56 protein-coding genes are annotated in these 57,171 nt (G+C 59.7%); 42 read left to right on the plus strand and 14 right to left on the minus strand.

Features of this window, described 5'->3' with window-relative positions:
* Positions 1-446 (minus strand): hypothetical protein (locus tag BV034_RS18210; protein WP_265593148.1); only part of this gene is annotated, 446 nt, incomplete at its 3' end.
* A 116-nt stretch (positions 447-562) separates the two neighbouring features.
* A complete protein-coding gene (locus BV034_RS36740) occupies positions 563-1,561 on the minus strand; it encodes a helix-turn-helix domain-containing protein (protein WP_050028423.1) in 999 nt (332 codons plus the stop codon).
* Positions 1,562-1,936: 375 nt separating this feature from the next.
* On the opposite strand from BV034_RS36740, the gene BV034_RS18220 reads away from it, so the two are divergent.
* The 30 genes from BV034_RS18220 to BV034_RS18365 all read left to right on the plus strand — a co-directional run bounded on the left by BV034_RS18220 (position 1,937) and on the right by BV034_RS18365 (position 33,569).
* Positions 1,937-2,599 carry an outer membrane beta-barrel protein gene (locus tag BV034_RS18220; RefSeq protein ID WP_050028424.1) on the plus strand — a complete coding sequence of 221 codons (663 nt, stop codon included), beginning with the start codon at positions 1,937-1,939 and terminating at the stop codon, positions 2,597-2,599.
* 94 nt (positions 2,600-2,693) lie between these two features.
* The gene (locus BV034_RS18225; protein WP_050028425.1) at positions 2,694-3,452 is read left to right on the plus strand and encodes a DUF2092 domain-containing protein; all 759 of its coding nucleotides are present in this window, start codon (positions 2,694-2,696) and stop codon (positions 3,450-3,452) included.
* A gap of 270 nt (positions 3,453-3,722) precedes the next feature.
* Entirely contained in the window at positions 3,723-4,517 is a 795-nt protein-coding gene (locus tag BV034_RS18230) for an outer membrane beta-barrel protein (RefSeq protein WP_050028426.1), read from the plus strand.
* A gap of 250 nt (positions 4,518-4,767) precedes the next feature.
* Positions 4,768-5,589: a DUF2092 domain-containing protein gene (locus BV034_RS18235; protein WP_050028427.1), complete on the plus strand. Its 822-nt coding sequence runs from the start codon at positions 4,768-4,770 to the stop codon at positions 5,587-5,589.
* A gap of 18 nt (positions 5,590-5,607) precedes the next feature.
* Positions 5,608-6,285, plus strand: coding sequence for a DUF6515 family protein (locus BV034_RS18240; protein ID WP_050028428.1), 678 nt, complete (start codon positions 5,608-5,610; stop codon positions 6,283-6,285).
* Between the two features lie 21 nt (positions 6,286-6,306).
* The gene (locus tag BV034_RS18245) at positions 6,307-7,575 is read left to right on the plus strand and encodes a hypothetical protein (protein WP_050028429.1); all 1,269 of its coding nucleotides are present in this window, start codon (positions 6,307-6,309) and stop codon (positions 7,573-7,575) included.
* 47 nt (positions 7,576-7,622) lie between these two features.
* A complete protein-coding gene (locus tag BV034_RS18250; RefSeq protein ID WP_265593149.1) occupies positions 7,623-8,492 on the plus strand; it encodes a transporter in 870 nt (289 codons plus the stop codon).
* A 284-nt stretch (positions 8,493-8,776) separates the two neighbouring features.
* A complete protein-coding gene (locus BV034_RS18255; protein WP_050028430.1) occupies positions 8,777-9,754 on the plus strand; it encodes an HAD family hydrolase in 978 nt (325 codons plus the stop codon).
* 28 nt (positions 9,755-9,782) lie between these two features.
* Positions 9,783-11,099, plus strand: coding sequence for a hypothetical protein (locus tag BV034_RS18260; RefSeq protein ID WP_265593150.1), 1,317 nt, complete (start codon positions 9,783-9,785; stop codon positions 11,097-11,099).
* Positions 11,100-11,122: 23 nt separating this feature from the next.
* Positions 11,123-12,541: a DUF1254 domain-containing protein gene (locus BV034_RS18265; protein WP_050028432.1), complete on the plus strand. Its 1,419-nt coding sequence runs from the start codon at positions 11,123-11,125 to the stop codon at positions 12,539-12,541.
* Positions 12,542-12,592: 51 nt separating this feature from the next.
* A complete protein-coding gene (locus tag BV034_RS18270; protein WP_050028433.1) occupies positions 12,593-14,011 on the plus strand; it encodes a DUF1254 domain-containing protein in 1,419 nt (472 codons plus the stop codon).
* Between the two features lie 22 nt (positions 14,012-14,033).
* On the plus strand, positions 14,034-15,065 hold the full coding sequence (locus BV034_RS18275; RefSeq protein WP_050028434.1) for a DUF1254 domain-containing protein: 1,032 nt from the start codon (positions 14,034-14,036) through the stop codon (positions 15,063-15,065).
* 26 nt (positions 15,066-15,091) lie between these two features.
* A complete protein-coding gene (locus tag BV034_RS18280) occupies positions 15,092-15,382 on the plus strand; it encodes a hypothetical protein (RefSeq protein ID WP_050028435.1) in 291 nt (96 codons plus the stop codon).
* Positions 15,383-15,446: 64 nt separating this feature from the next.
* The gene (locus tag BV034_RS18285; RefSeq protein ID WP_050028436.1) at positions 15,447-16,424 is read left to right on the plus strand and encodes an HAD family hydrolase; all 978 of its coding nucleotides are present in this window, start codon (positions 15,447-15,449) and stop codon (positions 16,422-16,424) included.
* A gap of 19 nt (positions 16,425-16,443) precedes the next feature.
* A complete protein-coding gene (locus BV034_RS18290; protein ID WP_050028437.1) occupies positions 16,444-17,784 on the plus strand; it encodes a hypothetical protein in 1,341 nt (446 codons plus the stop codon).
* Positions 17,785-17,871: 87 nt separating this feature from the next.
* Positions 17,872-18,744, plus strand: a complete 873-nt coding sequence (locus BV034_RS18295; RefSeq protein WP_050028438.1) for a neutral zinc metallopeptidase — start codon at positions 17,872-17,874, stop codon at positions 18,742-18,744.
* A gap of 61 nt (positions 18,745-18,805) precedes the next feature.
* Positions 18,806-19,234 (plus strand): hypothetical protein, encoded by a 429-nt coding sequence (locus BV034_RS18300; RefSeq protein ID WP_050028483.1) that lies wholly within the window; start codon positions 18,806-18,808, stop codon positions 19,232-19,234.
* 36 nt (positions 19,235-19,270) lie between these two features.
* Positions 19,271-19,834 (plus strand): HdeD family acid-resistance protein, encoded by a 564-nt coding sequence (locus BV034_RS18305; protein WP_050028439.1) that lies wholly within the window; start codon positions 19,271-19,273, stop codon positions 19,832-19,834.
* Positions 19,835-19,892: 58 nt separating this feature from the next.
* The gene (locus BV034_RS18310) at positions 19,893-21,446 is read left to right on the plus strand and encodes an arylsulfatase (RefSeq protein WP_081887907.1); all 1,554 of its coding nucleotides are present in this window, start codon (positions 19,893-19,895) and stop codon (positions 21,444-21,446) included.
* A gap of 99 nt (positions 21,447-21,545) precedes the next feature.
* Entirely contained in the window at positions 21,546-22,514 is a 969-nt protein-coding gene (locus BV034_RS18315; protein WP_050028440.1) for a MoxR family ATPase, read from the plus strand.
* A 32-nt stretch (positions 22,515-22,546) separates the two neighbouring features.
* Positions 22,547-25,060 (plus strand): phosphoketolase family protein, encoded by a 2,514-nt coding sequence (locus BV034_RS18320; RefSeq protein ID WP_081887908.1) that lies wholly within the window; start codon positions 22,547-22,549, stop codon positions 25,058-25,060.
* Between the two features lie 11 nt (positions 25,061-25,071).
* Positions 25,072-26,040, plus strand: coding sequence for a DUF58 domain-containing protein (locus BV034_RS18325; protein WP_050028441.1), 969 nt, complete (start codon positions 25,072-25,074; stop codon positions 26,038-26,040).
* Positions 26,041-26,042: 2 nt separating this feature from the next.
* The gene (locus BV034_RS18330; protein ID WP_050028442.1) at positions 26,043-26,561 is read left to right on the plus strand and encodes a DUF4381 domain-containing protein; all 519 of its coding nucleotides are present in this window, start codon (positions 26,043-26,045) and stop codon (positions 26,559-26,561) included.
* Positions 26,561-27,595: a VWA domain-containing protein gene (locus BV034_RS18335; RefSeq protein WP_050028443.1), complete on the plus strand. Its 1,035-nt coding sequence runs from the start codon at positions 26,561-26,563 to the stop codon at positions 27,593-27,595. Before BV034_RS18330 ends, BV034_RS18335 begins: the two co-directional genes overlap by 1 nt.
* Positions 27,592-28,512 carry a VWA domain-containing protein gene (locus BV034_RS18340; RefSeq protein WP_050028444.1) on the plus strand — a complete coding sequence of 307 codons (921 nt, stop codon included), beginning with the start codon at positions 27,592-27,594 and terminating at the stop codon, positions 28,510-28,512. The genes BV034_RS18335 and BV034_RS18340 overlap by 4 nt, the downstream gene beginning before the upstream one ends.
* 26 nt (positions 28,513-28,538) lie before the next feature.
* Positions 28,539-29,165 (plus strand): tetratricopeptide repeat protein, encoded by a 627-nt coding sequence (locus tag BV034_RS18345; protein WP_063768826.1) that lies wholly within the window; start codon positions 28,539-28,541, stop codon positions 29,163-29,165.
* Between the two features lie 50 nt (positions 29,166-29,215).
* Positions 29,216-31,630 carry a hypothetical protein gene (locus tag BV034_RS36145; protein WP_050028446.1) on the plus strand — a complete coding sequence of 805 codons (2,415 nt, stop codon included), beginning with the start codon at positions 29,216-29,218 and terminating at the stop codon, positions 31,628-31,630.
* 19 nt (positions 31,631-31,649) lie between these two features.
* Positions 31,650-32,675, plus strand: a complete 1,026-nt coding sequence (locus tag BV034_RS36150) for a BatD family protein (protein ID WP_050028447.1) — start codon at positions 31,650-31,652, stop codon at positions 32,673-32,675.
* A gap of 26 nt (positions 32,676-32,701) precedes the next feature.
* The gene (locus BV034_RS18360) at positions 32,702-33,025 is read left to right on the plus strand and encodes a DUF3302 domain-containing protein (RefSeq protein WP_050028448.1); all 324 of its coding nucleotides are present in this window, start codon (positions 32,702-32,704) and stop codon (positions 33,023-33,025) included.
* Positions 32,997-33,569 carry a hypothetical protein gene (locus tag BV034_RS18365; RefSeq protein ID WP_265593151.1) on the plus strand — a complete coding sequence of 191 codons (573 nt, stop codon included), beginning with the start codon at positions 32,997-32,999 and terminating at the stop codon, positions 33,567-33,569. The genes BV034_RS18360 and BV034_RS18365 overlap by 29 nt, the downstream gene beginning before the upstream one ends.
* Here the strand turns inward: BV034_RS18365 and BV034_RS18370 are convergent.
* Positions 33,551-34,462 (minus strand): LysR family transcriptional regulator, encoded by a 912-nt coding sequence (locus BV034_RS18370; RefSeq protein WP_265593152.1) that lies wholly within the window; start codon positions 34,460-34,462, stop codon positions 33,551-33,553. The two genes, BV034_RS18365 and BV034_RS18370, sit on opposite strands and share 19 nt — an antisense overlap.
* A gap of 196 nt (positions 34,463-34,658) precedes the next feature.
* On the opposite strand from BV034_RS18370, the gene BV034_RS18380 reads away from it, so the two are divergent.
* From BV034_RS18380 to BV034_RS18395, 4 genes are all read left to right on the plus strand, one after another.
* Positions 34,659-35,333: an isochorismatase family protein gene (locus tag BV034_RS18380; RefSeq protein ID WP_050028452.1), complete on the plus strand. Its 675-nt coding sequence runs from the start codon at positions 34,659-34,661 to the stop codon at positions 35,331-35,333.
* A 41-nt stretch (positions 35,334-35,374) separates the two neighbouring features.
* Complete coding sequence (gene ycaC / locus BV034_RS18385; protein ID WP_050028453.1) at positions 35,375-36,007, plus strand: isochorismate family cysteine hydrolase YcaC; 633 nt, start codon at positions 35,375-35,377, stop codon at positions 36,005-36,007.
* A gap of 168 nt (positions 36,008-36,175) precedes the next feature.
* Positions 36,176-37,036, plus strand: a complete 861-nt coding sequence (locus BV034_RS18390) for a pirin family protein (protein WP_050028454.1) — start codon at positions 36,176-36,178, stop codon at positions 37,034-37,036.
* Between the two features lie 157 nt (positions 37,037-37,193).
* Positions 37,194-39,011 (plus strand): hypothetical protein, encoded by a 1,818-nt coding sequence (locus BV034_RS18395; RefSeq protein ID WP_050028455.1) that lies wholly within the window; start codon positions 37,194-37,196, stop codon positions 39,009-39,011.
* A gap of 143 nt (positions 39,012-39,154) precedes the next feature.
* Here BV034_RS18395 and BV034_RS18400 read toward each other — a convergent pair whose 3' ends face one another.
* The 4 genes from BV034_RS18400 to BV034_RS34915 form a co-directional block, all read right to left on the minus strand.
* Positions 39,155-40,225, minus strand: coding sequence for a nucleoid-associated protein (locus BV034_RS18400; RefSeq protein ID WP_050028456.1), 1,071 nt, complete (start codon positions 40,223-40,225; stop codon positions 39,155-39,157).
* A 94-nt stretch (positions 40,226-40,319) separates the two neighbouring features.
* A complete protein-coding gene (locus tag BV034_RS18405) occupies positions 40,320-42,113 on the minus strand; it encodes a PAS domain S-box protein (protein WP_050028457.1) in 1,794 nt (597 codons plus the stop codon).
* A gap of 53 nt (positions 42,114-42,166) precedes the next feature.
* On the minus strand, positions 42,167-43,978 hold the full coding sequence (locus tag BV034_RS18410; protein WP_265593153.1) for a SulP family inorganic anion transporter: 1,812 nt from the start codon (positions 43,976-43,978) through the stop codon (positions 42,167-42,169).
* Positions 43,890-44,777 (minus strand): RNA pyrophosphohydrolase, encoded by an 888-nt coding sequence (locus BV034_RS34915; protein WP_081887911.1) that lies wholly within the window; start codon positions 44,775-44,777, stop codon positions 43,890-43,892. The genes BV034_RS18410 and BV034_RS34915 overlap by 89 nt, the downstream gene beginning before the upstream one ends.
* 38 nt (positions 44,778-44,815) lie before the next feature.
* Here BV034_RS34915 and BV034_RS18420 point away from each other — a divergent pair, with 38 nt between their 5' ends.
* Positions 44,816-45,472, plus strand: a complete 657-nt coding sequence (locus tag BV034_RS18420; protein WP_050028460.1) for an HAD-IA family hydrolase — start codon at positions 44,816-44,818, stop codon at positions 45,470-45,472.
* 142 nt (positions 45,473-45,614) lie between these two features.
* On the opposite strand, the gene BV034_RS18425 is transcribed toward BV034_RS18420, so the two are convergent.
* From BV034_RS18425 to BV034_RS18435, 3 genes are all read right to left on the minus strand, one after another.
* A complete protein-coding gene (locus BV034_RS18425) occupies positions 45,615-46,262 on the minus strand; it encodes a DUF1080 domain-containing protein (RefSeq protein ID WP_050028461.1) in 648 nt (215 codons plus the stop codon).
* A gap of 73 nt (positions 46,263-46,335) precedes the next feature.
* Positions 46,336-47,082 carry a methyltransferase domain-containing protein gene (locus BV034_RS18430; protein ID WP_265593154.1) on the minus strand — a complete coding sequence of 249 codons (747 nt, stop codon included), beginning with the start codon at positions 47,080-47,082 and terminating at the stop codon, positions 46,336-46,338.
* Between the two features lie 109 nt (positions 47,083-47,191).
* Positions 47,192-47,956 (minus strand): nitrilase-related carbon-nitrogen hydrolase, encoded by a 765-nt coding sequence (locus BV034_RS18435; protein ID WP_265593155.1) that lies wholly within the window; start codon positions 47,954-47,956, stop codon positions 47,192-47,194.
* Positions 47,957-48,108: 152 nt separating this feature from the next.
* On the opposite strand from BV034_RS18435, the gene BV034_RS18440 reads away from it, so the two are divergent.
* From BV034_RS18440 to ybeY, 5 genes are all read left to right on the plus strand, one after another.
* Positions 48,109-48,915: a hypothetical protein gene (locus BV034_RS18440; RefSeq protein ID WP_265593156.1), complete on the plus strand. Its 807-nt coding sequence runs from the start codon at positions 48,109-48,111 to the stop codon at positions 48,913-48,915.
* 32 nt (positions 48,916-48,947) lie between these two features.
* On the plus strand, positions 48,948-49,382 hold the full coding sequence (locus BV034_RS18445; RefSeq protein WP_050028465.1) for a hypothetical protein: 435 nt from the start codon (positions 48,948-48,950) through the stop codon (positions 49,380-49,382).
* 152 nt (positions 49,383-49,534) lie between these two features.
* Positions 49,535-50,497 carry a PhoH family protein gene (locus tag BV034_RS18450; RefSeq protein WP_050028466.1) on the plus strand — a complete coding sequence of 321 codons (963 nt, stop codon included), beginning with the start codon at positions 49,535-49,537 and terminating at the stop codon, positions 50,495-50,497.
* Positions 50,498-50,557: 60 nt separating this feature from the next.
* Positions 50,558-52,207 (plus strand): HDIG domain-containing metalloprotein, encoded by a 1,650-nt coding sequence (locus BV034_RS18455; RefSeq protein ID WP_050028467.1) that lies wholly within the window; start codon positions 50,558-50,560, stop codon positions 52,205-52,207.
* Between the two features lie 17 nt (positions 52,208-52,224).
* A complete protein-coding gene (gene ybeY, locus BV034_RS18460; protein ID WP_050028468.1) occupies positions 52,225-52,650 on the plus strand; it encodes an rRNA maturation RNase YbeY in 426 nt (141 codons plus the stop codon).
* A 26-nt stretch (positions 52,651-52,676) separates the two neighbouring features.
* Here the strand turns inward: ybeY and BV034_RS18465 are convergent, their stop codons facing one another.
* On the minus strand, positions 52,677-53,261 hold the full coding sequence (locus BV034_RS18465; RefSeq protein WP_050028469.1) for a hypothetical protein: 585 nt from the start codon (positions 53,259-53,261) through the stop codon (positions 52,677-52,679).
* A 370-nt stretch (positions 53,262-53,631) separates the two neighbouring features.
* On the opposite strand from BV034_RS18465, the gene fbaA reads away from it, so the two are divergent.
* Positions 53,632-54,663 carry a class II fructose-bisphosphate aldolase gene (gene fbaA / locus BV034_RS18470; protein ID WP_050028470.1) on the plus strand — a complete coding sequence of 344 codons (1,032 nt, stop codon included), beginning with the start codon at positions 53,632-53,634 and terminating at the stop codon, positions 54,661-54,663.
* Positions 54,664-54,759: 96 nt separating this feature from the next.
* Here fbaA and BV034_RS34225 read toward each other — a convergent pair whose 3' ends face one another.
* From BV034_RS34225 to BV034_RS18485, 3 genes are read right to left on the minus strand one after another with little or no spacing between them, the layout of a single operon-like run.
* Positions 54,760-55,299: an ROK family protein gene (locus BV034_RS34225; RefSeq protein WP_265593160.1), complete on the minus strand. Its 540-nt coding sequence runs from the start codon at positions 55,297-55,299 to the stop codon at positions 54,760-54,762.
* Positions 55,182-55,676, minus strand: a complete 495-nt coding sequence (locus BV034_RS36155; protein WP_050028472.1) for an ROK family protein — start codon at positions 55,674-55,676, stop codon at positions 55,182-55,184. Before BV034_RS36155 ends, BV034_RS34225 begins: the two co-directional genes overlap by 118 nt.
* Positions 55,677-55,706: 30 nt before the next feature.
* Entirely contained in the window at positions 55,707-56,522 is an 816-nt protein-coding gene (locus tag BV034_RS18485) for an SDR family oxidoreductase (protein WP_081887913.1), read from the minus strand.
* A 101-nt stretch (positions 56,523-56,623) separates the two neighbouring features.
* Between BV034_RS18485 and BV034_RS18490 the strand changes: the two genes are divergently transcribed.
* Positions 56,624-57,088, plus strand: a complete 465-nt coding sequence (locus BV034_RS18490; protein ID WP_050028473.1) for a hypothetical protein — start codon at positions 56,624-56,626, stop codon at positions 57,086-57,088.
* Positions 57,089-57,171 lie beyond the last annotated feature (83 nt).

The following is a 57,171-nucleotide window of genomic DNA, read 5'->3' on the forward strand; positions in this document are numbered from 1 at the left end:
ATGGTGAAATCATCGAACACACGGCGAAGCTGGGCCATGGCCTCCGGGCGAGGCTCGTACTTCTTCATTCCCTGGGTCGGCAGTTCCAGCTCCTGCCCCAGCATCTCCAGCGCCATCTCCTGCAGGTACTCCCGGGATACCTGCGTTGCCACCCAGTGGGTGTCGCGCTCCGCCCGGTAGGCCAGTTCGGAATGCTCTGCAAAGACGACGATCTGGCCGGTCCGCACTTCGGTCCCATTGATCCAGCATGGACTCAGGAGGTCCCGGATGAACCCGATGCAGAGGCGGTCGTCACTGAATTCACCACGCACCCACGCCTTGAAGCTGTACTTCGCGTGATCCAGGAGCACCACTCCATCCTCCCAGTGCTCATGAAGCACATCGCAAGGCTCATTGCCCATGAGAAAATGCTCCAGCTTGCTCTGCGAGACTACGTCCGCGAGCATTTCGGGATCAAACCGATGCAGCCGAAGGGTACGGTAGAGTGTTGTTCCGCCCATCGCGTGGAAAAATAACGAATGTTTCGGCTTATGTCCATACGACTTTAGGCCAATTACCCTGGCTAATACACAAGGGATCTGAATATCGACTCCTGTTGATCAATTGCGCGCCGTTCGTGTTGGCGGGTCCGAACCGGCAGCTCGCCAAACAGATCGCGGTATACGGCAGAAAACCTGCCAGGATGGGCAAATCCGCAAGCGGCCGCCACCTCAGCCACCATCCCAGCCCGCTCCGTGCCGCGTCCCAGTTTGCGGTGGGCGATGTTTAAGCCCATGTACTGGCGCCACTTTTTTGGGCTCATCCCAAAGATCTTCTTAAACTGCAATTCCAGGCTTCGTTCGGATAAACCGACTGCTCTGGCGAACTCGTCACTTGAGTAGCTTTCCGACAAGTGAGCCGCGAGATAGAGCTCTGCGAGCTTCACCATCTGCAAAGCCTGCTGGCTCCGACGATCATCCTGCTTGGGACGAGACACGCAGGCACCACGGATGGCCCGCACCAAAGTCTGCAAAAGGATCTCGATGCCCTGGTCCGCAAGCTGGCCCCCTTTTTCGAGCAGACTACCACAGAGGTCAAAGGCCTCACCCACATCCCGCCGTGCTTCTTCACCAGGGTAAAGGTTAACCATCCCATGCGCAGGCAGCCAGAGAGCATGCCCGAGGTGCCGCTTTGCCGCCATCTCCAGCACAGAACGTGAGATCTGCACCAACGCGCATCGGGAATGGGGGTAGATCCTGCAAGCAAGATCTGCGGACTCCGCATAGATCTGCAGGTCTGAAGTGGTCACTGCAAAGCCGTTGATCCAGCAGGGGCTCTCAAGCTCCCTGAAGAAGCCGATGCACAATCGGTCGGCACGAAACTGTCCCCGCACCCACTCACCAAAGCTGAACCGCATGTCGTCGAGCACCAACCCTCCATAGTCCCGGTGCTCATGCAGAAACTCATGGGCCGCACCTTCCAGCAAAAAGTAGTCGAACACCCCGTGAGAGACAGCCATGCCCATCTGCTCGGGAGCGAAGTGATTAAGCCGGACCAACCGGTAGGTAAAAGGCGTCTTCATGACCCGATGGCCAATGTCACACAGAGGAGTTTTTCCACTCGCCTTCCACACTCACACCAGCCTGGGTGTGGATGCAAAAGCTCGCCTCAGAGTGCCGGGAGATCATCGCCCGGTTCCTCAAGAATGGAATAGTCCAACGTGACTCACTCGTCACCGGAAATCCCCCTTCTCCTCCCACAATTTCGGAAATTGGCTAGAATTCTGGCTAATCGTTTTGTTAAGATGCATGCGCCTGATGAAGCCATCGGGACCGCCGCGTGTTGGCTTATCCTACGATGGAATCTTCACCTCCCCGGCGGGAGTAACACTAATCTGGGTGAATTGCCACAGGCGTACTGCGCAACCGCACCCTCGACCAACAAACATAGTACAACCATGAAGATCAAGACCTTCCTGCTGGCAGTTGGCCTCACCCTGGGCCTCTTTGCCACCGATGCAATGGCCGGACCCGTCTCCTACAGTGGGAAGGGCCCTGTGAATCCTCCTGTCACTCCTCCCCCTCCGGTGGGATTCTGGTACGGCCAGATACACGGGGGTGTCTCCTGGCTGGAAGATGTGGAAGCTGAGGGCGCAAGCCTCAGCTTTGATGAGGGCTGGGCGGTCAGCGGTGCCGTCGGCTATGAATGGGCATCAGGCTTTGCCCTCGAACTTGAGGTCGGCTACCTTCAGTCCGAGACGGGAGACTTCCACTATCGCGGTCTTGACCTCGGGGTGGATACAGACTTCCGCCAGGTGCCGATCCTCTTCAGCGGCCTCTATAGAATCAAGTTCACGGATCGCCTCTCATTGCAAATCGGTGCCGGTGCGGGCATCGCCTGGAGCGAGGTAGACGGTAATTCCATAGAGGGCATTCCGGTCCGCTTTTTGGAAGATGACTGGAACTTTGCTTTTCAGGCCAAGGCGGTGCTTGCGTATGCGATCACTGAAACCATCAATCTCGATCTCTCCTACCGGTTCCTCTACACGGCGGACGCATTTGCCGGTGCAGACGATGGGATTGCCAACATTCTTGGCGCAGGTCTGACCTTCAAGTTCTGATCGCCAGTATTGCTTCCGTTCCGGAGGGCCGGGTGCCCTGACTCCTGACCCTCCGGAATCCCCCCCGATCTCAAGATGTGCCAGAGGTTGTCTCATGAACCCCCGCATGCTGCACATTCCCCGTTTCAGCATAGCGGCCCTGGCCGCAGTGTTTTCGGCGTGTAGTGCCCCGGTGGGAGAACCAGCCCTGAGGGACAAGAAGAGTGCCACCGTGCTCAAGGCCATGTCCGCGAAACTGGCGGCAGCAGACACGCTCGGCTTTGAGGCAACCCGGTCTGTGTACCCTAGCTCTCACGGAAGGCTGGGTGTCCCAGAGCATGCCCAGTTGAACGGTGTCGTGAAGCGCCCGGGCAGCCTATGGCTTGATGGGCATTCCAGCGAAGGACGTCGCACCGTGGTCTATGACGGCCGGCAGATTGTGTTCATCGATCATCGCGCCGGAACCCATGCCCGTACTGCCGCCTCGCCCACACTGGATGCTGTCTGCTATTGGTTCGCCTCCCAGTATGGCTTTCTCCCCCCTTTGGCGGAACTTCTGGTAAACGATCCCGCCCGTTTTCTGCTGGATGGCGTCAAGCGGGGATCCCATGTGGGAACAGAGTGGATATCCGGGGTCAAATGTGACCACCTCACCTTTCGCCAGCCAGGCCTGACCTGGGAACTCTGGGTGGGGGTGGACGACTCGCTGCCCCGTCAATTTGTCCAACGCTACTTCTCCGGAGCGAGCGGAGCACGAACTGTTTCCACCACCATTCACCGTTGGATCCTGAATCCTCGCGTGCCCGCAGACAGGTTCCAGATTCGAATTCCATCCGGCAGCCGCAAAGTGGATCTGACCTCTTTGAAACCGTGACCTGCCCAAACATGCATCACGCGTCTCACCTCCTTCGTCCCCATCGCCGTGGAGATGCTCCTGCATCATTTCATTCGCGGCTCTCGCCCAGATTTTTTCCAACCCTTTTTCGGAATCTGGATAGATGCATCCACCCGCATATGCTAATATCACCATGCTTTTGATTAATAGGCGTAATTCCAGGAGCTTTCTGGCAGTACAGATGAGGCGCACTATCCAGGAAAAGATCAGGGTCAGGAAGCATCTGGCAGCAGTCCAATTATTCTCCCCATGAAATCCACTCTCCTCCCCGTCCTGGCCCTGGCATTGGCCGCCGCATTACCTGCCTTTGCTGGCAGCCCCGTCACCTCGGAAAAATCCGTCGTGGTCCCTCCCGCTCCGCCCCAACAAGATGAATGGTACTTTACCGTTGCGGTCTATGGCTGGTTGTCTGCTGTGGATGGCACCACGGGAGTGGGACCCACCTCCGTCAGCGCCGACACCAGCATCTCCGATCTCATTGACGAGTTTGAATTTAGCTACATGTCCTACTTTGAACTGGGCAAAGGGCGCTGGAGCCTGGGAGTAGACGCCATCTATGGCAAACTCTCCGACGACGCAGCCTTCGCCTTCGGAGAGGTGACCGGCAGTGCCGACGTGGAGCAGGAGCAGGCATGGATCACCGCCCGTCTCCAGTACACGGTCTGCAAGACCGACCGTCACAAGCTGGATTTGTTCGCGGGAGTCAGATGGACCTATGTGGATGTGGATATCGACATCAACACCAACCTCGGACCCGGTGTCAATCTGGGCCTGACCCGCGACTGGTTCGATCCCATTGTTGGCTTTCGCTCCGTATGTGACCTGAGCGACAAATGTTTCCTCCAACTCATGGGAGATATCGGTGGATTCGGTGTGGAGTCAGACCTCACCTGGCAGGCCCTTGCGGGATTTGGATATCGCTTCACACCGAAGCTGAACGGCCTGCTCGGCTACCGTGCCCTGGGAGTGGACTACGAGAAGGACGGCTTCAAGCTCGATACCACCTCCTACGGGCCCGTCATCGGCCTCTCCTACACCTTCTAGCCCCTCTTGCCAGATCAAGTGGCCGCCAGGTCCACGACCACGCTGCCACCTGATAACTGGACTCATCTTCGTACTCAGTTGCTGAAACTTTTCGAGTCAGACCAGGAGTAACCTTTTGTAGTTCATCGCTGTGAACCACCCGACCTCCGGGCGGTTCCACCTTCGCCCCTCGCAAAGGAGAGGGGCTTCGGCTCATTTAGGTTATTTCCTATAACGCCATTTTACCCCCCCCTCTCCCGCTTCACCTACTATGAAACCCACCCTGTTCACCTGCGGCCTCCTGCTCCTGTCCGGCACTGTGCCGGGCCTTTGGTCACAGGAAGCCCCCCCTTCCGCGGCCAAACCGGCTGCCAGCCCTGATCCCAGAGCCCTGGCCATCATCTCGCGTGCCTCAGACTATCTGGCGGGCACCAAACAATTCTCGACCAGCATCGATCTCTCCCAGGATCTGGTGAACGACAAGGGCAGCAAGGTCCAGTTTACCAAGCAGGTGGATGTGAAGTTACGGCGTCCCAACCGTCTCCAGGTGGACATCTCCACCACCATCCCCAAGCGAAGCTTTTGGTACGATGGGAAAAGCGTCACGCTCCTGGATCATCGGGAGAACTTCTACGGCACCAGCCCGGCCCCGGACCAGATTGACGCCATGATTGATCAACTGGAGGAGTCACTGGGCGTGGTCTTTCCCCTGGATGACCTTCTGCTCACCAAGCCTCTGGTGACCCCTGCGGCAGCCGCCAAATCTGCCTCGTATCTGGGCAAGGAGCGCATCCTTGGCAAGACCTGTCATCACGTGGCCTTCCAGCATGACGCCATCGACTGGCAGGCATGGGTGGAGGATGGGCCCAAGCCCCTGCTCAGGAAGGTCATCATCAACTTCAAGCTCGATGATGGCAGCCCCCAGATCACCGCTCTGCTGACGAACTGGGATCTCGGCACCAAGCTTCCGGATTTTGTCTTCGCCTTCGATCCCCCAGTGGGTGCCAAGAAGATCAACTTTCTTCCACCAGACAAATCCAAGGCCGCCGCCATTCCCGGGGAGGCTGCGGATAAAGAAACTCCCTCCAAGTAAACCCTGCCTGCGCATCATATGAAATCCATTTCTTCCTCCCGCCCCCATGGCCTCCCGCTGCTGGTCACCATTGTCGGGGTTTCCGTTCTGAGTGCGCCTCCAGCGAGATCGGACTGGCATGGCCATGCCAGCATCCACCGCTCTGCCAACGTGGATGTCCACGGCTGGCGGGGCGGAAACGTTGACATCCACCGGGATGTGCACCGTGACGTGGACGTTCATCGCGACTATGACTGGGATCACCATGATCACTTCTGGGGCGGAGTTGCGGTGGGTGCAGCCGCCACCGTCGTGACCGGTGCCATCGTGCACTCCCTGCCGCCCGTGCACGGTACCGTGGTGGTGGCCAACACGCCCTACTACTATTCGTCGGGCGTGTACTACAAAACAGCACCGTCGGGAGGTTATGTCGCCGTCGCTGCCCCGGTGGGAGCCATCCTCGCCGCTCTCCCTCCGGGCTCGCTTCCTGTCCCGTTTGGTGCGCAGACCTTCTTCTACAACAACGGCTGCTACTACGTGCAGCAGGGCACCACCTTCGTGGTCCAGCCCACCCCCATTGGCATCGTCGTTCCCACACTGCCGCCGGGAGCCAGTGCCAGCGTGATCAACGGACAGACTTATTTCCTCCACCAGGGGGTGTACTACCAGCCGGTCTTCCAGAATGGCGTCACGGTGTACACCACGGTGAAGATCTGACTTTCGTCCTCCCACGTGCTCATGCAAACCCTCTCCCTACTCTGCATCTCCTGGGGCTCCCTCGCTGCGCTGGCACTCCTGCCAGCCAGCGCCCAATCGCCCGTCCCCCCACCGCCGTTCGAGTCCCCTCCCGTGCTGGATGCGGCCACCATCCTGCTACCCCAGTATGTTCAGGGGCCCTACCACACGGTACGGCCCCAAGTGCCCACCTACGCAGGACGCAATGCCTACACGCTGGACTCCGAGTTTGGCACCTTCTACGCCACGGGCAATTCGGAGCTCCTCATTCGCATCTCCGAGATCAACGCCATCGCCCAACTCCAGTCCATCTCCAAATCGGACGAGTACGCCAAGGCCCTGGAAAAGGCCGCCAAAAGCCCGGTCAACTTTGCCAAGAACCTGGCCACTCACCCGGTGGAAACCATCTCTGGCGTTCCCAAAGGGATCTTCAAGTTCATCAATCGCACCGGCCAGGCTGTAAAGGAGGCCACTGAGGACCGCCCGCACAACCCCTATGAGGACAGCAAGGTGGAGGGAGCCATCGGCTTCTCCAAGGCCAAGCGCGACCTGGCAGTGCGGCTGGGCGTGGATCCGTATTCCTCGAACCCGACCTTCCAGAAAGCGCTCAACGGAGTCGCCTGGGCCTCCTACGGTGGCAACATGACCCTCACGGCCGCCCTAGCCCCTGTCGGCGGAGGCGCCGGGACCGCCATCACCACCGTGCAGGTGAGTGATACGGCCATCCATGCCATCCGTGACAGCAGTCCCAATGACCTCCGTCGCGCCCACTCAGAGACGCTTGGGAAGATGGGAATCTCGGCCCCCCTCATCACCGCCTTCCTCAACAACCCAGCTTACTCCCCCACCCGACAGGCCGAGTTGGTGATCGCCCTGCAGCAGCTCCAGGGCGTCGCCGGCCGCGATGGTTTCCTCGACGCTGCCAGCACCGCTGATGATGAAGATGATGCCTTCTTCTACCAGCGCAGCGCCCACCTCATGGCCCAGCTCCATTCCGGCACCCCGCTGGCCACCATCTACACCTCTCAAGATCTCCCTGTCTGTCACGCCAAAGACGGCACGGTGATCGTGCCTCTGGAGTGGGACTATGCCTGCTGGACTGTCAATGCGGAGAATTTTCTGGAGCACTTGAGAACAGCCAATTACCGGGGCGCGCCGGTCACAGGACACCGCCTGGTCATCACTGGAATCGCCTCGCCTCGCGTTCATGAGGAACTCGCCCGCAGGCAGGTCGGACTTGTGGAGAAGGCTCTACCCAGTCCCCTCCGCTAACCTGCAACCCGCCTTCATTCACCCACAACGTTACTCCCATCATGCTCATGTCCTGCCGCCCCTACACCTCCCTGACCGTTGTGGCTGCCCTTTCGCTGGCCACAGGCTGTCTTCAGGCCGCGCCAACTGCGCCGCCATCCGCGCCGGATGGCTCGATCCAGGCATCCCTCGCGCCGTCTCATGATGCAGGCGACATGGCAGAGATTGCCAAGAAGCTGAACGATCCCACGGCGTCCCTCATCAGCCTCCCCTTCCAAAACAACTTCGACTTTGGTGCTGGACCTGACGGTGATGGATTCCAGTACAAGCTGAACATCCAGCCGGTCATCCCCATTGAGTTGAATGACGACTGGAAGATCATCTGGCGCACCATTCTGCCCTTCATCACGCAGAAGGACATCATCGGCACCACCGATCAAACGGGCCTCGGTGATCTGAACACCACCATCTGGCTCGCTCCTCAGAAGAAGCACGAAGGCCAGCCCACCATTGGCTTCGGCCCCGTCATCCAGTTTCCCACGGCCACAGATGACCTGCTGGGCACAGAGAAGTGGGCCCTTGGTCCTTCCTTCATCTTTGTCCACCAGTCCCATGGCTGGACTGTCGGCATTCTTGCCAATCATCTGTGGTCTGTGGCTGGGGAAGACGACCGGCAAGACCTCAGCGTCACCTTCCTACAGCCTTTCCTGAGCTACACCACGCCCAAGCACACCACGGTCGGCTTCAATCTCGAGTCGGGTTACGACTGGGAGAACGAGCAGTGGACCGTGCCCATCAATGTCTTCATCACCCAACTGGTGAAGATAGGCAAAGTGCCGGTCAGTTTCCAACTCGGCGGCCGATACTATGCCGAGGCTCCAGATGAGGGACCTGAGTGGGGCCTTCGCTTCTCCGCCACCGTCGTGCTCCCGGAATAGTCCATCCTTTTTCGAACTGCATTGCCATGAAACCTGAGGTCATCCTTCGCATCAGGCATCTCCTTCTCGTTGGGCTGGCTGCATACACCCCTTTGGTTCAGGAAACACCCCCAGTGCGGGACACCCATGTTTCAGACGAGCGCACCTCCTCCAGCCCACCGGGACGACGGCCCGGCCCTCTAGCCTACTTGTGCTCAAGTCACTCCAGTACGCAGGAGCTGACCGACGCCCATACTCTTCTTCAAATCTAGCCCCCGAAACAAACACCCAGTGCCCTCCCGCACATGAAAACGTTCCTCGCACTCCTCATCTGGTGTTGCACCGCGAACCTGATCCAGGCTCAAGCCCCCCTGCCCTCCTGGAATGATACTGCTGCAAAAAAGGCCATTGTTGCCTTTGTCGAGAAGGTCACGACAGAAGGAGCCCCCACCTTCGTGCCCGTGCCTGAGCGGATCGCCGTCTTCGACAACGACGGCACTCTGTGGGCCGAGCAGCCGCTCTACTTTCAGGCATTCTTCGTGTTTGACCGCATCAAGGCACTGGCACCGGAGCATCCCGAATGGCAAACCAAGGAACCCTTCGCCTCGATCTTGAAGGGGGACCACAAGGGAATCGCGGCCGCCGGTGAAAAGGGCATGGCGGCCGCCTTGGCAGCCACCCACTCGGGCATGACGACAGAGGAGTTCAGCAAGGCAGTGACGGACTGGATCACCACTGCCAAACACCCGAAGACCGGCAAACTGTACACCGAGATGGTGTACCAGCCCATGCTGGAAGTCCTCGCTTACTTGAAGTCCAAGGGGTTCAAGACCTTCATCGTCTCCGGTGGCGGCATCGAGTTCATGCGCCCCTGGACGGAGCGTGTTTATGGCATTCCCCCTGAGCAGGTGGTGGGCTCCAGCGGAAAGCTCAAGTATGAGCTTCGCGACGGCATCCCAGTCCTGGTGAAGCTGCCCGAGATTGAACTCGTGGATGACAAGGAGGGTAAGCCCGTGGGCATCCAGAGCCACATTGGTCGCCGTCCCTTGATGGCGTTTGGAAACTCGGATGGCGACCTCCAGATGCTCCAGTGGACGGCTGCCGGCCCAGGCAACAGGTTTGCCCTGCTGGTCCACCATACAGACGCCGAACGCGAGTACGCCTATGATCGCACCTCTCACATCGGCAAGCTCGACAAGGCCCTGGACGAAGCCGCTGCCAAAGGCTGGACGGTCGTCAGCATGAAGGACGACTGGGCCCCCATCTTCCCAACGCAAAAGTAATCGAGCCACCTTCGCCAAAGCCCCTGCCATGAGAAGTCCCATCACCGCCGTTCTCTCCTGTTGCATTGTCGCCTGCTCGTGGACGGCACCCTCACTCTTCGCCCAGCAACCGGCTCCTGCGTTGCCAGCACCGATTCCTGGGCCGCCCTCTGTTCAGCAGTACGAATCTGCGGTGTCCCTCAAAGCGAGCCAGATCCTGCAGCCCGCCCTGCTCACCGGACCGCTCTACCGCGTGCGCGAGGACGTGGTGACCGACTGGGGCATGAACACCTATGCCGTGGACAGCTACCTCTATGGGACCTTTCTCGCCCATGGGAACAGTCAGTTGTTGGAGCGTATCGCCGAGCTGAACGCCTTGAAGCGCCTTGATGAACTGATGCAGACGGAGAAGTTCCGCGATGCCGTGGAAGAGGCTGCGGATGAAGAAGAGGACGCCGCAGAAGATGTGGTGCCCCCGTCCACAGACAGCATCAGAGAAGTCCACAGCACAGGCATCGGCAAGTTTTTCCAACGCCTTGGCGACAACATCCGTTCCGACCGAAACGAGGAAAAACAGAAAGATCTTCAACGCTTCCAACGCAAGAGCTCCGCGGGTGTGGCGGAGGCCAAACGCAACCTGTGCCGCAATTTGGGCGTCAACCCCTACACTACAAATATCGCCCTCCAGGGACGGCTGGACGGCATGAGCAGGGCGCTGGGCATCGGAGGCTTCACCATGGTGCCAGGTGCAGCCTCCTCAGATCTGAGCCCCGCCGCACTGCTGAACCGTGCCCGCATCACTCCACAACTGAGCGCGCTGATCTACGACAAAGATGCGAATGCGTTGCGTGAGGCCAATCAACTGGCCCTTCAGCAATCGGGATTGAAGCCAGCAGACGCTTCTGCCTTTCTGACCAACCCGATCTTCTCCCCGTGGCAGCAAACGCAGTTCGTGCTCGCCATGCAAAGCCTCAGCACCGTGCTGGGCATGGATGCCTTTGTCCGTGATGCCACTACCTCCACCACCGAGGAGCAGGACGGAATTTTCTACACGGAGACCGCCAATCTCATGGCCCAACTCAAAGCAGCCCAGTGGCCGATCTCCCGCATCGAACTGCACAACAATGCCCCCTACTGCGTGCTCAAAGACGGGTCCGTCCTCCTCGCCCTGCATTGGGACTACGCCCAGTGGTCCACGACGGCGGAGAAGTGCGCAAACTGGCTGCAAAGCCTGAAGGTGAATGGAAACAAGCCACCTGCCATCACCATCGCCATCAGCGGCGTGGCCACGCAACGCTGCCGCCAGGAGATGGAGAAGCGCGGCCTGCGCCTCCAGGACCGCCAGGATCGCGGCCCGCTGAACTGAACCCAAAAAATCAACAACGGTTTATGAAACGCACTTCACCCAGACTGCGATCGATCATCTTTGCCATCTCAGCTCTCGCGCTGGGTTCGACAGCTTTCGCGGAGAACCTCACTGTTGAAGAACTTCACAAACGATCCATCCATCGCCGGGCGGTCGAGGCTGTCATCTGGGGAATACCAGCGGTGAACTACGAACGCATGCTCCAGGCCACCATCGCCAATGGCGGCAATGTAAACCAGGTCGTCTATTGGTCGCGGCCGGTGAACTGGAAGAACCAAACGCTCACGCCCAATCCGGACACCATCTACCTCAATCCATTTTACGACACATCGAAGGGCCCAGTCGTCGTGGAGATCCCACCGGCCGATGCAGACCATGTCATCGTGGGCAGCTTTGACGTCGCATGGCAGAACGCGCTGGAGGATGTTGGCCCAGCCGGAGCAGACAAGGGTAAGGGTGCGAAGTACCTCCTTACGCCTCCCGGTTACAAGGAGAAAGCACCAGACGGATACATCGTGCTGTCATCGGAGACTTACCGGGGCTTCGTGATCCTCCGGTCGAACTTCAAGAGTCGTAGCGACGCCGACATCAAATCCGCCGTCGAGCACGGCAAACGAGTCAAGATATACCCACTGGGCGGCAACCCCGATTCCACCGTCTTCGTGGACGCGTATGACAAGCCTTTCGACGCGAAGATTCCTTACGACGCAACGTTCTTCGAGCACCTCGACCGCTTCGTCCAGGCAGAGCCGTGGCTCACGCGGGACAAGGTGATGATCGACTCACTGAAGACCATCGGCATCGAAAAAGGCAAGGTGTTTAAACCCGACGCCAAGACGAAGGAGATCCTGGAGAATGCAGCGCGTGAAGCTCACGCAGTGATCGCGTGGAAGTATGAGAACGGATTCGTTCCTCCATTCTTCGAGGGCACACATTGGTCAGTTCCGGTCCCACCAGAGACAAGAGACGGTCTGGGCTCCATGTTCGCCGATCCGAACGAGTACGGGCTTGATGGCCGAGCGGTGATGTACCACATGGCCTACTTCAGCCCGAAGGTCCTGGGGGCGGGCCAGTTCTATCTCATGAATCCCTTCGACCACGCGGGAAAAGCGCTGGAGGGAAATAGGACCTATCGCCTGGCGGTGCCACCGAACGCGCCTATCGAGCAATACTGGTCGGTGACGGCTTACGACCGCGAGACGCATGCTCTGATTGTCGGCATGTCACGCCCGAGCCTCGCGTCGAACGACACCGCAGTTAAGAAGAATCCAGACGGTTCTACTGACGTCTATTTCGGTCCCGAGGCTCCTGCCGGGAAGGAATCCAACTGGGTGCCCACGGACCCGAAGAGACAGTTCGAACTGCTTTTCCGCCTCTACGGCCCGAAGAAGGGGCTCTTCGAGAAGGCATGGAAGCTCTCGGATGTGGAGAAGGTCGAGTGAGGCTCCGTGCAGTCCCATTTTCACACATCGTAGAACCTCCCCAAGCTATCTATGTTAACCTCTCGTATTCATCACGCATCTAAGGCGTTGTTTGCCGTGCTGCTGGCACTTCTTGTGTCTGGCACGGCACATGCCCGTGGTCCTGCTACGCTCGATGAAGTTCGGGCCATCGCAAAGGAGGCCTACGTCTACGGCTTCCCGCTGGTGGATAACTATCGAATCCAGCACTCCTACTTCATCGACAAGGGTGGCAAGGAGTACAAGGCGGACTGGAACACACTTGTGAACAATGCACGAGTCTACACGCCTGAGGACAAGGCCATCCAAACACCAAACTCGGACACGCCGTATTCCTACGTGGGCGCGGACCTGCGTGCCGAGCCGCTCGTTTTCACCGTGCCGCAGGTGGAAAAAGGGCGCTACTACTCCCTGCAATTCATTGACCAGTACACCTTCAATTTCGCCTACGTCGGCAGTCGGGCGACTGGCAATGAGGCGGGTAGCTACCTACTAGCCGGCCCCGGCTGGAAAGGTTCCAAGCCCGCAGGAATCAAGTCCGTGATTCCCTGCGAGACCGAGTATGCCTTCATCTTGTATCGCACCCAGCTCTTCAATCCGGAAGACATTGAAGCCGTCAAAAAAATCCAAGCTGGCTACAAAGTCCAACCTCTCTCTCATTTCCTCGGTCAGCCTGCCCCTCCCCCTTCGCCCAAGGTGGACTTCATCACACCTCTGACTCCGGAGGCTCAAAGGACCTCGATGGAGTTCTTCAAGGTGCTGGATTTCGTTTTGCGATTCTGTCCCGAGCACCCCTCGGAGCAAAAGCTGCGCGCCGAGTTCGCCCGCGTCGGACTTGGCACGAGCACACCGTTCAGCCTGGACACATTGAAGCCAGAGGTGCGGAAAGCGATGGAAGATGGCATCGCAGACGCGTGGGCCGCCTTCAAAGAGTACAAGGAAACCCAGATCGATACCGGAAAACGGTCCAGCGCAGACTCCTTTGGCACGCGCGAGTTTTTGGACGGTCGTTACATCGATCGCATGTCCGCCGCCGTGCTGGGCATCTACGGCAACTCCAAGGATGAAGCGATCTACCCCGCCTACTTCATCGATTCCGACAAGAACAAACTGGATGGTGCCCATGCCTACACCTTGCGTTTTGCTTCGGGTCAGCTGCCACCCGTGCATGCGTTCTGGTCACTCACTTTGTACGAGCTCCCTGCCAGCCTGCTCTCTGCGAATGCTCTGAACCGCTATCTCATCAATACGCCGATGCTTCCCTCCCTGACGAAGGACCAAGACGGCGGCATCACCCTTTACATTCAACATGAGACCCCGGGCAAGGACAAGGAGCCCAACTGGCTTCCCGCCCCCAAGGGCTCCTTCTTCATGGCCATGCGCCTCTACTGGCCCAAGCCAGAGGCCCTGAAGGGCGAGTGGAGGGCTCCGGCCCTGGAGAATAAGGACTAAAATCCAAGCAAAAAAGTCGCCAATGAAACACCCACATGCATTGCACGTTATCGGCACACTGTTCGCCGTCTTTACAGCCATCGCAGCTGCTGCAGACACCGTTCCCGTGACCGTGGACAACTTTGTCCGGGCCGAGTCTGACTTGTACTTCAGCAACCTCCTCAAAGACAGCGGCGGAGCGCTTGGCAAATTCAACCACCGTCGCGAGCCGGCGTCTATCGAGAAACAGACTATCATCCGGCTGAACCGTGACACACTCTATTCCTCAGCCTTGGTCGACCTCGATGCGGGACCCGTGACCGTCACGCTGCCGGACGCAGGGAAACGCTTCCGGTCCCTCATGGTGGTGAATCAAGACCACTATGTGCCGGACGTCAGCTATGAGTCCGGGACCTACAAGCTGGACAAGGACGAGGCTGGCACGCGTTACGCCGTGATAGGCATTCGCACGCTGGTGGATCCCGCTGATCCAAAGGACATCGCGGCTGTGCATGCCCTTCAGGACGGCCTGAAAATCGAACAGCCAGGTGGTCCAGGCAAGTTCGAAGTGCCCCAGTGGGATCCCGTGAGCCAGAAGAAGGTGCGTGAAGCGCTGCTGGTGCTGAGCTCCACCATGCCTGACTTTAAAAACGCCTTCGGCACGAAGGCGACGGTGGATCCGGTTCGCCATCTCGTGGCCAGCGCCGCCGCCTGGGGCGGCAATCCCGACAAGGATGCCGTCTATCTGAACGTGACCCCCAAACAGAATGACGGCACAACGGCCTACAAGCTTGTCGTCAAGGATGTACCGGTGGACGCCTTCTGGTCAGTGAGTGTGTACAACGCTGAAGGTTACTACGAGAAAAACGAGCACAACGCCTACACGATCAACAGCCTCACCGGGAAGAAAGCGGCCGACGGCTCCATCACGATCCAGTTCGGCGGGTACGATGGCAAGACACCCAACTGCATCCCCATCACCAAGGGATGGAACTACACAGTGCGACTCTATCGCCCGCGCAAAGAGATCCTTGATGGCACCTGGACCTTCCCCGCTCCGGAACCGGTGAAGTAAACGGCCCACTTCTATCCCCCCCTCTTATGGCAACCCTGTATTTGCTTTCACTCGCGGCATCCCTCCTTGGCAGCCCTACAGCCCCTCTGGAAGGTGCCAGCTTCACCACGCCTGCCTACCATCACGGGATCCCGAACACCGTGACCGGGCTACAGCGCGATCTTACTCATGCGCCGGTGTTCAGACTGCTCTACGGCGCCCCTGGGAACGCGGCAGTGCGAGTGGAGGCCTTCCTCCACTTTTACAGCCCCATCAAATCACAGTCGGAGGATCACCGCGATGCCTCCCGCTACTTCAGGCTCCTGAGAACCTGCTGAGGTCCATCAGACGCTGTTTCCTGAACCCCCATCGAGTTCCGCCCTCCACCTAGTCCATCACCTTATGAAGCCTCTGTTCCTCCTGCTTGCCCTGGCAGCAAGCGTCCCTCACCTGCTTGCCAATGAGCCTCTCCCCTCCTGGAAAGACACCGGGCCCAAGAAGGCGATCCTGGCTTTTGTGGAAAAGGTGACCAAGGATGGATCAGCCGACTTTGTACCTGTGCCCGAACGGATCGCCGTCTTCGACAACGACGGCACGCTCTGGGCAGAGCAGCCCCTCTACTTTCAGGCCTTCTTTGTCTTTGACCGCATCAAGGCTCTGGCGCCGCAGCACCCGGAATGGCAGACGCAGGAGCCCTTTGCCTCCGTACTGAAGAATGACCTCAAGGGCGTCGCGGCAGCGGGCGAGAAGGGCCTGCTGGCCACCATGGCCGCCACCCACACCGGCATGACCACGGAGGAGTTCAGCCAGACGGTCACAGACTGGATCACCACGGCCAAACATCCCAAATCAGGAAAGCTGTACACGGAGATGACCTATCAGCCGATGCTGGAACTCCTCACCTACCTGCGGGCCAACGGGTTCAAGACCTTCATCGTCTCAGGCGGAGGCATCGAGTTCATGCGCCCATGGACGGAGCGAGTCTATGGCATTCCGCCAGAGCAGGTCGTGGGCTCAAGTGGCAAACTCAAGTACGAGATCCGAGATGGCAAACCTGTCTTGCTGAAACTCCCAGAGGTCGAGTTGATCGACGACAAGGAGGGCAAACCAGCGGGTATACAGAGCCACATCGGTCGTCGTCCGCTCATGGCGTTCGGCAACTCAGACGGCGATCTGCAAATGCTACAGTGGACCACGGCAGGTGCAGGATTGCGCTTTGCCCTGCTCGTCCACCACACCGACGCTGATCGCGAGTGGGCCTATGACCGGCAGTCCCACATCGGCAAGCTGGACAAGGCTCTGGACGAAGCCAGTGCCAAGGGCTGGACGGTGGTCAGCATGAAGGACGACTGGGCCACCATTTATCCGGGCGAAAATTGAGTACTAAGCCCCACCCCACATGATCACTTCCCACACCTTTCTCATCGCCTGCGGCTTCACCCTGGCCACCGGGGTCGTCATGATCAGCGCCCAATCTCCCCTGCCCCAGAGGGCAGTGGATCCGCCGCTCCCGCCGCCGATTCCCGCTCCCGTGCCACCCGATTCGGGAGAGTACGAAAACGTCCTCACATTGAAGGCAAGCCAGATCCTTCAGTCCGTGTTCGTGTCGGGCCCTCACTTCCAGGTGCGGGAGGGTGTGACGACCAACTGGGGTGTGAACACCTATGCCATCGACAGCACCTTCTACGGTACCTATCTCGCCTTCGGCAACGGCCAGCTCCTGGACCGCATTGCGGAGATCAGTGCCATCAAGCGCCTGGATGATGTCATGAGGACGGAAGACTATCGCGATGCCTTGCATGAGGCCTCCGACGAAGAAGAAGATGCCGCTGAAGACTACGTGCCCCCCACTCAAGACTCCCTGCAGGAGGTGCACACCACCGGCATCGGAAAGTTCTTCCAACGCCTTGGTCAGGATATCAAGAAAGAGCACAACGACGAGAAGCGTCGCGACTACCAGTCATTCGCAATCAAAAGCACAGCTGGCGTTGCCAAGGCCAAGCGTGACCTCTGTCGAAAGCTGGGCATCAATCCCTACACGACCAATGCGGCACTCCAGAGCCGCTTGGATGGCATGAGCCGGGCGCTCGCGCTGGGTGGGTTTAAGTTTGTCATGGGCGAAGCTTCAGCAGATCCCGTTGCGGCCGCTGCAGCGCTCAATCGTGGTACCGCCGCCGCCCAGATCGCCCTGGAGATCTACGACAAGGATGAGAACACGCTGCGCACGGGCAACCTGACCGAGCTGCAACTTCTGGGCGTAGGCCCTCCGGATTCCACCGCCTTCCTCGCCAACAGACAGTTCACCCCGTGGCGGCAGACGCAGGTTGCCAAGTCCCTCCGCGCTCTTGCAGGCGTCACCGGACTGGAGAACTTCCTGCGCGATGCCACTGCCTCCACCACGGAGGAGACGGACGCCATCTTCTACGCCGAAACAGCCCAGCTCATGGCCCAGCTCCAACAGGCGCAGTGGCAGATCGCACGCATCGAACGCCATGAAAACGCCCCCTACTGCGTTCTCAAGGATGGCTCCATCCTCCTCGCCCTGCATTGGGACTACGCGAGCTGGACTCCGCTGGCTGACCGGTGCACCCGATGGCTGCAGACCATTCAAATCAATGGCAAGCAGCCAACTACGATCACCATCGCCATCACCGGAGCGGCCTCTCCGCGCTGCCGTCAGGAGATGGAAAAACGCCGCATTCGGCTGCTGGACCGCCAGAACAAGGGTCCGCTGAACTGATTCCAACGAAAAGCCCCGCAGCCCCTCACCCCATTCCCCCGTGAACTGACCTGCAACCACCATCTCATACCGAAGGAGGACACCGCCATGGACTGGGAAAAAGGTGAACAAAGCTCGAATCTGGAAGATCGCCGTCGGATGCGCCCCAAGGCCGCCGTGGGCGGGGGGCTGGGACTTCTGGCGATCCTGGCCATCGGTTATTTCCTAGGCGTGGATCCGCAGCAGCTCAGCCAGCTCATGGAGGGCGTGCAGAACAGCCCGACCGGGCAGACCACAGAGACCCAGGGACCGCTCACCCCGGAGGAGGAGCGCAGCCGCCGTTTTGCCGCGACCATACTGGGCTTCACTGAGAAGGTGTGGGAGCAGCAGTTCCGCACCATCGGCCGCCAGTACGATCCCCCACGCATGGTCCTGTTTACAGAGGGTGTTGAAACCCGGTGCGGGCTGGCCCCTGCAGCCGTGGGGCCGTTCTATTGTCCCGCTGATCAGACGGTCTATCTCGATCCCACCTTCTTCAATGAACTGCAGCAGCAGCTGGGTGGCTCGGCGGCTGACTTCTCCCAGGCCTACGTCATCGCCCATGAAGTCGGTCACCACGTGCAGAATCTGCTGGGCTACAGCAGTCTCGTGGACCAGAAGCGGGACTCGGTCCCGGAGGCGGAGTTCAACCGCTGGTCCGTGCGCCTGGAACTACAGGCCGACTACCTCGCGGGCGTCTGGGCGCACTACGGCCAGCAACAGTTCAACTTTATAGAAGAGGGCGATGTGGAGTCCGCCATCAAGTCCGCCAACGCCATCGGCGATGACCGCCTGCAGCGGCGCGCGGGCCGGTTCAACTCTCCCGAGAAATACACGCACGGCACTTCGGAGCAGCGCGTGAAGTGGTTCATTCAAGGGCTCAAGACCGGGGACATGGGCACGGTCAAGCGCATGTTCGAAATGCCCTACGAGGATCTCTAGCAGCGATGCCCCCGCGCATGAGGGAAACACAAACGCAAACAGTGCCATGCAATCCAAAACCATGAAAACGATCTCATTTTCAGCCGTCATCGGCACCCTGCTGAGCCTCTGTTGCCTGGCAGGTCTATCCAGCTGCGCCAGCATGGATGCCTCCAACCAGGAAGCGCTGCTCTCCGCCGCTGGCTTTAGAGTGAAGACCCCATCAACTCCGCAACAGCAGGCTGCCTATGCCGCCGCGCCCTCTTACAAAGTGCACCGGGCCACGGTGAACGGAAGGACCTTCTACGCGTACAAGGACGAGGACAAAGGCGTGGCTTACGTAGGTGGGGACGACGAGTACCAGAGATACCAGCAGCTCGCCATCCAGAAGAAGATCGCACAGGACAACTACTCCGCCGCGCAGATGAACCAGGCCGCCGCCATGAACTGGTACGGTGCCTGGGGCTATGGCGGCTACCGGTACGGAGCTCCGGGGAGATTCTGGTGGTGAGAGTTGCGCCACGAACCATCTGACCCGCTGTACACTATGAACACATCCCTCCTCCATCTGTTGTCTCGGAACTGGGGCTGGCTGCTCCTGCGCGGCATCCTGTCCCTGATCTTCGGCGTCCTGGCCTTCACATGGCCCCTGCTCACGTTGAAGGTGCTCGTGCTCCTCTACGGGGCCTATGCCCTGGTGGACGGAGTGTTCGCTCTTGTCGGGGCGATCACGGGCGGCTCCGCCGTCCCCCGCTGGTGGCTGGCCTTGATCGGGGTTGTGAGCATCGCCGCAGGTGTCGCAGTCCTACTTTGGCCGGGCCTGAGCGCCCTGGCACTGCTCATCTTCATGGGGGCCACCGCCGTGGTGCGTGGCCTCTTTGAGATCGCAGGGGCCATCGCCCTGCGCAAGGAAATAACCAACGAATGGCTGCTCATCCTTTCCGGCCTGGCTTCAGTCGTCTTTGGCGCCCTGGTCATCCTCTTCCCGGGCGGTGGGGCCATTGCCATGGTCTGGATCATTGCCGGCTATTCCATCGCGCTGGGGATCATTCTCTCTGTGCTCGCCTTCAGACTACGGAAGCACAGCCACAGCCACCCGCTTCGCGCGTGAAACGGCCCGGTCACTCACTCACTCAATCACTTCATTTAGTCGCAAAACCAAAGATGCCATGAAACGATATACCCCTAAACTCAGAGCCGTCCTCCTCCTGGCAGGGCTGCTCGTTCCCTGCCTGCTCCAGGCACAGGGCTCTGCAAAGAAGCCCAACATCCTCGTCATCTTTGGTGACGACATCGGCCAGTCCAACGTCAGCGCCTATAGTCGCGGCCTGATGGGATTCACCACGCCCAACATTGATCGCATTGGCAACGAGGGGGGCGTTTTTGTCAGCTACTACGGCCAGCAGAGTTGCACGGCTGGACGGGCGGCATTCATCTTGGGTCAAAGTCCGTTCCGCACCGGCCTCACCAAAGTGGGCCTGCCAGGAGCGAATGTGGGCCTGCAAAAGGAAGACCCGACCATTGCCGAGTTCCTCAAGCCGCTCGGCTACCAAACCGGGCAGTTTGGCAAGAATCACCTGGGAGACCGGGATGAATTCCTCCCCACCGCTCATGGGTTCGATGAATTCTTCGGCAACCTCTACCACCTCAATGCGGAGGAGGAACCGGAGAATCCTGACTACCCCAAGGATCCGGAGTTCAAAAAGAAGTTTGGTCCACGCGGTGTATTGAAGTGCACCTCCGACGGCAAGATCGAAGACACGGGACCACTCACCAAGAAGCGCATGGAGACCGTGGATGAAGAGTTCCTCGCCGGAGCGAAGGACTTCATCGACCGTAGCCACAAGGCGGGGAAACCCTTTTTCTGCTGGTACAATTCCACCCGCATGCACATCTACACCCACCTGAAGCCAGCCTCAGTGGGCAAGACAAACGCAGGCACTCAGGGAGACGGCATGGTGGAGCATGACGGCATGGTGGGCGATCTGCTCAAGCAACTCGACGACCTCAAGATTGCCGACAACACCATCGTGATCTACACCACCGACAACGGTGCCATGAAGAGCATGTGGCCCGATGGCGGCGCCTCTCCGTTCCGCTCGGAAAAGGACACCAACTGGGAAGGTGCCTTCCGCGTGCCCGCCCTCATCCGCTGGCCCGGGAAGATCAAGCCGGGGACGAACTTCACGGGCCTCTTCAGCGCGGAAGACTGGCTGGTCACCTTGGTGGCCGCAGCAGGTGGCGATCCCAAACTCCGCGAAAACGCCACCAAAGGCGTCACCGCCGGGGACAAGACCTTCAAGGTGCATCTGGATGGCTACAACCAGCTCGACTACCTCACCGGCAAAAGCGAGAAGAGCGCCCGCCCAGAGTTCGCCTACTTCAGTGACGATGGGGACCTGATGGCCTACCGTGACGAGCGCTTCAAGTACATCTACCAGGTGCAACGCTCTGTCGGTGTGCAGGTATGGATCGATCCCCTGACGACTCTGCGCACGCCCCAGATCATCGACCTGAACAGCGATCCGTACGAGTACGCCATTGATGGCTCAGCCTACTACGACAACTTCATGGTCACTCACGCCTTCCTTCTGCTGCCTTCGGCAGCCAAAGTAGGGGCGTATTTGCAGACCTACAAGGACTTCCCTCCCCGCCAACGTCCAGCTTCATTCTCGGTTGATCAAATCATCGAGAAACTCGAGGCCGGATCCAAGGGCAAGTAAGTTATCCACCACAAATCTGCGGCATCGTCTTCGGCGGGCAACAACCGTCGAAGACGATGTCCGGCAGCAGGGTTCTAGAGCATCCACAACATCAGCGCCATGAGCAGCCGCGATCAGATCCTCGATCTCAAAAAGCGCATCTCCGCATCCGTGATTGGCCAGGAGGCGGTGGTAGACCAGTTGCTCATCGCCCTGCTGGCCAATGGCCACCTCCTCATGGAGGGGCTCCCTGGGCTCGCAAAAACCCGGACCATCAAGACACTGGCCAAGAATCTTGAGAGCCAATTCAGCCGCATTCAGTTTACTCCGGATCTGCTTCCGAGTGACATCACCGGTACGGAGATGTACACCGGTGAAGGCGCGGGCGGCAAATTTGTCTTCCAGCCCGGCCCCGTCTTTGGCAACCTCATCCTCGCAGATGAAATCAACCGCGCCCCTGCCAAGGCGCAAGCGGCCCTGCTGGAGGCCATGGAAGAGCGGCAGGTCACCGTCGCAGGCACCACGCATCCCCTGCCGGAGTTATTCCTCGTACTCGCCACGCAGAACCCCATCGAGCAGGAGGGCACCTATCCCCTGCCGGAGGCCCAGATGGATCGCTTTCTCCTGCACGTCTTCGTCGGTTACTCCAGCGACGAGGATGAGCGCAAGATCCTCCGCCTCGTACGTGGTGAGGACGCGGGTCAGTCCCCGGCATCCAATGGCCAGGTGGCCGCCCAATCCGTGCTGGATGCCCGCAAGGAAGTGCTCTCCGTCCAGATCTCTGAGGCTGTGGAAAAGTACATCGTGGCGCTAATTGCCGCGACCCGCCGTCCAGCGGATTTCAAGGGCTCCAAGCTCTCAGAATGGATCCGCGTGGGCGCCAGTCCCCGCGGCACTCTGGCGCTGGACCGCGCAGCCCGGGCCAAGGCCTGGCTGGATGGACGTGACACTGCCACACCGGAGGATGTGCAGAAGATGACTCATGCCTGTTTGCGGCACCGGCTGATCCTCACCTATGAAGCGGAGGCGGAAGGCACCACCAAGGACACGGTCCTGGACGAACTGCTCAAGCAGGTTGCCGTCATCTAGCATCGCCGCCTTCCCACCAGCCATCCCCCACCATGAGCAAAACTTCCCGCAAATCCTCATCCGCCAAAACAGCTGCGGCAGCGTCTGCCAGGCAAAACACCCGGGCGCAAAAGCCGACACCTCGCACGGAAAAAGGACCGCTCTCTGATGACCAGCTTGCACGAATGGATGCCTGGTGGCGTGCGGCCAACTATCTCTCTGTCGGCCAGATCTATCTCCGGGACAATCCCTTGCTGACGAAGCGTCTCAAGCGGGAACACATCAAGCCCCGCCTGCTGGGCCACTGGGGCACCACGCCGGGCTTGAACTTCATCTACGTTCATCTCAACCGGATCATCAAAGAGCAGGACCTGAACATGCTGCTGGTCACCGGTCCCGGTCACGGTGGACCGGGCATTGTGGCCAACACTTACCTGGAAGGCACCTACAGCGAAGTGTATCCGGAGATCACAGAGGATGAAGTCGGCATGCAGCGCCTCTTCAAGCAGTTCTCGTTCCCCGGCGGCATCCCCAGCCATGTGGCCCCGGAGACACCGGGCTCGATCCACGAGGGGGGCGAGTTGGGCTACTCTCTCTCTCACGCGTACGGCGCTGCATTCGACAATCCTGACCTCATCATTCCCACCATCGTGGGCGATGGAGAGGCGGAGACGGGCCCCCTTGCCACCGGCTGGCATGGCAACAAGTTCATCAACCCTGTGCGCGACGGTGCCGTGCTGCCCATCCTGCACCTCAATGGCTACAAGATCGCCAACCCTTGTTTCCTCGCCCGCATTCCTCACGAAGAGCTCCAAAAGTTCTTTGAAGGCATGGGCTACCGCCCGTGGTTTGTCGAAGGCGATGACCCTGCCCTCCTCCACCAGCAGATGGCATCGACCCTGGACGAGGTGACGGCAGAGATTCGATCCATCTGGAAGAGCGCGCGGAAACACGGCTTCCAGGGACGCCCCGCCTGGCCCATGATCGTCCTGCGTACCCCCAAAGGCTGGACATGTCCCAAGGAAATCGACGGCCTCAAGTGCGAAGGCTATTGGCGGGCGCATCAGGTGCCCATGGGAGACATGGACAAGCCTGAGCACGTAAAGGTGCTGGAAGGCTGGATGAAAAGCTACCGGCCCGAAGAACTCTTCGACGCCACCGGTCATCTCCATGCGGACATCGCCAGCCTCGCTCCGAGTGGCACACGTCGCATGAGTGCCAATCCGCACACCAATGGCGGACTGCTCTTGCGGGATCTGCGTCTGCCGGACTTCCGCGACTACGCCATCAAGTGCCCCGCCCCCGGCGAGAACTTTGCCGAGGCCACCCGGGAGATGGGCCGCTTTCTCCGGGACGTGATGAAGCTCAACCTGGAGATGCAGAACTTCCGCCTCTTCAGCCCGGATGAAAACAACTCGAACCGCTGGCAGGACGCTCTACAGGTGACCAGTCGCGCCTATGCCGCAGAGATCCTCTCCAAGGACGATCATTTGTCCCCAGACGGACGGGTCATGGAGGTGCTCTCCGAGCACCAGTGCCAGGGCTGGCTGGAGGGTTATCTCCTGACGGGACGCCACGGCTTCTTCAGTTGCTACGAGGCCTTCATCCACATCATCGACTCCATGTTCAACCAGCATGCGAAGTGGTTGAAAGTCTGCCGACACATCCCGTGGCGACGCCCCATTGCTTCCTTGAACTATCTGCTCAGCTCCCACGTCTGGCGGCAGGATCACAATGGCTTCAGCCACCAGGACCCCGGCTTCCTGGACCACGTCATCAACAAGAAGTCGGAGGTCATCCGTGTGTACCTCCCCCCGGATGCCAACACCCTGCTAAGCGTGACCGATCACTGCCTGCGCAGCCGTAACTACGTGAATGTGGTGGTCGCAGGCAAGCAGCCCGCCCCAGTCTGGCTTTCCATGCAGGACGCCGCCCAACATTGCGCCGCCGGGGTGGGCATCTGGGACTGGGCCAGCAATGACCAAGGCGGTGAGCCGGATGTCGTCATGGCCTGCTGTGGAGACGTGCCCACGCTGGAGACGCTCGCCGCCGTCGAGCTCATTCATCAGCATGCGCCGGACGTCAAAGTCCGCGTGGTGAATGTGGTGGACCTTATGAAACTTCAGCCGGTGGAAGAGCATCCTCACGGACTGCACGACCGCGAGTTTGACGCCATCTTCACCAAGGACAAGCCGGTCATCTTTGCTTTTCACGGCTACCCCTGGCTCATCCACCGCCTCACCTATCGACGCACCAACCACTGCAACCTGCATGTGCGTGGCTACAAAGAGGAAGGCACCACCACCACACCCTTTGACATGTGCGTGCTCAATCAACTGGACCGCTTCACCCTCATGGGAGACGCGCTGAGCCGCGTCACCAGGCTGGGCAGCCGTTTGGGCTACATTCTGCAATTCGTCCACGAGCAGCTCCACCACCACCGGGTGTACATCTGCGAGCACGGCGATGATGTGCCAGAGATTCGTGACTGGAAGTGGAACGCGAAACTCAACGGTGCCACCAGCCGTGGCTCCCGCCGGGCGGATACTTCCGCCGACAACGTTTGACCTCCCTTTACATGTCAGAACCGCAACCGCCATCGCAACCCGATCCCGTGAACCCTCCGGCAGCGCCCGGGGTGTATGCGAATCTGGCCGATCTCGTGGCGTTGCAATACCAGGCACGTGGTTTCAGCCTCCTGCCGCGTCAGCCCGTCCACTCCCTCCTGGCAGGTCGGCATGCTTCACGGCTGCGCGGTCGTGGGCTCAACTTCGAGGAAATCCGCCGCTACCAGCCCGGAGACGACATCAGGCAGATCGACTGGAAGGTCACTGTGCGCACCCGCAAGACCCACAGCCGCGTCTATACGGAGGAGCGGGAGCGCAGCGTCTTCCTGCTCGTGGATCAGAGGTCAAGCATGTTCTTCGGCAGTGTGCAGAACATGAAGTCCGTCACCGCCACAGAGGCCGCCGCGCTGGCCGCCTGGCGTGTGATCACCCAGAAGGACCGCGTGGGCGCCCTTGTCTTCGATGACCAGAGCATCGAGGAAATACCCCCCCACCGGAGTCGGAGTGGCGTCATGCGGATTCTCAATGCCATCCTCCAGAAGAATCACGCACTGAGCGTCGCCGCAACCGCTCAAGCCAACGCCGGGATGTTCAATGAGGTCCTTCGCCGTTGCGTCAATCTCGCCCGCCATGACTGTCTCGTCTGCATCATCAGCGACGGTGCCGGCCATGACGAGGAATCCCAACACCTGCTCACCCGCATCTCCCAGCACAACGACGTGCTCTTCGTCTTTGTGAATGATCCCCTGGAGTGTGAGTTGCCCGATGCCGGACCATTGATCTTTGGTGACAAGACGGGGCAGATGGAAATCAACACCAGCAACCGGTCGCTGCGTGAGCGCTATAGGGAAACGTTCGCGGAGCAACGCGAAGCAGGAAGAAAATTCCTGCTTCACCGTGAAACGCCTGTCCTGTCCCTCACTACCACACTGGGGGTCGCCACCCAGATCCGCCATCACCTCGGCTCCCGCAAATTGTAGCCGTGAAACCCGATCCCACCAGTCTGGACCGACTGCATGACCTGGTACTGCCCCCTGCAGTACCCTGGTGGCCTCCCTCCCCGGCGTGGTACTGGGTGCTGGGGCTCCTTGCTGTTCTGGCACTGGTGTACCTGGTAAGGGCGCTTCTCCACTGGCAGCACAACCGCTACCGCCGGGAGGCTCTGCACCTCGCCACCCTGGAGCAACAGCGTTTGCATGATCCCGCCACCCGGGTCGAGGCATTGGTGAAGCTCGGGGAAATATTGAAACGGACGGCCATCACCGCCTTTCCGCGGGAGCAGACCGCCTCTCTCACCGGCCCGTCATGGCTGGCCTTCCTGGATCGCACCAGCCCCACGCCTGGCTCACTGCCTGCAGACCTCGCCGCCCTGGAGACCGCCGCGTATGATCCTCGAACCGCCGGCAAGATCGATGCCCCACAGGCCGCCCGCCTCGCAGAGGCCGTGCGGGACTGGTTGGCTCATCACCGCATCCCAGTCACCCCCGGAGGGCCCACGTGATGCCTGTTCTCGCCCATCCCTGGCTCCTCTGCCTGCTGCCCCTTCCCCTTCTGGTGGGCTGGCTGCTGCCACCTCACCGCGAACACCGCAAGGCCCTCACGGTGCCTTTCCTGAACCGCCTGCTGACCTACTCGGGCCAGCATCCCCATGAGGGGGCTCTCGTGCCCCAGGGCCGGGCCTTGCGCAAGGCCTCCCTCATTCTGGGCTGGGTCTTGATCGTACTGGCCATGGCCCGCCCGCAACTCATTGAACCACCGATCCAGAAGGAAGTGGCTGTGCGCGACCTGCTCCTGGCGGTGGACCTCTCCGGCTCGATGGAAACCAAGGATTTCAAAAACGCCAAAGGTGAGATGGTGGACCGCCTCACCGCCGTGAAGGAGGTGCTGGGTGATTTCCTCTCCAGGCGCAAAGGAGACCGTGTGGGGCTCATCTTCTTCGGCACCGCGCCATTCGTCCAGGCCCCCTTCACAGAGGATCTCAACGTCTGCCGCCAACTCCTTGACGAGGCTCAGACAAAAATGGCCGGCCCTCAGACCGCGTTTGGCGATGCTCTCGGCCTGGCCATCAATGTCTTCGAACGCAGCACGGTGAAGGAGCGGGTTCTTATCGCCCTCACCGATGGGAACGACACCTCCAGTCAAGTGCCCCCGGCCAAGGCGGCCTCCATTGCCAGGGACAAGGGCATCGTCATCCACACCGTGGCCGTCGGCGATCCCCGGGCGGCCGGAGAGGACGCGCTGGATGTGGCCACGCTTCAGAGTGTGGCCAGCACCACCGGTGGCGTCTTTTCCCACGCCACCGATCGCAAGCAACTGGAGCAGATCTACCGGCAACTGGACGAGCTTGAGACCCGCAAAGCCCAGACCATCAGTCACCGCCCCCGGCGGGACGTGTACTGGTGGCCACTGGCCATTGCCTTTGTCCTGTCATTGGCGCAGCAACTGGTGCAGCTCGCCTTGCAGCATCGGAGAAAGCGAAGCAACACCGCGACATCACATGCTGCGGAGCGTTCCCCTCTGGAGGCCGCGTCATGATGGGAGACTTCCATTTCATCCGTCCCCTTTGGCTGCTGGCACTGGCACCGGCCCTGCTGGTGTGGTGGCTGCTGCGTCACCACACTGATCCTGCCCAACCCTGGCGCGGCATCATTGCCCCTCATCTGCTACCCCACCTGCTTGGCGGCAGGGATCATCAGGCCAGATTCATTCCGCTGGATCTCATCGCCATCGGCTGGGTGCTCAGCGCATTCATCATCGCCGGACCCAGTTGGCGGCGCGAACCCACCCCCTTCGCTGAGGACACGGCGGCACTGGCCATCGTCATCCGTGTGTCTCCTTCCATGGAGACGGAGGACGTCCTGCCCTCCCGCCTGGCCCGCGCCACGGAGAAAGTCCACGACCTTCTGGCCCTGCGACCGGGTGCCAAGACCAGCCTCATCGCCTATTCTGGCACCGCCCATGTCGTGATGCCTCTCACGTCCGATGCTGGCATCATCAACACCTTCGCCCAGGCCCTCAATGCCAAAGTCATGCCCCGAGAAGGAGACGTCGCCGCCGAGGCCCTTCAGCTGGCCGAGAAATCGCTCGAAGAGGCAGGATCCGGATCCATCCTCTGGCTTACCGACAGCATAGCCCCAGAACAATCGACGTCACTCACACAATGGCGGTCAAAATCCGACTACGACGTTCGGGTGCTCGCCCCGTTGTTACCCGGAACAGAACTGACCGCATTAAAAGCCAACGCGCGGCCCGTGCGCGCAGACTTCACCGCCCTGGCGGCTGATGACAGTGACGTGCAATCCCTCGCCCGGCTGGCGAAGTTCTCTGACGTGAGCGCGCATGACACCACCGGGCGCTGGCGTGAGAGCGGCTATTTCCTCACCCCCATCCTCGCCCTGCTCATGCTGCCCTTCTTCCGCCGTGGGTGGATGGTGCCCACCGCTGCCCGCTGATGCACCTGCCCCGACACCTCTGGACCATGCGGAACGCCCTCCTGGCGGGCCTGGGGCTGTTTTTGCTCGTGCAGTCCCTGCGGGAGCCCCACTTCTGGATCACAGCAGATCAGAAGGGCTCCCGTCTCTTCCATCAAGGCAGGTACGCGGAGGCCGCTAAGGCCTTCACCGATCCCTGGTGGATCGCCACCTCCCAGTATCGACACGGGGACTTTGAGGTCGCAGCCAAGACCTTTGCCCGCGTGCCCGGAGCCAAGGGTGCCTATGATCAAGGCAACGCCTGGCTTATGAATGGGAAGTACGACGCGGCCATTGCAAGCTACGACCGGGCCCTTGGCTTCCAGCCGGGCTGGAAGGAGGCAGAGGAAAACAAGGCGCTCGCCGTAGCAAGGAAACAACGCCTCGACGCCTCCGGCAAAGACCGCGACCAGGAATCTACGGAAGCCTACAAGCCGGACGAGATCGTGTTTGATCAGAAGGGCGAGGACAAGCAGGGCAAGCCCATGGAGCTGGGGTCCGAAAAGATGTCCGATGACGAACTGCGCGCCTCCTGGCTGCGCCGTGTGCAGACCACCCCATCTGATTTCCTCAAAGCCAAGTTTGCCTCCCAGGCGGCGTCATCCGCAAAAGCTGAAGAGAGACCCAGGGAGTGAACGACTTTACCCACGTGATGTAACCCTCAATCTGCCAACCCCCGAAGAGAATGAAAGCGCTCCTTCTGGTCCCCATCCTTCTGGGTGCGATCGCATCCCCGGCCCTGCAAGGGGCACCCGCTCCTGCCAGGTCAACGGCATCCACCCCTGGTGGACCTGGCTGGCCCAGGGAAGCCACCAAGGACGGTGTAAAACTCACCGTGTACCAGCCACAAATCGATGTCTGGAAAGGCTACCGCGACCTCAAGGCACGCGCCGCCTTCGTGCTGACAACGAAGGACGGCAAGCCAGCCATCGGCGTGTTGGAAGTATCGGGCAATACGACCGCAGATGTTGAGAACCGCACGGTGTTGATCAGCGATCTGCAAATCACTGCGGCGCGATTCCCCTCCCTTCCCGAGGCGGAGGTCGCCCCCATGGAGGCGCTCTTGAAGAAGACCTTTCCCGGGAAATCCATGGTGGTCTCACTGGACCGCCTTGCGGCCGGTGCCGAGCACACCAAAGAGACCGCAAAGCCGCTCGATCTCAAGATGGATCCACCCAGGATCTTCGTCAGCAACAAGGCTGCCGTGTTGCTCATGGTGCAGGGCAAGCCCGTGAAGGCTCCCATTGCTGGCACCATGCTGGAGTTTGTGGTCAACACCAACTGGGACCTGCTGCATGATCCCGCATCAGGAGCCTACTACCTGCTGAGCGACAAGACCTGGCTCACCACCAGTGACCTTGCCGGGGAATGGACTCTGGCCAGCGCACTGCCCAAGGACTTCTCAGCCCTGCCCAAGGGAGACCAGTGGGATCATGTGAAAAAGGCCGTCCCTCCCAAGATTGAGCACGGCATGTCCGTGCCGCAGGTGTTCTACTCGGAAGAGCCCGCCGAGCTGATCGTCTTTGAAGGCAGCCCTGTCTGGCAGGAGGTCGAAGACACCCATCTTCTCTGGGCAAAGAATACTGAAAGCTGGGTTCTGGAGGATGCCCGGGATCACAAGATTTACTTTCTAGTAAGCGGAAGGTGGTTCACCTCTGAAAAGTGGGAGGGGCCCTGGACATTTGCGAGCGGCAATCTGCCGGAGGACTTCAAGAACATCCCGCCAGATTGCGAGTGCGCGGACGTTCTCGCCTCTGTGCCCGGCACGCCAGAGGCCGCAGATGCCGTGCTGCTTGCACAAGTACCGCAAGAGGCTGTGGTCAATCGCAAAGAGGCCGAAGGCAAGGCAAAGGTGACCTACGACGGGGAGCCGAAGTTTGAGGGCATGGAAGGCACCTCCATGACCTATGCGGTGAACACGAGCTCCGACGTCGTCTTCACTGGCGGAAGTTATTACCTCTGCCAGAATGCCGTCTGGTTCGTTTCCACCGCTCCCATAGGACCATGGGCGATCTGTCTGGACGTGCCTGCGGTGATCTACACCATCCCGCCGGCCTACCCGGTGCATCGTGTCACCTATGTGCGGGTGCACAGTGGCAGCACCAGTGATGCGGTGGTCTGCAGCTATACCGAGGGCTACTTCGGAGCCTTTGTTGCCGGGGTCGCCACGACAGCCGCGCTGGTCTGGGGATCCGGCTGGTATTACCCGCCTTACGTTGCCTGGGGCGGGCCTGTTCCGATCTACCGCCCCTGGCCCGCCACCTATGGAGTGGCCGCAGCTTACAATCCGTGGACTGGCGGCTACGCCATCGGCGGCCGGGTCTATGGGCCCTATGCCTCTGCCGGGCGAGCCGCCTGGTACAATCCTGTGACCGGGAACTACGGCCGCGCCGCGCGTGTGGAGGGCCCGTACGGTGCTCGCACGTGGGCCGCTGGGTACAATCCCCGCACGGACACCGGCTGGGCCACCCATCAAGGAAACAACGGCTACGCCCAGTGGGGCAGCAGCGCGGTACGCCGGGGCGATGACTGGGTGCGCGCCGGCCACGTGGCGACCGATCACGGCGGCGCCGCCCGCTGGCGGGGCTCAGAAGGCGGCGGCAGGGTCTGGCGCGGGGAGGACCACCATGGTGGAGCCGCCGTTCACGACGGCAACTTCTACGCCGGGCGGGACGGCAACGTTTACCGGCGCGATGACAACGGCAGCTGGGCCAAGTACGACCATGGGGACTGGAACTCAGTGGACAGAAAGGATGAACTCCATGATGCCCGCAACCGCTACCAGGACCATCACCCCGACCCGAACCTTCATGCGGGTGAACACATCAGCAGATCCAGCTCCACCGAAATCAAGCACACGGAACACGCGGCCGTCACCAGACGCTCTGCCGTCCAGCCATCTGATGAAGTCCAGCACCACTTGGACAGGGAATCCTTCAACCGCCAGCGCAGTGATTTCCAGGCCCACCAGCAGCGGACCTACCAGTCGTCCCAGCATCGAGCCTCCGCCCCGGCCTTCCACCGGTCCAGCTCCGCCTCCTTCAGTTCTCGATCTTTCAGCGCAGGCCATGCCAGAGGTGGGGGCATGCGCCGTCGTTAAACATCGAACCCTCCCAACCATGAGGTTTCCCACTCTATATCTGCTGCTGGCATGCGCCTTCGTGGGACCGACACCGACGTTGGCCCAGGAGACAAAAGTGCGTTCAGCGCTCGCTTCACCGCCACCCTGCTATGCAGGCCAGAAGCTCACCCTGGCAGTGGAGCTTCTGGCCCCAGGCTATTTCGCGAGTGCCCCCACGTTTGACATGCCAGATCCCCACGGTCTGGTCATCATCCCTCCGATAGGCAGCCCCATTGTAAGCAGTGAGACTGTCGGTGCCATCACCTACACGGTGCAGCGGCACGAGGTGTCCGTGCTCGCCCCTGAAGCCGGTGAGAAAGTGATCCCTCCCCTGACCATTCGCTTTCGATACAAGCGTGCGCCGCTCGATAAAGAAAGCATCGCCGCGACCGTGCATACTCCGGAGCTGAAGTTCCAGGCCGTACAGCCTCCCGGCACGGAAGCACTGGGACAGATCATCAGTGCCAGGGAGCTCACCGTGACCGAAACATGGAAACCCGACCCCGCCACAACCAAGGCGAAGGCGGGCGATGCTTTCACCCGCACCATCACCTTCTCCGCCCAAGACATGCCCGGCATGATGTTCCCCCCCTTCCCGGACGGCAAGATCGATGGTGTCGCGATCTATCCCAAAGATCCCGTAGTCAAAGACCACAGCGAGCGCGGAAACCTGACAGGCCAGCGGGTGGACACCATCACCTACCTTGTCCAGCACCCCGGGCATTACACCTTGCCCGGAGCCAAGCTCTCCTGGTGGGATCTGGACGCAGCGCAAGTTCGCGCCATTGAACTCCCCTCCCATGCCATCAACGTGGCGCCCAATCCTGCCCTCGCATCGACTCAAGCGGCGGTCGCGGTGGCACCAGGCCCACGCTGGTCCGCTCCCTTCATCGCGATTGCGTTGGTTGTTACCACGACTCTTGCGCTGCTCCTGGCTAGCCATCGTTCTCGCCGATGGGTCCTCCACTGGATCAGCGCACTGCGACCGGTGCATCTCCAGCCGCTGAATCCACCCGGCCCTTGACTCCTCCGGGACAACCCTTGCAACCGATGAGACACGACCCCTTGGAATGGCTGGCCCTGACACTCCTGTTGGGGATGCCCGTGTTCCTGATCTACCTGATCATCTTCATCCATGACATCCCCTACCAGATGGCGAAAAAGCGCCAGCATCCGCAGCAGGACGCCATCTTTGTCGGGTGTTGGCTGAGTCTCTTCACCCTGCATCTGATGTGGCCGCTGCTCTTCATCTGGGCAGTCAGTCGTCGGGCCCCGCTCGCACCGCCACCAGGGTCGGAGGACGCCACACTCACTCCTCCCCAGCAAAGCCGTGGCGGTGGAGCAGGTGGACACCGCACGCGACCAGCGGGATGAGGCCCGGGACAAGGTCCAGGCTGTAGAGGCCCAGCTTGCCATTGCCCAGCACAATCTCAATCACAGCGTCATCACCGCCCCTACGGATGGCTACGTGGCGCAGCTCCTGGTCCGGCCGGGTTTTATGACGGTGCCCCTCCCCTTTGCTCCGCTCATGGTCTTTGTACATCAGGAGCCAGACGCCTTTGTGGCCGCATTCCCTCAAAACGTGATTCAGTCGGTCAAGCCCGGCGCCCCTGTGGAGGTCTTCTTCCCGTTTTCACCGGGGCACGTGTTCAAGGCAAAGGTCAAGCAGGTCGCCGCCGTCATCGCCGAAGGCCAGATTCTCGCCAACGGCGAATTGAAGTCCTTCACTGCTCATGTGCCACCTGGAAAGGTGCCCGTCCTGCTTGAATTCGAAGCCGGAGAGCTGGATCCCCTGGCACTCCCGGGTGGCGCAGCCGGGGAGGCTACCGTCTACACCGGCCAGTTCCCCTTTACCAACATCCTGCGCCGCATCCTCTTCCGCATGCGGAGCTGGGAAAACTACGTTTTTGCAGGCTGATCCTGTTTCATCGCACCCTGTGCATCGAGCCCCACCACCGCCTCCACGAACCGGCGGGTGAAAGGAGACGGCTCATCCCGCCGCCACGCCACGCCAAAGGAGAAGTCATGAGTCCCATCATCGATGCTCCGCAGACAGAGCCGGAATCCAGACATGGCATTAAATCCATCGTGGACCAGGGCCACGCCGCAGCCAGAGTCGATGGCAGCCACCAGACTGGTGGAACTGTCGTACTCCCCGACAATGCGCGGGCGCGGACTCACCCCCTTCAATACGGATTCAATCCACGAATGATGCTCTGGATAGTGTTCCCGGCTGTAAACAAGGAGATTCTTTCCAGCCAGGGTGCTCGCGGAGATCGCCCCGTGGCCAGCCAGTTCATGAGTCACAGACATCGCCACACACGGCCGGTGTCTTACGATCTCCCGATACTCCAGGCCACTGGCCAGCGAACCAGCCGCCGGTCTCACCAGCAATGCCGCATGCAGAGTGCCATTCCTCAATTGCACAATCATTTCCTCGGTCGTCAGATCCTGGAGTTGCATCTTCACATTGGGGCACTTCATCTGGAAACGACGCAATGCCTGCGGCAGGATCTCCATAGAAAGTGATGGAGCGTAGCCAACTTGCAGCTCGCCTGTCTGAGCCCCGGCAAATCGCTTCACCGTCTCCACCGCTTCATGAACCCGCTGAAGCGCCATTTGAGCCTCCTCATAGAACACATGCCCCGCTGCCGTGAGCTTCACGGACCTGGCATGATGCTCAAACAGGCCAACCTCCAGCTCCTCCTCCAAATCGCGGATCTGCCGGCTCAGCGCAGGCTGGGAAACGTGAAGCTGCGCGGCTGCCTTAGTAACGCTCTCCTGTCGTGCGACCTCAACGAAATACCTCAAGTGGCGAAGTTCCATTGCGTGAAGAGCATAACCGCAAGGCATGCTCAGCGGAAGCAGGAAGTATTGTCTTTTTTCCTTCCAGACTCCGATGCTTGAAAACCAGGCAACTTCACCCCAGAAGCGGTGCCCAGCCCCCCCAAGCCGACATCCGCTCTGGAACCGCTGCATGGCAGCCAAACCAAATACCAGACCCAATATGAGCACCCCTCAAGAACAAGTCATGATCAATCCCAAGGATGTCACCATGCTCCTCATCGATCACCAGAGCGGCTTGTTCAACCTCGTCCAGGATATCCCAGTGGCCGATCTTCGCCGCAATGTGAGTGCCCTCGCCAAGGTTGCCACCCTGCTTAAGCTCCCGGTTATCACCACCGCTTCCGTGCCGGATGGTCCCAATGGGCCCTTGATTCCCGAGATCCACAACTACGCCCCCCATGCCAGGTATGTCGCCCGCCAGGGGCAGATCAACGCCTGGGACATGCCTGCATTTGTGCAGGCGATTGAAGAGACAGGTCGCAAGACCCTGGTCATCGCCGCCACCCTTACCAGCGTCTGTCTCGCGTTCCCCACGATCTGCGCCCTGGCCGCAGGCTATAAGGTCTATGCCGTGGTCGATGCCTGCGGCAACTGGAGTAAAATGGCGACGGATCTCACCCTCGCCCGCATCACTCAGGCGGGTGCCGTCCCCATCGACACCCTGGCCGTCATTTCAGAAATGCAGCAGACCTGGAACCGGCCGGACGCCCTGGAGTATGCCAACATCTTCGCCGACCACATGATGCCCGGCTACCGGCTGCTGATGGAGAGCTATGACAAGGCGCAAAGTGTTGCCGTCCACGGACGGGAAACCGTCTTGGACGCTCAAGGCTGATCCTCCTTCCCCTTTCAAACCAAACCACAATCACCACCCACATGAGCTCCTTCAAATACAACCGCCTCGACAAGAACGACGTCGCAGTCCTCCTGGTAGACCACCAGTCCGGACTCACCAATCTGGTTCACGATTTCTCACCGGATGACTTCAAGAACAACGTTCTGGCCCTTGGTGACCTCGCCAAGTACTTCAAGCTGCCGACCATCCTCACCACCAGCTTTGAAGACGGCCCCAATGGCCCTCTCGTGCCGGAACTGAAAGAGTTGTTTCCAGATGCCCCCTATATCGCCCGTCCCGGCAACATCAACGCATGGGACAACGAGGACTTCGTCAAAGCTGTCAAAGCCACCGGCAAAAAACAACTCCTTATCGCCGGCATTGTCACCGAGGTCTGCGTCGCTTTCCCCACCCTCTCCGCCTTGGAAGAAGGCTACGAAGTGTTTATCGTCACCGATGCATCAGGGACCTTCAACCTCACCACGCGCAATGCCGCATGGTCCCGGATGGAGGCGGCAGGCGCCCAGTTGATGTCCTGGTTCGGCGTGGCCTGCGAGCTGCACCGCGACTGGCGCAACGACATCGAAGGGCTGGGCACGCTCTTCTCCAATCACCTTCCCTCCTATCGGTGTCTCATGACGAGCTACAGCGCCGCAGCATCTCGCAACAAGTAGCAAGAGACGGCCCGCCCCGGGGGTCCCACGACAGATCCGAACTGAGTCGCGGGGTCGCCCCGGTTTTCGTCCGGCGAGCACACGAGGCAGCGCAGGCATCATGTTTGAGCATGCTCAGCAGATCGGCAAAGCATTTTCCCTCCCCTAATAGGACACGAAGATATCTTCATGAAACAACTCAAATCCATTTTCCAAAGTACCGGCACCCACTGGGTGGGCAACGGCTTCCCCGTGCGCTCCGTGTTCTCCTATGACGCCTTGGGTGAGGAGCTTGATCCCTTCCTTCTGCTCGACTATGCCGCTCCTCACCTCTTTCCTCCCGGCACGGAAAAGCGCGGCGTGGGTGCCCACCCCCATCGTGGGTTCGAGACGGTGACCATCAGCTATCAGGGTGAAATCGAACACCGGGATTCCAGTGGTGGCGGTGGCAAGATCGGCCCCGGCGATGTCCAATGGATGACCGCCGCAAGCGGCCTGCTGCACGAGGAGTTTCACTCCGCGGAGTTCACCCGCACCGGTGGCATGTTTGAAATGGCCCAGTTGTGGGTCAACCTCCCTGCCCGTGCCAAGAGTGCCCCTCCTGGCTACCAGACACTGCTCAAGCAGGACATTCCCGTGGTGTCACTGCCAGAGGGTGCAGGCGAGGCGCGAGTGATTGCCGGTCAACTGCATAGGACGCAGGGCCCGGGCCGCACCTTCACTCCTATCAACCTTTGGGATGTGAAGATCCACTCTGGCAAATCAGCAACATTCCCATTGACCGATGGACACACGGTGGCCCTGCTGGTGATGAACGGTGACCTCAGCTTTCAGGAAAACCATCACGCAAGTGAAGGTGCCCTCGTCCTTTTTGAACGCGAAGGCAACGATGTGCAGATCGCAGCTACGGAAGATACCAGACTCCTGTTGATGAGTGGCGAGCCTCTGAACGAACCCATTGTCGGCAGCGGCCCCTTTGTGATGAACAGCGAGTCGGAGATCCAGCAGGCCTTTCGCGATGTGCGAGCCGGACGCATGGGATCGCTTTGATCCTCTGTTGAGAGCGCCCCACCGCCATCTGTCCTGACTGGACCCGAGTTGGAGGAACATCCGCTTTGCCGGATTGACAAGGCATTGAGTTTTGCTCCACCATGCCTTGTGAACCAACCCGAGGAAGGTTGCACATTGAACTCACGACAGGACCATAATGCTGCACTCACTGACGACTTGCATCGTGACACTGGTGCTCTTGGGCCATTTGGCGGCCCCAATTGTGTCCGCGGATCCGTTGTCACCTGCAACGCGAGCCACCCTGCTGGAGCATGCGACGCGTTGGCAGGTTCCTCAACCCAGCCCGAAAGCGACACTCATCAGGATCTGGGTGTTCCAATCTGAATCCGCCGACAGTTACGCGCTTGGCTTCGTCGAGCCGGGCGGCCCAAAACAGGCGCTGGTGGGGTTTGACCACTGGGACATCACTCAAACCGTGAAAACCCAAAATGTTCCCAATCCTGAAGCGCTTTCACTCAAGGACATCTCACCCACAAGCCCCTTTGACGGAGCCCAAGACGTCAACTTTGGGCTCGTCACCGGCATCCAACTGGTCCTCGCAGGACACGAGAAGCTCGGAAGTGCCTTGATTGAAAAATCACTTAAAAACGCGGCCGGGCATTCGCGTTCCCCGTTCCGGTCGCCTGCAAACGAAGAACCGGTTCTGATGCTCGCCCGCAGCTGTCTGGCCGCAGCACTCAACGATATCACGTCAGCCAAACCAGACTTTGCCAGCATCAAACAACGGATTGACCGTCTTCTAGCTGATCAACCTGGGCTAAAGAGTGCCGCTACCGATTGGATCGTTGACGGCCTCGCCGAGACAGTAAAACACAAACCTGGCGCTTCAGGATCGATCGAGAGGATCATCGACGACTATCTTGTCAGCAACGGAGAGGATGGGGCCATGCAACCGAAAACGGGCGAATTCAAACCGGCGGAACGAGCCCTCATTCTCAAAGGCTTCGAAGCCGTGCCTGCTCTCCTCGCGCAACGTCACTCTCGACGCCTGACCAATCATCTCATGCAGGGATTCAACAATTTCACAAGCTATCCCATGAACGCGGGCCAGGTCGTCAACGCCTATCTCCAGCGTCTGGCCAATGACGACTTTGATTCCAACTGGCTTGATCGCCAAAAGGGGCAGACGTCAAAAGACGAAAACGTGCTGGCCTGGTGGAAACAGGCTTCCGAGTCCGGGGAAGAGACCTATGTCAGGCTGAACACGGTGAAAGGGACAAAGAAGGATGTGAACCTCAGTTTAGAACTGCTGCTGATCGCCAGGGAGCGATATCCAGATCTGATCCCCACCTTCTATCAAACCCTGCTCAAAACCGACGAGCCAAGCTGGCCGGTTGCCGACGCCCTTTTAAAGGGCCATACCACTCCTCAATCCCAGAAAATTGAGCTCCTTCTGGCCGGGATAAAAACTAACAAGGAGGCCCACCGCAACACCGCTCTGGAGGCACTTCAGCAGTTGGATCCGGGGCTCGCAGATGAACAGCTTCTCCGGCTGCTCAAAAAGGCCCCCAAGACTTCAAAAGGAGAGTACTGGACGGATCAGGACGCCACCCTTGGCAGCCTTGTATCAAGTTCCGCCGCTCCCTTGGTCTGGCAGGAATTGCACAACCTTCTAGACCGATGCGACCTGGGGATGCGCATGGAACTGATCCACAACCTCAGCCCTTCACCCAAGGCGCCTCCCGGAATCTTGCAGTCCTATTTCGCGATCTATGATCGCTATCAAAGCTCAACCGAAATCCGTGACGAATCCACCAGTGAGAAGTTTTCCGGCCCAGGGGCGGGTTTCCCTCACACCAAGATCGTCATGCGGGACTTCCTCCACCAGCACTGGGCCCGCTGGCTCAAGCTAGAGCTTGAAGATCCCGAAGAGGGCTCAACGGCAGACGAGTGGCAGGTCTACCGGAATGCAGTTAGCCGCGCCGTCCAGCGCTACCGAGCGGGCCTAAAATGATGCGGCAAAGGAATGCAGGGGCACTTTTCACCTCCTGCAGGTTATTTCCTTCACCGCCCGGGCCCCGGCGGGGGGGTGAAGAACCGACCTTGAAAAGACGCTCCCCCACCCCCTGTTTCCGGGCGGTCTGAAGTACCAGGAACCTACTGCCCGGCCTCCTCCTTGTGGAAGTACACCTTGATGAACTTCATGCCCTTGTCTTCATCAAAGCCGCGCTCAAGAAGCGGGTTGTTCTCCTTCGCCCCGAAGGCGGGCTTGAGGTGAACCTCAATGCCGGCATCCAGCTTGAGCACGCTGCCGATTTTTTTCTTCGCTTTGGACACCTGCTTCTTCGCAATGGCGAAGGACTTCTCCAGGGGCTGTCCCTGCTCCTCCTCCACCTTTGCACGGTGCTCGGCAAACTTCGCCACCACATCCGGCTTCTTCAGCACTTCTTCCTCGAACTCCTTGAGATCAAATGTCTCGCGGGTCTCAAAGAAGCTGATCGCATCGTGGGCGGCCGTCGTTTTGGATTCCGCCGCCTCGCTCTCCTTGGGCACCTCCTGCTTGAGAAACGCCACTGCCATGTCGGCATAGGACTTGGTCAGGAAGGCAGCATCTGTCACCGCCTGCAGCCCCAGAAAGTCCCGCACCCAGAACCGTGAATCGGTGCCCGTGCGGTCAAAGGTGAGCACATAGTAGCCCTCGTCCGCGGAGAAATCCACGATCAGGCAGCCCTTGTCGATCTTCTCGGGATTGATGCCGTGCTCCGTGGACAGCTTCAAATCACCATCACGCGTGGAGATGCTCAGGAAGGGCACCACGCTCTCAGACTTGAGGATGCAAATGGCCTGCACCTTGCTGCTCTCCATCTCAATGTCCTTGATCAACGAGATGCACAAGTCCCCCTCCTTGATGTTCGGGTGGTAGGATTTCGAGTACAACCTTTTGGCAATATCGCACCCCTTCTCCAGCAACCCATCACTGGAGGCAAAGATCGCCTTCGCGATCGTGTTCATCTCGTGCTGGTCCAGCGACGAATGATGCGTGAAACGATGCGGAATCAGGTTCTTGAAGGGCTTGAGGAAAATGCCGGTGAGCGTGGGCTGGTCGCCCTCTTCAATGTGAAAAACCTCCTTGGACGTCTGCAATGGCTCATCACGCTGGGGGTTGCCTACCTTGGCAAGCACCAGACCGGTGGCGACGGCGGAGTTGAAACGAATCTTGATCGACATGGGGTCGCGAACCTAGGAAGGAACCCGGGTTTGCAAACAACTATAATTCCCTTAAAAACACCGCCGGGCATTGACAAGCCCTTTCCCCCACCTCCTAGAGGGCGACATCCCTCGCGATCGCCGCCCGCATTGCCTCGGCCACTTTCCCGTCGTCCGGATTGCACACGTTCTGGGACACGATGCATTCGGCAATGGTGCCTCCCTCAGAATGATTGCGGGGCCGGATGCTCACAAATGCCCCGATGGCATTCGCACGGTAGCGAATGATCTTCAGCCCCATGCCTGGTGCATTCTCCGGCTCCTTGAAGGGCACGCCGTCATTGGTGACCGTCAGACTCACCGACTCCCAGTCGGTCTCCAACGTCATGTCGATCCGGGTGGGATGACCGTGACGGGCCGCGTTGTTGATAAACTCCTGTGCGATGCGGTAGATGTGGTTGGCGGCGTCCGTGTTGCTGACCAGCACCGTGTGCTCGCACTCAAAGAAGCACGGCACCTCGTAGATGGTCTCGGCGAGATCGGCCAGCTTGCGCAGTGCCAGCATCAATCCCTCGCCATCCATTTCCACCGGTGAGAGACCGCGGGCGATGTCTCGCAGCAAGGCGGAAGTCCCGGTGAGCTGCGTCTTCAACTCCTGCGCGAGCGGCAGGCTGGCGGAATGCTCGTTGCGAAGGGAGGCCACGAGCACCTCACACCGCATCTTGAGTGACGCCAGTCGCTGGCAGGCATCATCATGAAGGTCATGCCCCAGCCGCCGCCGCTCCTGCTCGCTGATGTTGAGAAACTGTTCCTCCAGCGCCTTGCGATCAGTGACATCGCGACTGATGCCCACGACCCGATGGATGCCTCCCCCGGGCGCCATCACCGGAAAGGCGCTGGCCTCGATCCAGCCACGCTCTCCGCCCTTCCGAATGATCGGGTACTCAAAATGGACCGCTTTGCCATCACTGTAGAGCGTCTCGAACAGCACCTTCAGCTTCTGCAGATGTTCCTGCGGAATGTACTGGTTCCACAACGGGTTCCCCTTCACCGTACCGTCCCGCTCCCTGCCCCATACCCGCTCATAGGCCGGGCTCACGTAGATCACCTGACGATTGCCGTCCAGAACCCACACCACCTCATTGATGTTGTCCACGATTTGGCGAAAGAGAGCCTCCTGCTCCTGCAACGCGGCGGAGAGCCGGGAAAACTCATCCGCCCCCGGCAGCACGCTGACGGGTGTGAGACTGTCCTGACGATTTCGGATAAGGTCCAGCACCCGGTCCATGCGCTTGCGCAGGAAATTGCGCAGCCACCACCAGAAAATCGCACACAACACCAGCAAAACCCCAGCTGACGCGCCGGCTTCCCAGATGGTGTTCTCCCTCTGCCCCGCCAGCACATCCCGCATGTCGCGCTCCAGCACCGCCACGCGCATCTCCTTGGCTACGGGTCCTTGAGCCGAGACCGGATACGCCAGGACCAGACCGACGGAGGAAATGCGGTCCTTGTGCGGCGATCCCGTGTTCAGCGTCTTGATCACCACTGCCCCGGCAGCAGGTCCTTCGGCATCGCTGACCGTCTTGCCCGCCATGGACTCATCGGTGCAAGCCACCAGCACCCCTCGCTCATCGCAGACGCCCGCCCACTTCACCCGGCTATAGCTCGCCAGTATCTCCAGGTGGGAATTGAGCTGATCCTTTTTCTCAAGTGAGGCCCGGCTTGCCACCTTGGCCAGTCGGGCCACCTGCTTTCCCCCGAGCAGCGCCTGATCCCGGAGCTCCTTGTTATCCCCCAGATGCAGCAAGACCAGCGTGTTCACCACGATGAACACCATGCAGCACACCAGCACACTCAGCGGCAGGCTGATGTGCAGAGGGAGCGGCAAGTACTCTCGGAATCGTTTCATTCTATGGGAAATTCATCCTCACCCGATCAGCGTCAGCCGCAACAAAATAGTGACTAGCCTGCGGGCGAACCCGCAGAACCGCCGCCCTCTCCCTTGCGACTGTGCCTTGGATCGTAATAAATGTGCACATCGGCCTCCCGGAAGCCAAGGATTTCCTGCGCGCGTTTTAGCGCATCCCGAGTTGAAAGGTTGGGATTGGAAGCATTTCCCATAAAAAGGTTCTCCCTCCCGAGCACCTCAATCAAGCCGCTGTTCTTCAGCACGCGCACCACATCCCGCATCGCACCGCTGATGATGAGGTGCCTGTCGGCCTTTTTCATGATCCGAATCAGCTCCTCCAGGGCCATCACACTGGTCGCATCCAGGTGCCGGGCATTCTTCAACCGCAAGATAATGATCTTGAGATTGGGATCAGAGCAGGTTCTCTGGATTTGCGTGCGGAAGAGTTCAGCCGCCCCAAAGAAGAGGTCGCCCTCCACATGCACGATGGAGATGGAGGGGTTCTGCCGCTCCTTGCCCTGCGCCTCGGCAAGGTTCCCTTCCTTGTTGAACTCATACTCCACCAGCGAAGGCTGGCTGGCCTTCCTCAGGTAGAGCATGATGGACACGCCTACGCCGGTGAAGATCGCAACGTGGAGCGGCACCAGCAGCGTGGACGCCAGGGTGACGACGAAGACAAAGGCATCTGACTTGGTGGCCCGGAGGGAAATGCGGATCTGACGCCGGTGAATGAGGGAGATCGCAATGCAGATCACCAGGGTAGCCAGCACTGCCCGTGGGATGTACGCCACCAGGGGACCTATGGTGAGGGCCCCCACCAGACAGATTGAGCCATTGATCATGCTCGAAAGCGGCGTCCTCGCGCCGCTCTCGAAGTTCAGGGCCGAGCGGGTCAGGGACCCGCTCGCGGGCATGCCGCTCAGGTAGGCACACGCCAAGTTCGCCGTTCCGAGGGACAGCATGTCCTGGTTGGCATCGACCCGGTAATTTCCACGGGACGCGATCGTCTTCGACATGGCACTCTGCTCCAGCGTGGCCACGAAAGCGATGGCCACCGCCAGACCAAACAACTGGCTGAACTGAATGGCCACATCCTTGGAAAGGAAGTCAGGGAACGGCGGAAGCAAATCGTAAACGGTGAACTTCGCATCGGCATAGGTGACCACATGGAAGCCAGAAGATTTCATCCAGACTGCCAGCCCGGACATGGCCACCAGCACAATCACAAACGTGGGCAACTGGGGGCGCCATCGCTTCAACAAAACAAACAATGCGACTGTCGCTGCCGTCAGGACCACGGAGGTCCATTGCACCTCCGCCAACCGGTCCAGGAGAGCCCCGAGCGTGCCAAAGAGCGTTCGTGAAGCTCCGCCCTTGGGTATCGTGACTCCCAGCAGGGCCGGAAGCTGATTCACCATGATCAGCAAGGCGGCGCCTGTCACATAGGCCACAATCACCGTCCGGCTGATGTACTGCGCCAGATCGGCCACGCGGAAGTAGCCTCCCGGCAACAACAGCGCTCCCACCAGGAAAACCAGCATCGGCATCAGCGCGAGCTGATTGATGTTCGGGTGCGATGCAAAGTAGGAAAACGTGATGAAGGCGGTCGCGTTCGTCGGCCCCAGGATGGTGTGCCGGGAACTGGCCAGCAGCGGCCCGATCAGGGCAGCCACGGCAGAACAAGTGGCCCCATACCACAGGGGCAGGCCCGCAATCACCGCATAGGCCATGCCTTGAGGCAGGTCCAGCAACGCCACCGTCACGCCCGCCTTCAGGTCAGCCTTGGCTTTGACGGTATTGTAGCCGCGCAGCGTGTGACGCAGCGGAAAGGGATCCAGTGGATGATCCAGGGCGAACGACTTCACCTGTTCCCAAACACCTGCCAAGGTGCCCCAGGTCCGAAGTATGCTCTTGTTCAAGTCCAACGCCTGCTCCTGAATCTGGGTCCGGTGGTCCGGTCCGTAAGGTTGCGATCGAGGGGGCTATTTCTCCATGCCAAAAAATGTCTCGAAACACACGCAAATAGACGTCGCGTTTGAAGCGCGGCACCCACTCCATGTCAAACTTCTCCGGTTTGATCCACCGCCAGCGGTCAAACTCACGGTGTTCCGTATCGAGATTAATGTCCCGGTCTTTACCAAGGAAACGGCACAGGTAATACACCTGCTCCTGTCCTCCGTAGATCCCGTACTTGAGACGCCCCTTGGGAAAATCGTAACGGTAGCCCCCTTTGCGGTCGAGGAGCTGGATGTTTTCTGGTCGGATTCCCACCTCCTCCTCCACTTCGCGGAAGAGAGCTTCCTCCAGGCCTTCCCCGGGGTCCACCCCTCCTTGAGGGAACTGCCAGGCGCTCCGGAGTCCGGAACGTTGCGCCACGAGCATGGAGTTGTCCATGTTGAGAATGATGGCCGCCACGTTAGGGCGGTAGATCACCGGCGGCACGACTTTCACCTCGGCCGCAGGCACAATACTGCCAGTCTCGGCCTTCGCCTGACTTGCAGAATGGACATCTGGAAAAGGCGCAGCCATTTGTGGGTTCCTTAATTGATGCTTGTAACAGGAGACTTTTGCAACGGTTTTATCAAGAGATGTGAAGCTTTTGAGCGAGAGTCGTGCCAACCTTGTCACCCCCATCGCTCCCCCACCAGCCTTTTCGGTTGGCATTTTGCCCTGTCTGCGCTTGGTGAGGGAATCCGACTCTCATGAAAGCATTCATCTTCGACCTGGACGGCACCCTCATCGACTCTCTCGCAGACCTGGCTGAAGCCATCAACCGTATGCTTGAGGCCCGGGGCTACCCCCGGCAACCGTTGGGCGTCTTTCCTAAATACGTCGGTGACGGCGTCCGGGCGCTCGTCGAACGCGCCCTTCCACCAGAAACGCTCGCTACTGAGGACATCGAGGCCCGGGTCAACGAGTACCAGAAGCACTATCACGACACCTGGAAGAGTGAAACCCGACCCTACGTGGGCATAGAAGAAGCCCTCCAGGGACTGCACGAACGGGGCATGAAGCTCGCGGTTCTTTCCAACAAGCCCCACGCTTTCACGTTGCTCTGCTGCAAACACTTCTTTCCTGACACCCCCTTCGAAATCGTGTTGGGTGCCCGGTCCGGCGTGCCTAAGAAGCCCGACCCTGCAGGAGCTTTTGAGATCTGCAAGGCCCTCGGCGTGGAACCCTCTGAATGCGCCTACATCGGCGACTCGGGGATCGACATGCAACTCGCGGTGAATGCTGGCATGCTCGCCGTCGGCGTCAAATGGGGCTTCCGCGGAGAGACCGAACTTCGCGACAATGGCGCAGCAGAGATCGTGACCACGCCCGATGACATCGTGTGCCTGGTCAGCGGGGTATGCTGAAGACAAAGACAGAAGACTTTAAGACTCCAGACAAAAGACCTGAGTCAGATCAGACTTCTCTAAGCTGTAACAAAAAGACGAAAGACCTCATCTCAGGTCTTTCGTCTTTTGTCTTAAAGTCTTCTGTCTGCGCCGCAGGCGCTCAGAGTTCGGTGACCTTGATGTTTTTCCACCAGACCTCGTCGCCATGGTCGGTCAGCATGAAGCGGCCTTTGCCTGGGGCGAAGCCTTCCACGGCCTTGAACTTGCTCTTGGCAACGCCTGCCTTCCATTCTTCGGATTTGGTGTCCACCTCGCCAGCCAGTTTGCCGTTCAACCAGTGCTGAATCTTGCCGTCCTTCGACACCACCTTGCTGTGGTTCCACTCACCCGCGGGCTTCACAGCCTTGTCCGCTGCCGGTGCTTTGATGTCGTAGAAGGAAGCGGTGCTGTGGGTACCAGCCCCCTTGGTTGCATCGGCGTGTTTGACGTCATCGATCATCTGATATTCCACGCCCAGCCAGCCGCCTTTGGGGAACTCATTGACCCAATACTTGATGCCGCTGTTGCCGCCTGCGGCCAGCTTCCATTCCCACTCCACTTCGAAGTTGGAGTACTCCTTCTTCGAGATGATGTTGCCGGCTTTTTCCACCCGATGGATGGTGCCATCGTCTTCGGTCTTCCAGCCTGCCGGGACGGGGTTGCCTTTACCATCCGTAAAGTCAGCCACCGTGAGCTTCACGGGGTCGGCGGCATGCACAAGGGTGGCACCAAGCAGGGCGGTCAGTAACAACAGAGGAAGAGGACGCATGAAGGTCAGTGGTTGAAGAATATCGATGCTATGGGGGAAGGATCACCTAATCAGAATCTCCAACCGGAAACTTTCACGATTTGTTCGGATTGCCCGAGCTTTCTGCCTTGCCGTACCAGAGCATGTGTTGCCAGGGCAGGCCATCGAAGGACTTCACCAGCTTGTACCCGTTGGCTGTCATCTCTTTGTCAATCTGGGCCTTCGTCATCTTGTGCTCAGGCTTGATGGGCACCGTGTCATCCTCCGCACGAAATTCCACCAGCACCACCACGCCATCGGGTTTCAATGCCTTACGCATGGCCGCCAGCATCTGCTCTGGGTGCGAAAACTCGTGGTAAACGTCCACCAGCAGCATGAGGTCAAAGGTGGCATCCGGCAGCCCCGGATCGTAGAGTTTACCCAACACCGGGACAAAGTTCGTCACTCCGGCTTTTATTGCGCCCTCCTCAAGCATGCGCAGGTAAGGCTCCTGAATCTCCACGCCATAGACTTTACCGCCAGGAGCCACCGCCTTGCCCATGGGAAAGGTGTGATAGCCGTTCCCGCAGCCCAGGTCGCACACCACCATGCCCGGCTTGAGTTCCAGCTTTTCGCGCATCAGGCTCGCCGCCTCCTCCCGCTCCCGTTTGTGACGGATGAGCCAGCCCGATCCACTCCAATGCATGGTCTGGGCCACCGTACGCCCCAGATACTCCTTCACGGCAGGCGGCGCGAACGCCTCGGCGGGATCAACGGTCTGAGCCCGCGCAGCATCGCGCCCAAGGATCAGAATGAGCGACAGCAGGGCCGCACTGGCAAGAGTGAGAGGGTAAAGGCGCATGAGGCGGAGCATTCATCTCATCAAACGCAGATCCCCGCCGGTTTCCCAGCAGAAAACGACGCAACACCCCTGCCCCGCGTTCCAGTGCGTGGAAACTAACGTGCCCCCTCTACCATCGAGAATCTCGCAGGGCCGGAAAGGCTTCCCGCCAAGCCAGCAAATCTGCGAGGTCCAATCGGGCTGAGACAGAACCGGCCGATTCTCCCGCATCGGCGATGATGTGCCCGTGGGGACTCACCACCACGCTTCGGCCGTTGTAGTGCAGGTGGGGATCACTCCCCGCCCGATTAACGCCCACCACATAGGCCAGGTTTTCGATCGCCCGGGCCTTCAGGAGCGTCAGCCAGTGGTGGTACCGTTTCACCGGCCAGCTGGCGATTACCACCAGCAGATTCGCCCCCACCATGGTTGCGTCACGGAACAGCTCGGGAAATCGGAGGTCATAGCAGACGAAGGGGGCCACCATGAACCCTTGCAATGGAAAGGCCATCACCGCCTCACCCGGCGTGTGGCAGTCCGCCTCACCCCCCAAGTTGAACAATTGCTGTTTCGCATAGCGGGTCAAAAGCTCCCCATCCAGCCCGAAGGTCACGGATTCATTTCGGGCTTTGCCCTCCTCAAGGGGTGAGACGACCCCTCCCATGACGGCACAGCGGTGTTCCACGGCCAATCGGGCCAAAAAGGCCTCATCCTCCCGGGCCTCCGTCTGGGCTGTCACCGCCACATTCATGCTGAAACCCGTGGCAAACATCTCCGGCAACACCAAAAGGCTCCCGGGAACCGGAGGGCAACGCTCCAGCATCGAGACGACTCCCGCCTGGCTCGCCAACTTGTCCTCCCACACGGGGTTCGTCTGCAAGATCTGTACAATCATGTCGCTTCCCATCTTATTTACGCGCAAGCTCCCGTTTGTGTGAGATTCAAGCTGTATGGAATCAACGTCCGCAAAACGGTTGCACCTCAACTATTCTGCGCTTCGTTATGACAGCCTCTTGCATGTCGCTGTCTGAGATTGCCTGAATGACCATGAAAGTGAAGACTTTTTATCTTTTTGCCTCCTTGATGCTGGCGGGTTCCGCCTTCTCCCAGGGGACCGCTCAGAAGTTCGACCCGGCTCAGTTCCCTGGCTATGTCATGGATGAAGTGGTGGTGCCTGTGCCCAGCGAGATCTTTGCCGTTCTAGACAAATTGGGTGATCCCAACTGGAAGGACGAACTTCGCAAGCTCTCCACCCCCGACTCCTCCGACCGGATGGAACTCTCCCTGGTGTTTGGCACCGTCGTTGCCGAAGGTTTTGTGGCCGTGCAGGCACAGGACAAGCAAGCAGTGGAGGAAATCGGTCGCGAAGTCATCAATATCGCCCAGAGCCTCGGCTTGACCAAGGCCGTTCGTCCCCATGCGCAGAGCATTCTTGATGCGGTGCAGAAGGATGACTGGAAGGCCGTCCGCAAGGAGTTCGACCAGACTCAGGCCACCGTCCGCGCTGAAATGGAGCGCATGCGTGATAATGATCTGGCCCAGTGCGTCAGCCTCGGCGGCTGGTTGCGAGGCACCTCCTCCGCCACCTCCGTGGTGTCCAAGGCCTACACCAACGATCGGGCTGAGCTTCTCAACCAGCCTATGCTGGTGGATCACTTCGCCAAGTCGGTAAATGGGATGTCGGATTCGGCCAAGAACAACCGTCTTGTGACCGCGATCTCCAAGGGCCTCGTCACCATCCGCAAGTCCATGGACTCGCCTGATGGCAGCTTCACGCCTGAGAAGATCAACACCATTCACACGACCTGCGAAGAACTGCTGGCTTTGATCCTTCAAGTCAAAAAGTCCCGGTAGTCATCCGGTCCTCCAGTTTCCCGCTTCCTCAGATGAACAAGTTCAAGCTTCAGTGCGCAGTATTCTGCGCCCTCTTTGTGGCCCTGACCAGTGCCTATGCCCTCGTGGACGAGGCACATGATTATGCCATGGAGGCGGCTACGCCGTTCGTGGAGCAGGGCTACACTGTTCGTGAGGATTACTGGAATGGCGAGGTGGAGTCCGGTCAGAAGCTGGCCGTCCGCCACCAACTCTTCAAGGGCAATGAGTATGCTTTCTGGCTCGGTACCGCCAACGAAGACTGCGAGCTTGAACTCGCTGTCTTCGATTCCAAGGGCCAGCCAGTCCACATGGAACGCAAGACCGGGAAGTTTACATGCTCTGTGCGTGTGAATCCGCCAGCCACTGGCACCTACACGGTCGTATTTAGCGTGAAGAGCAAGAAAGAACGCGGAGTCACTTGGGCACTTGCCTACGGCTACCGTTGAGGATCCCCCCCATGTACATCTTGATGCACTCCACAGGAGACTGACGTCCAGTCTTTCCTGTTTTGCTCGTGGCCTTGACAGAATTCTGGCGCTGTGACCAGAGTCTCATTCTGTAGCCACATCCCTCAATCCGTTTCTTTCAATCTGACAAAATGTCATCAGTCACCCTCACTTACGAAACTCCGCAGTTTCTCCATTCAGTCATCGGAAATGACATCACCAGCCTTCGAAAGCTGGCTGAGGCCTTCGACATCCAGGTCACGTCTCGTGATGGCTGGATCAAACTCGATGGCCCGGAAGACCGCATCACCGCCGCCCAGGAGGTCCTGGCCGAACTCGAAAAAGTTCGCCGCGGTGGCGCTGAGGTCAGCCTTGGCATGCTCCAGATGGTCATCAGCAACACCCGCCAGCCCTGGACAGAGGCCCCTGCGGAAAAGATCCTTCAGCTCAAGCTGCTTGGATCGTCCAGAAAACCTCCGGTACTGGCCAAGACCCGTGGTCAAATTGACTACCTCAAGGCCATGCGGGAAAACGAAGTCGTTTTCGGCATCGGTCCCGCCGGCACGGGCAAGACCTACCTCGCCATGGCGCAGGCACTTCAGTCCCTGCGGGATAAAACGGTGCAGAGACTCGTCCTCACCCGCCCTGCGGTGGAGGCCGGCGAGGCCCTTGGCTTCCTGCCTGGCGACTTGAATGAGAAAGTCTTCCCCTACCTTCGTCCTCTCTATGATGCTCTCTATGAGATGCTGGAGACGGATGAGGCGGAGAAGATGATCGAGAGGGGCATCGTCGAGATCGCTCCCCTCGCCTACATGCGTGGTCGTACATTGAAGAACTCGTTCGTTATTCTGGACGAGGCTCAAAACACGACCACTGAACAGATGCTCATGTTCCTGACCCGTCTGGGAGAAGGATCACGTTGCGTCGTCACTGGGGACCCCTCTCAGGTGGACCTGAAGCGCGGGGTTCGGTCCGGCTTGGCGGAAGCCATGCACATCCTTTCCGGCGTCGAAGGACTGTCGTTTATCCGTTTCGAACCTACGGATGTGGTGCGTCTGCCAATCGTTCAGAGGATCATCGAAGCCTACCGCATCCATCGGGGAACTGGGGAATAGCAAGGAAAAGGTTGTGTTCGGAAGGGAATCCCTTAGAATCCCCCCGGCTAAGCCATCTCTATGTTCGATTTCATCAAGCGGGCGCAGCTTACGCGCAAAGGTTTGTCTTGTGGCAAGACTCGCCGTAAGCATTTGCAGGGAGAGTTCTGGGAGACTCTGCGCTGCAATCCGATGGTTGGGCTCGGACTGTTTGTCTCCGCCTTCATCGGCATCACGGTGCTGATGAAGATTCTCGGGGCAAACCTCCCTGGTGCCACGGGTGCCAGTTTCATTTTCACCGCTGCGGTCTTCCTGCCCGCAGCGGTGCATTGGTACCTCAGCCTGCCAGCAGACGTCCGCCCTAACGGACATGTGCTGCTCGTGTTCTGCGCGGTCGTGCTTCATCTGGCCGCCGTGGGGGTGGTGCTGAGCTACGGTCACCATCGTGGTTGGCCGCCCTCGTACACGCTCCTGCTGGCTCCTCATGCCTTGGGCCCCGTCATCCTCTGCATGCTGGCGGGTCGGCGTATCTCTCTCTTTGGTGCCGTTTACGCGACGCTTCTCGGGTCCTGCCTGGTGCCGCAAGACACTATTCTTCCGTACATTGCGACAGGCCTTAGCGTCGGATTTGTCGGTGTGTATGTCACCCAGCGCATCCGTCGCCGGAGCCGTCTGCTCACCAGCGGTTTGTACATTGGCGCTGCAGCCTCGATTTTCATGGTGCTTTTCAGCCAGACCAGCGTGGCCTTGAACAGCGACCACCAGGCTCTGCTCTTTCTGTCCCCTCTTCTTTCCGGCATTCTTACCGCCATGCTGGCCGGTGCTCTTTTGCCAGCGCTTGAGTCTCTGTTCCAGATGACCACGACGATCTCCTGGTTGGAACTGGGAGATCTGAACCACCCGCTCATGAAGCGCCTCAGCATTGAGGCTCCGGGGACGTATCACCACTCTCTGGTGGTGGCCAATCTGGCCGAGGCGGCCGCAGAATCGATCGCGGCGAATGCCAGCATGTGCCGCGTGTGTGCTTATTTCCACGACATCGGCAAGCTCACCAAGCCGGAATATTTCATCGAGAACATGGATCCCGATGACAATCCGCATGATGACCTGACGGCGCGCATGAGTGCCCTCGTCCTCATCGCCCACGTGAAAGACGGCGTGGACATTGCCATCAAGCATGGCCTCAATTCCCGCATCATTGACGTCATCGAGCAGCATCACGGCAACTCACTCGTCTATTTCTTCTATCGCCGTGCTCTGGATCAGAAGAAGGAGATTCTGCGCCTGGTGGAAGAGGACAAGGCACGCGAAGACGATGTGCCGGAAGTGACCGAAGATGGTTTCCGCTATCCCGGCCCCCGCCCACAATTCAAAGAAGCCGCCATCATCTCCCTGGCGGATGCTGTGGAGAGTGCCAGCCGCACCTTGGCCAAACCTTCTCTTACCCGCGTGGAGCAGCTTGTGGAAGAGATCGTGCGCAACCGCATTCTCGACCACCAACTCGACGAGTGCGACCTTACCCTGGCAGAACTGGGCGACATCAAAGCCAGCTTTGTGAAGACGCTCATGAGCATGCTTCACAGCCGCATTCACTATCCCAAGGCTCCGCGTGAGGAAACGCCATCGGAAGTGGCGCGCAAACACGCCAAAGAGTCCAAGGAGCCCAAAGATTCTGAAGGATCCGGCACCAGCACGAAGCCTCAGCCGACCAAGGTTAATCACGCGGCCTGACCGGGCACCTACTGCCGATGCGCATTCGCATTGACCGCCGCTACCGCCGCCCTCCCGCCGCGACGGCCCGCTGGAAAGCAACGGCTATCCAGGCCGTCCCCAAGTGTCTGGCGGCCGCCCGTGAACCCGAATCACCACTCTCGCAACTCGACGAGGTGGATTTCGTCCTTGTTTCAGACCGGACGATTGCCAAGGTCCACGGTGATTTCCTTGATGATCCGACCCCAACGGACGTGATCACCTTTCATCACGGCGAGATTCTCATCAGCCTCGACACCGCGGAAAAGCAAGCCGCCGAGCACCGCGAGAGCTATGAGCGCGAGGTGGCCCGCTACATGGTGCACGGCCTATTGCACCTGGCAGGCTGGAGCGACTATGAGCCCGCGGAGCGGACTGAGATGCACCGCATCCAGGAGGAGATCCTGGATGCATGCTGGCCGTGACCCTATGTCTCCAACAGGAGAACAGATTACTTCCCGCCAGGGCCCGGTTCTGATCGCTTTTCTGGCCGACGATCATCAAAAGGCGGAGGTCCAGGAGGTCCCCCAGGGCCTGGCCCTGGACGCCAACCGCCCTCCTGGACCGGCATTTCCTTACGAGCCACTTCCTGCAGGGTGGACACCAGCTTGCCCCAGGCTTCCAGCCGTCCGGCAGGCGCGGCCTTCTCGAGCGCTTCTATCCCCGCTTTCACAGCAGGGTCGGCCTGCACCTTCTCCGCAATCTCCTTGGTCGGGAAACGGCGATTCTCGGCCCGGGAGAGGGCATGCAGCTCCATTCCGAGCCTGTTGACCGCCTTTTTGACAAATTCTGGATCATTTGGATCCGGCATCGGCATCATTCCAAAGGGGCCTCCCTTGGGCTTGTGCTTTTCCAGCAGCTCCACCGCGACGGGGTCAGCCTCCTTGAGCGCCTTTTGCAGCGTTTCACGGTACTCATCGTTCGCCTTCTGGTACCGTTCCCGAGCTGCCGTGACGGCCGGATTCTGCCAGGCCTTCTCAAAGGCGTCACGCACCCGCTGGCGTTCTTCGTCCGTCATGGTGCGGAAGGCATCCATGCGATCCCGGTCTCCGCCACGACCAAATCCTGAGCGCCCGTCCCTGTCACGATCCCTGCCGTCCATGCCGGATTTGGGGGGCCGCGGTCCCGGTCCGGGCCCGCCACCTTCGGCTCCCCCCTCAGGTGGACGTGGTCCCTGTGCAGGCAAGTTAGCGAGGCCTCCCAACATGAAGGTCATCCCAATGGCTGCTACTGCTGCCGCTCTTCTCATGGAGAAGACCATTAGCATGCTGGTGTAAAACGCAACGCTGGACAAGGGCAACTTCATCTTCACAAGTTGAGGAAACACGTCCCAATCCGAAAAGTTGCACTCTCGTCAAGGGTCTTGCGGGTTGCGGCGGCCCGGATTCTGCTCTAAGGGTTGGCCTATGCCTATTGCTACACCTGCACAATATCGCGCCATGCTGGCTGCCGCCCAGGAAGGCGGTTATGCCTATCCCGCCATCAACGTGACCTCCATCACGACCATCAATGGCGCGCTTAAGGCATTTGCAGACGCCAAGTCCGACGGCATCATCCAGGTCAGCACCGGTGGTGGCGAGTTTGCCTCCGGCACTTCGGTCAAAGACATGGCCTTGGGTGCCATCGTGCTGGCAGAAGCCGCCCACCGTTTGGCTGAGCGCTACAATGTGCTCGTGGCCCTGCACACGGATCACTGCCAGCCCAAGAAGGTGGATACATTCCTCAAACCCCTCATTGCCGCCACCGCCGCCCGTCGTGCCGCTGGCAATGGCAACCTCTTCAACTCCCACATGCTGGACGCTTCCGAGCTGCCGCTTGAAGAGAACCTGAAACTTTCCAAGACTCTCCTCGCGGAGTGCGTGGCCAACGAAATCATCCTCGAAGTGGAAGCCGGCGTCGTCGGTGGTGAGGAAGACGGCGTGGACCACGGCGATCAGCCCAATGAGAAGCTCTACACCACCCCGGAAGACATGGTGGAGGTGTACGAAGCCCTCAACGGCATCGGCCAGTTCATGTTTGCCGCCACTTTCGGCAACGTTCATGGCGCTTACAAGCCAGGCGCAGTGAAGCTCAAACCCACCATCCTTCGTGACGGCCAGGCCGCTGTAACGGCCAAGTACGGTGCCGAAGCAGAGATGGACCTTGTGTTCCACGGTGGTTCCGGCACCCCTCTGGAAGAAATCCGTGAGACGCTCGACTACGGCGTCATCAAGATGAACATCGACACGGACACCCAGTACGCCTTCACCCGCCCGATCGCGGAGCATATGTTCAAGAACTACGACGGCGTCCTCAAGATCGACGGCGAAATGGGTGACAAGAAGATCTACGACCCCCGTGGCTACCTGAAGAAGGCTGAGATCGGTCTTGCCAAGCGCCTCCAGCAGGCCTGCGACGACCTTCGCAGCACGGGCCGTACCATCTACGGCACGGTGTAGTTCGCACGAACCCGCCTCGTTTGCCTTTTGGAGCCCTGCTTCCTTCCTGGAAGCAGGGTTCTTTTTTTCCTGCGAGGCGCTCTGGCTGCTACACTCTCAACGCTCCAGCCGGACCCCGCCGCCCAGGCAGGCAGATCTCGCTGCACCGTATGCTCCCGCCCACTCACCCAACTTCGCCTGCACGATCCGGACACTCTCCCCGGTGGGACGCCACTCAAAGACGTCCAGATGCGGTTGGATACCCGCCATCACCAGCTCCCAGGCCCCTGCGGCGATACCTCCTCCCAAAATGAAATCCTGCGGATCAAAGGCATTCATCAGGGAGACCATTCCCGCCGTCAGGGCGCGCATGGAGCTGTCCCACGCCTCTCTGGCCACTTCGTCTCCCCCTTGCGCTGCTTCCAGCAGTTCGCGAGTGTTCTGGTAACGTCCCTGAGTGCGCAAGGCGACCGTGGCATTGCCCACGGCGTCTTCCAAGCTGCCCGGCGTCCCTACGATGTCGCCCGGCCCAGTATAGTTCACCGTAATATGCCCCAGGTGCCCAGCTCGTCCCAGGTGGCCGCGAAGCAGTCGCCCATCTGAAATGACCGCTCCCCCACGCCCGTACCCAGGGTCAGCATCACCACATCGCGTGATCCTTCTGCGGCTCCTTTCCAGACCTCGCCCACCAAGGCGGCATGGGCATCGTTGAGCACTTGCACTTCCCGACCAAGAAAAGAAGCCCAGGAAAATCCTTCCAAGCCTGCCATGCGACCGCGCATCCACTGAATGGTGCGCCCATCTCGCGCCGCCAATCCAGGAGCAGAGATCCCCACTGGCACCGCAGAGCGCCCTCTCGTGCTTTCGAAGCCTGCGATCAAAGTCTTCACCGCATCGGCCCAAGCTGGCACATCCGCCACCGTGATCCCGTCATTCGTGGGCAAGGTGGTGCGCTCCAGACACTGACCCGTTTCACTGTCAAAAAGTCCGGCCTTGATGTTGGTGCCGCCAATGTCGATTCCAATGAGATCCATGCTGGGAAGCTGCTGCGATGAGGGTGGGGATCAGTCGGAGGCCCCGCCGTGCTGACCCTCCGTGACGGTCCATCCGCCGTCAACCGCGAGTACCTGACCGGTCACATAACGCGCCTGACGGGAGAGCAAAAAGACTGCGGCACCATCCAAGTCGCCTGGCACCCCCACCCGTCCCCCATCAAGCGGCTGCTTGCTGGAGACGAACTGAACAATCTCTTCATCTCCCACCGCCCGTCGGGACATTGGAGTCTCCACCAGAGCGGGAGCGATCACATTGATCCGGATGTTGTGGGACGCGTAATACGCAGCCGTGGCTTTGCTGAACCCGACGATCCCGGCCTTCGCAGCTGCATAGGCATGACTGGCAAAATACTTGGGGGACGGCGACCACCCGAGCACACTCGCCATGTTCAGGATCGTGCCACCGTCGCCTTGTTTCAAGAACTGCCTGATGGCCGCCCGATTGGAGTTGAACAAGGATTTCAGGTTGAGGTCGAGCGTGTAGTCCCATCCCTCATCCGTGAGTTCGTGGAGCGGTCCGTCACCTTTGGAGCGGCCGCTGCCCCCTGCGACATGATAGAGCGCGTCCAGCCGACCGAACTTCCCTACCGCCAGTTCCACAGCACGCTCAGATGTCTCGGGAAGGATGGCGTCTCCCGCCAGTCCGCAGGCTCCCCGCCCCAGCATCGTCAGCGCCGATTCCAAGCTCTCCCCGGATCGTCCGACCACAACCAGACGCGCCCCATTGTCCGCCAGTGCCCGGGCAGCCGAGAGCCCCAGGCCGGTCGTCCCGCCCACCACCACCACCACCAGATCCTTGACATCACTTGCACCATTCATCAGCATGCACCCTAGCGGTCAGCCCGGAGCGTGGCAAGACGCTGGTTCCGCCAGTGGCCTCCGGTGCATGGTTCATCGCGCTTCATTTGATTCACTTTCCTATCACCATGCCCCCTCGTCTCAACCTGCTGATCCTCACCCTCACCGCCTGCGTCCTTTCAAGCTGCTCACTCGGCTACCAGAGTGACTGGAACAAGGCCGCCGCCCGTGATGCCCATCACCCACCCAAAGATCTGACCGGAGCCTGGGAAGGCCGCTGGTACAGTCGGAAGAACGGACATCATGGGAAGCTCAAGGCCATCGTCAGCCGCGTGGAGGAGCAAGGAAAGAACACCGCCTACGATTTCCGCTACCACGCCACCTGGGCCAGGGTGCTGAGCGGAGGCTACACGGCACGGCATCTGGTGGACCGTCGGGGCAAGGTGACAGGCCATCAGGACCTTGGGGCCCTCGTCGGGGGCGTCTATCACTATGATGGAAAAGCCTCCCCTACGGAGTTTAGGGCAACCTACCGCTGCAACATCGACAACGGGGTGTTTGAGCTGCAAAGACCTGCTCCACCCAAGCGTTGAACAATGATGAAGGCGGTCCACCTAGACCGCCTTCATCATACACAACACAACACCATTCGACACCTGACAAATCAGTTAGCTCG

It is taken from the genome of Verrucomicrobium sp. BvORR034 (genome assembly GCF_000739635.1).
GTDB lineage: Bacteria > Verrucomicrobiota > Verrucomicrobiia > Verrucomicrobiales > Verrucomicrobiaceae > Verrucomicrobium.

Excerpts from the sequence above, each read along its gene's own strand:
- BV034_RS36740 (WP_050028423.1), bottom strand. The coding sequence starts at position 1,561 with ATGAAGACGCCTTTTACCTACCGGTTGGTCCGGCTTAATCACTTCGCT.
- BV034_RS18220 (WP_050028424.1), top strand. The coding sequence starts at position 1,937 with ATGAAGATCAAGACCTTCCTGCTGGCAGTTGGCCTCACCCTGGGCCTC.
- BV034_RS18225 (WP_050028425.1), top strand. The coding sequence starts at position 2,694 with ATGAACCCCCGCATGCTGCACATTCCCCGTTTCAGCATAGCGGCCCTG.
- BV034_RS18230 (WP_050028426.1), top strand. The coding sequence starts at position 3,723 with ATGAAATCCACTCTCCTCCCCGTCCTGGCCCTGGCATTGGCCGCCGCA.
- BV034_RS18235 (WP_050028427.1), top strand. The coding sequence starts at position 4,768 with ATGAAACCCACCCTGTTCACCTGCGGCCTCCTGCTCCTGTCCGGCACT.
- BV034_RS18240 (WP_050028428.1), top strand. The coding sequence starts at position 5,608 with ATGAAATCCATTTCTTCCTCCCGCCCCCATGGCCTCCCGCTGCTGGTC.
- BV034_RS18245 (WP_050028429.1), top strand. The coding sequence starts at position 6,307 with ATGCAAACCCTCTCCCTACTCTGCATCTCCTGGGGCTCCCTCGCTGCG.
- BV034_RS18250 (WP_265593149.1), top strand. The coding sequence starts at position 7,623 with ATGTCCTGCCGCCCCTACACCTCCCTGACCGTTGTGGCTGCCCTTTCG.
- BV034_RS18255 (WP_050028430.1), top strand. The coding sequence starts at position 8,777 with ATGAAAACGTTCCTCGCACTCCTCATCTGGTGTTGCACCGCGAACCTG.
- BV034_RS18260 (WP_265593150.1), top strand. The coding sequence starts at position 9,783 with ATGAGAAGTCCCATCACCGCCGTTCTCTCCTGTTGCATTGTCGCCTGC.
- BV034_RS18265 (WP_050028432.1), top strand. The coding sequence starts at position 11,123 with ATGAAACGCACTTCACCCAGACTGCGATCGATCATCTTTGCCATCTCA.
- BV034_RS18270 (WP_050028433.1), top strand. The coding sequence starts at position 12,593 with ATGTTAACCTCTCGTATTCATCACGCATCTAAGGCGTTGTTTGCCGTG.
- BV034_RS18275 (WP_050028434.1), top strand. The coding sequence starts at position 14,034 with ATGAAACACCCACATGCATTGCACGTTATCGGCACACTGTTCGCCGTC.
- BV034_RS18280 (WP_050028435.1), top strand. The coding sequence starts at position 15,092 with ATGGCAACCCTGTATTTGCTTTCACTCGCGGCATCCCTCCTTGGCAGC.
- BV034_RS18285 (WP_050028436.1), top strand. The coding sequence starts at position 15,447 with ATGAAGCCTCTGTTCCTCCTGCTTGCCCTGGCAGCAAGCGTCCCTCAC.
- BV034_RS18290 (WP_050028437.1), top strand. The coding sequence starts at position 16,444 with ATGATCACTTCCCACACCTTTCTCATCGCCTGCGGCTTCACCCTGGCC.
- BV034_RS18295 (WP_050028438.1), top strand. The coding sequence starts at position 17,872 with ATGGACTGGGAAAAAGGTGAACAAAGCTCGAATCTGGAAGATCGCCGT.
- BV034_RS18300 (WP_050028483.1), top strand. The coding sequence starts at position 18,806 with ATGAAAACGATCTCATTTTCAGCCGTCATCGGCACCCTGCTGAGCCTC.
- BV034_RS18305 (WP_050028439.1), top strand. The coding sequence starts at position 19,271 with ATGAACACATCCCTCCTCCATCTGTTGTCTCGGAACTGGGGCTGGCTG.
- BV034_RS18310 (WP_081887907.1), top strand. The coding sequence starts at position 19,893 with ATGAAACGATATACCCCTAAACTCAGAGCCGTCCTCCTCCTGGCAGGG.
- BV034_RS18315 (WP_050028440.1), top strand. The coding sequence starts at position 21,546 with ATGAGCAGCCGCGATCAGATCCTCGATCTCAAAAAGCGCATCTCCGCA.
- BV034_RS18320 (WP_081887908.1), top strand. The coding sequence starts at position 22,547 with ATGAGCAAAACTTCCCGCAAATCCTCATCCGCCAAAACAGCTGCGGCA.
- BV034_RS18325 (WP_050028441.1), top strand. The coding sequence starts at position 25,072 with ATGTCAGAACCGCAACCGCCATCGCAACCCGATCCCGTGAACCCTCCG.
- BV034_RS18335 (WP_050028443.1), top strand. The coding sequence starts at position 26,561 with ATGCCTGTTCTCGCCCATCCCTGGCTCCTCTGCCTGCTGCCCCTTCCC.
- BV034_RS18340 (WP_050028444.1), top strand. The coding sequence starts at position 27,592 with ATGATGGGAGACTTCCATTTCATCCGTCCCCTTTGGCTGCTGGCACTG.
- BV034_RS18345 (WP_063768826.1), top strand. The coding sequence starts at position 28,539 with ATGCGGAACGCCCTCCTGGCGGGCCTGGGGCTGTTTTTGCTCGTGCAG.
- BV034_RS36145 (WP_050028446.1), top strand. The coding sequence starts at position 29,216 with ATGAAAGCGCTCCTTCTGGTCCCCATCCTTCTGGGTGCGATCGCATCC.
- BV034_RS36150 (WP_050028447.1), top strand. The coding sequence starts at position 31,650 with ATGAGGTTTCCCACTCTATATCTGCTGCTGGCATGCGCCTTCGTGGGA.
- BV034_RS18360 (WP_050028448.1), top strand. The coding sequence starts at position 32,702 with ATGAGACACGACCCCTTGGAATGGCTGGCCCTGACACTCCTGTTGGGG.
- BV034_RS18380 (WP_050028452.1), top strand. The coding sequence starts at position 34,659 with ATGAGCACCCCTCAAGAACAAGTCATGATCAATCCCAAGGATGTCACC.
- ycaC (WP_050028453.1), top strand. The coding sequence starts at position 35,375 with ATGAGCTCCTTCAAATACAACCGCCTCGACAAGAACGACGTCGCAGTC.
- BV034_RS18390 (WP_050028454.1), top strand. The coding sequence starts at position 36,176 with ATGAAACAACTCAAATCCATTTTCCAAAGTACCGGCACCCACTGGGTG.
- BV034_RS18395 (WP_050028455.1), top strand. The coding sequence starts at position 37,194 with ATGCTGCACTCACTGACGACTTGCATCGTGACACTGGTGCTCTTGGGC.
- BV034_RS18400 (WP_050028456.1), bottom strand. The coding sequence starts at position 40,225 with ATGTCGATCAAGATTCGTTTCAACTCCGCCGTCGCCACCGGTCTGGTG.
- BV034_RS18405 (WP_050028457.1), bottom strand. The coding sequence starts at position 42,113 with ATGAAACGATTCCGAGAGTACTTGCCGCTCCCTCTGCACATCAGCCTG.
- BV034_RS34915 (WP_081887911.1), bottom strand. The coding sequence starts at position 44,777 with ATGCCAACCGAAAAGGCTGGTGGGGGAGCGATGGGGGTGACAAGGTTG.
- BV034_RS18420 (WP_050028460.1), top strand. The coding sequence starts at position 44,816 with ATGAAAGCATTCATCTTCGACCTGGACGGCACCCTCATCGACTCTCTC.
- BV034_RS18425 (WP_050028461.1), bottom strand. The coding sequence starts at position 46,262 with ATGCGTCCTCTTCCTCTGTTGTTACTGACCGCCCTGCTTGGTGCCACC.
- BV034_RS18430 (WP_265593154.1), bottom strand. The coding sequence starts at position 47,082 with ATGCGCCTTTACCCTCTCACTCTTGCCAGTGCGGCCCTGCTGTCGCTC.
- BV034_RS18435 (WP_265593155.1), bottom strand. The coding sequence starts at position 47,956 with ATGATTGTACAGATCTTGCAGACGAACCCCGTGTGGGAGGACAAGTTG.
- BV034_RS18440 (WP_265593156.1), top strand. The coding sequence starts at position 48,109 with ATGAAAGTGAAGACTTTTTATCTTTTTGCCTCCTTGATGCTGGCGGGT.
- BV034_RS18445 (WP_050028465.1), top strand. The coding sequence starts at position 48,948 with ATGAACAAGTTCAAGCTTCAGTGCGCAGTATTCTGCGCCCTCTTTGTG.
- BV034_RS18450 (WP_050028466.1), top strand. The coding sequence starts at position 49,535 with ATGTCATCAGTCACCCTCACTTACGAAACTCCGCAGTTTCTCCATTCA.
- BV034_RS18455 (WP_050028467.1), top strand. The coding sequence starts at position 50,558 with ATGTTCGATTTCATCAAGCGGGCGCAGCTTACGCGCAAAGGTTTGTCT.
- ybeY (WP_050028468.1), top strand. The coding sequence starts at position 52,225 with ATGCGCATTCGCATTGACCGCCGCTACCGCCGCCCTCCCGCCGCGACG.
- BV034_RS18465 (WP_050028469.1), bottom strand. The coding sequence starts at position 53,261 with ATGGATGCCTTCCGCACCATGACGGACGAAGAACGCCAGCGGGTGCGT.
- fbaA (WP_050028470.1), top strand. The coding sequence starts at position 53,632 with ATGCCTATTGCTACACCTGCACAATATCGCGCCATGCTGGCTGCCGCC.
- BV034_RS36155 (WP_050028472.1), bottom strand. The coding sequence starts at position 55,676 with ATGGATCTCATTGGAATCGACATTGGCGGCACCAACATCAAGGCCGGA.
- BV034_RS18485 (WP_081887913.1), bottom strand. The coding sequence starts at position 56,522 with ATGCTGATGAATGGTGCAAGTGATGTCAAGGATCTGGTGGTGGTGGTG.
- BV034_RS18490 (WP_050028473.1), top strand. The coding sequence starts at position 56,624 with ATGCCCCCTCGTCTCAACCTGCTGATCCTCACCCTCACCGCCTGCGTC.